Raw genomic sequence first — 57,671 nt, forward strand, 5'->3', positions numbered from 1 at the left:
CAAGATGGTACTAGCAACGGGAATGACTTTGTCCTTGCGGGGATTGAGATCCAGTTAACAGGTCAGGATCTTTACGGTGAAGCGGTGAATCTGCGTACCTCAACCGATGCAAATGGCGCGTTTAACTTTACAGGTCTTCGCGCATCAAATTCAGCAGGCTACACAGTTACTCAAGGTACAACTGACTATGTTGAAGGCCAAGATTATCTTGGTTCATCGGCTGATCAATTTGGATCACTAAGTGAAGTATTGGTAGCTCTTGGTCAAGAAGAGCAAACAGGCAAAGAAGTTGTTTTCACTGAGCAACTGAGCGCAGGCGACAAGTCAGTATCAGGTCGTGTATTTGTCGATATCAATCAAGATGGTACCAACAACGGGAATGATTTTGTCCTTGCAGGAATTGAGATCCAGTTAACAGGTCAGGATCTTTACGGTGAAGCGATGAATCTGCGTACCTCAACCGATGCAAATGGCGTGTTTAACTTTGAGGGGCTTCGCGCATCAAATGATGCAGGTTACACAGTTACTCAAGGTACTACTGACTATGTTGAAGGCCAAGATTACTTAGGTTTAACAGCAGATCAATTTGGTTCAAACAGTGAGATCAAATTGATACTGGGTGAGCAAGCTGCACCTGAACTTATCTTCACTGAGCAACTAAGCACAGGCGACAAGTCAGTATCAGGTCGTGTATTTGTCGATATCAACCAAGATGGTACCAACAACGGTAATGATTTTGTCCTTGCAGGGATTGAGATCCAGCTGACAGGTCAGGATCTTTACGGTGAAACGGTGAACCTGCGCACCACAACAGATGCAAATGGCGTGTTTAACTTTGCGGGGCTTCGTGCATCAAATGATGCAGGTTACACAGTTACTCAAGGTACTACTGAGTATGTTGAAGGCCAAGATTATCTTGGTTCATCGGCTGATCAATTTGGTTCAAATAGTGAGATCAAACTAGTACTGGGTGAGCAAGCCGCACCTGAACTTATCTTCACTGAGCAACTAAGCACTGGCGACAAATCAATATCAGGTCGTGTATTTGTCGATATCAATCAAGATGGTACTAGCAACGGGAATGACTTTGTCCTTGCGGGGATTGAGATCCAGTTAACAGGTCAGGATCTTTACGGTGAAGCGGTGAATCTGCGTACCTCAACCGATGCAAATGGCGCGTTTAACTTTACAGGTCTTCGCGCATCAAATTCAGCAGGCTACACAGTTACTCAAGGTACAACTGACTATGTTGAAGGCCAAGATTATCTTGGTTCATCGGCTGATCAATTTGGATCACTAAGTGAAGTATTGGTAGCTCTTGGTCAAGAAGAGCAAACAGGCAAAGAAGTTGTTTTCACTGAGCAACTGAGCGCAGGCGACAAGTCAGTATCAGGTCGTGTATTTGTCGATATCAATCAAGATGGTACCAACAACGGGAATGATTTTGTCCTTGCAGGAATTGAGATCCAGTTAACAGGTCAGGATCTTTACGGTGAAGCGATGAACCTGCGCACCACAACCGATGCAAATGGCGCCTTTAACTTTAAGGGGCTTCGCGCATCAAATTCAGCTGGCTACACAGTTACTCAAGGTGAAACGGACTATGTTGAAGGCCAAGATTATCTTGGTTCATCGGCAGATCTATTTGGTTCAAACAGTGAGATCAAACTGGCACTGGGTGAGCAAGCTGCACCTGAACTTATCTTCACTGAGCAACTAAGCGCTGGCGACAAGTCAATATCAGGTCGTGTATTTGTCGATATCAACCAAGATGGTACCAACAACGGTAATGATTTTGTCCTTGCAGGGATTGAGATCCAGCTGACAGGTCAGGATCTTTACGGTGAAACGGTGAACCTGCGCACCACAACAGATGCAAATGGCGTGTTTAACTTTACGGGGCTTCGTGCATCAAATGATGCAGGTTACACAGTTACTCAAGGTACTACTGAGTATGTTGAAGGCCAAGATTATCTTGGTTCATCGGCTGATCAATTTGGTTCAAATAGTGAGATCAAACTAGTACTGGGTAAGCAAGCCGCACCTGAACTTATCTTCACTGAGCAACTAAGCACTGGCGACAAATCAATATCAGGTCGTGTATTTGTCGATATCAACCAAGATGGTACCAACAACGGTAATGATTTTGTCCTTGCAGGGATTGAAATCCAGTTAACAGGTCAGGATCTTTACGGTGAAGCGGTGAACCTACGCACCACAACAGATGAAAATGGCGCCTTTAACTTTACAGGCCTTCGCGCATCAAATTCGACTGGCTACACAGTTACTCAAGGTACTACTGATTATGTTGAAGGCCAAGATTATCTTGGTTCATCGGCAGATCAATTTGGTTCAAACAGTGAGATTAAACTGGCACTGGGTGAGCAAGCTGCGCCTGAGCTTATTTTCACTGAGCAACTAAGCACAGGCGACAAGTCAGTCTCAGGTCGTGTATTTGTCGATATCAACCAAGATGGTACCAACAACGGTAATGACTTTATCCTTGCTGGGATTGAGATCCAGCTGACAGGTCAGGATCTTTACGGTGAAGCGGTGAATCTGCGTACCACAACAGATGCAAATGGCGCGTTTAACTTTGAGGGGCTTCGCGCATCAAATTCGACTGGCTACACAGTTACTCAAGGTACTACTGATTATGTTGAAGGCCAAGATTATCTTGGTTCAGCGGCTGATCAATTTGGTTCAAACAGTGAGATCAAACTGGTACTGGGTGAGCAAGCTGCGCCTGAACTTATCTTCACTGAGCAACTGAGCGCAGGCGACAAGTCAGTATCAGGTCGTGTATTTGTCGATATCAACCAAGATGGTACCAACAACGGTAATGATTTTGTCCTTGCAGGGATTGAGATCCAGCTGACAGGTCAGGATCTTTACGGTGAAGCGATGAACCTGCGCACCACAACCGATGCAAATGGCGCCTTTAACTTTAAGGGGCTTCGCGCTTCTAATTCAGCTGGCTACACAGTTACTCAAGGTGAAACGGACTATGTTGAAGGCCAAGATTATCTTGGTTCATCGGCAGATCTATTTGGTTCAAACAGTGAGATCAAACTGGCACTGGGTGAGCAAGCTGCACCTGAACTTATCTTCACTGAGCAACTAAGCACAGGCGACAAGTCAATATCAGGTCGTGTATTTGTTGATATCAATCAAGATGGTACCAACAACGATAATGACTTTGTCCTTGCAGGGATTGAGATCCAATTAACAGGTCAGGATCTTTACGGTGAAGCGGTGAATCTGCGTACCTCAACCGATGAAAATGGCGCCTTTAACTTTACAGGTCTTCGCGCATCAAATTCGGCTGGCTACACAGTTACTCAAGGTACAACTGACTATGTTGAAGGCCAAGATTATCTTGGTTCATCGGCTGATCAATTTGGATCACTAAGTGAAGTATTGGTAGCTCTTGGTCAAGAAGAGCAAACAGGCAAAGAAGTTGTTTTCACTGAGCAACTGAGCGCAGGCGACAAGTCAGTATCAGGTCGTGTATTTGTCGATATCAACCAAGATGGTACCAACAACGGTAATGATTTTGTCCTTGCAGGGATTGAGATCCAGCTGACAGGTCTGGATCTTTACGGTGAAACGGTGAACCTGCGCACCACAACAGATGCAAATGGCGTGTTTAACTTTGCGGGGCTTCGTGCATCAAATGATGCAGGTTACACAGTTACTCAAGGTACTACTGAGTATGTTGAAGGCCAAGATTATCTTGGTTCATCGGCTGATCAATTTGGTTCAAATAGTGAGATCAAACTAGTACTGGGTAAGCAAGCCGCACCTGAACTTATCTTCACTGAGCAACTAAGCGCTGGCGACAAATCAATATCAGGTCGTGTATTTGTCGATATCAATCAAGATGGTACCAACAACGGTAATGATTTTGTCCTTGCAGGGATTGAGATCCAGTTAACAGGTCAGGATCTTTACGGTGAAGCGGTGAACCTACGCACCACAACAGATGAAAATGGCGCGTTTAACTTTGCAGGGCTTCGCGCTTCTAACTCAGCAGGCTACACAGTTACCCAAGGTGAAACTGACTATGTTGAAGGCCAAGATTATCTTGGTTCATCGGCTGATCAATTTGGATCACTAAGTGAAGTATTGGTAGCTCTTGGTCAAGAAGAGCAAACAGGCAAAGAAGTTGTTTTCACTGAGCAACTAAGCGCAGGCGACAAATCAGTATCAGGTCGCGTATTTGTTGATATCAACCAAGATGGTATCAACAACGGTAATGATTTTGTCCTTGCTGGGATTGAGATCCAGCTGACAGGTCAGGATCTTTACGGTGAAGCGGTGAACCTGCGCACCACAACTGATGCAAATGGCGTGTTTAACTTTGCAGGCCTTCGCGCATCAAGTTCGACTGGCTACACAGTTACTCAAGGTGAAACTGACTATGTTGAAGGCCAAGATTATCTTGGTTCAGCGGCTGATCAATTTGGTTCAAACAGTGAGATCAAACTGGTACTGGGTAAGCAAGCCGCGCCTGAACTTATTTTCACTGAACAACTAAGCACAGGCGACAAGTCAATATCAGGTCGTGTATTTGTTGATATCAATCAAGATGGTACCAACAACGGTAATGATTTTGTCCTTGCGGGGATTGAGATCCAATTAACAGGTCAGGATCTTTACGGTGAAGCGGTGAACCTGCGTACCACAACCGATGAAAATGGCGCGTTTAACTTTGCTGGGCTTCGCGCTTCTAACTCAGCAGGCTTCACAGTTACCCAAGGTGAAACTGACTATGTTGAAGGCCAAGATTACTTAGGTTTAACAGCAGATCAGTTTGGATCACTAAGTGAAGTATTGGTAGCTCTTGGTCAAGAAGAGCAAACAGGCAAAGAAGTTGTTTTCACTGAGCAACTAAGCACAGGCGACAAGTCAATATCAGGTCGTGTATTTGTTGATATCAACCAAGATGGTACTAGCAACGGGAATGACTTTGTCCTTGCGGGGATTGAGATCCAGTTAACAGGTCAGGATCTTTACGGTGAAGCGGTGAATCTGCGCACCACAACAGATGCAAATGGCGCGTTTAACTTTACAGGTCTTCGCGCATCAAATTCGGCTGGCTACACAGTTACCCAAGGTGAAACGGGCTATGTTGAAGGCCAAGATTATCTTGGTTCTACGGTGGATCAATTTGGTTCAAACAGTGAGATCAAATTGATACTGGGTGAGCAAGCTGCACCTGAACTTATCTTCACTGAGCAACTTCATACAGACGCCAAAATTTCCGGTAAAGTTTTTATTGATGCAAATAGCAATGGATTAATGGATGTTGATGAACTTGGATTAGCAGATATCACGATTACGCTCGGCGGTGTTTCCGCATATGGAGAGGTGATTGAGATTGAAGCTAAAACCAGTAGTGACGGATCGTTTGTATTTGCCAATTTGGTAACAAGTAATGAGGAAGGCTACACCGTAACACAAATACAGCCAGAACTATTTATTGATGGTCATGAGTCCCGTGATGGAGAGATAGTGTCTATAAATACCAACGACGTTTTCTCGATATCATTAGCTGCAAACCAAGAAGTTGCTAATTTACACTTTGCTGAGTTGTACAAAGGTCGAATTGAGGGCGCAGTATTTGTTGATCGTAATCTTGATGGGCTACTAAACCGTAGTGATGATGCTATCTCAAATGTGGAAATTCAGCTCACAGGTATAAGTCACGCAGGTACTGATGTTAACTTCAAAACTGTAACTGATTCTGATGGCCGTTTTGAATTTACCCAATTGCCGAAAAGCGATGAACAAGGTTATCAACTAGTTCAAATTCAACCAGCTAATTATGTCGATGGTATCGATTATAAAAATGGAGTTCAGATTGCTGATTCAGATAAAACAGATGTGATCAGCGGATTGGTATTGGATCAAGGTGCAGGACTAGCACAACAGAATTTCACTGAAGGCTTTGGTATTGCCATTAGTGGCCGCGTTTTTATTGATCAGACTGACTCGGGTCTATTCCCTGACAGTACGGAACTTGATGCAACAGACATTGCGATTGTTGGCTCTGAAATACGCTTAACTGGTGTTGATTATCAAGGCCATAGTATAGATCTTAGCGCGTTAACCAATGAACAGGGCGTGTATCGCTTTACTGATCTGCCGCCGAGCAATGAACTTGGCTATGTTGTAACTCAAACTCAGCAACCGCAATCATACCTAGATGGTCAAGAGTCTGCGCAGGGGAACGTGGTTGCCAATTCAAAAGGGACAGACAGTATCTCAATCGGCCAGGTGCTTGAAGTTAAGCACTATGCAAACTACGACTTTGCGGAGCTGCCAAGGGCGTCTATTGCAGGTGAGGTATGGGTGGATGCAGATGAAAATGGCTTACTTGAAGATGGTGAAACTCTGCGTATTGGTGGCGTGGAAGTTAGTTTAACCGGGGCAACTTTAGACGGTATCGCAGTCGAACGAAGTACTGTTTCGAATGAGCAGGGCTTGTATACCTTTGATTACCTATATCCAGGCACCTATCAAATTATCCAAAAACAGCCGAGTGCTTGGTTGGATGGAAAAGAGCAATTAGGCAATGCCGGTGGTGAGATCGGTGAGGATCAATTCACAGGGATATTAATTGAACTTGGTCAGCACGCTGTGGGATACAACTTTGCTGAACGTGGCAGTGATTTAGCTGGTCGTGTATATGTAGATCTCAATGATGACGGTGTGCAAGACACATATGAGATGGGTTTACGCGATGTGAAGCTAACTATTTCAGGAGCTGATCTTGATGGCCAACCTGTGAGTCGTGACATTTTTACAGATGCCTATGGGCGTTATGAGTTTGAAGATCTGCCGCTAAGTAGTGTTGATGGATTCACAGTAACAGAATACCAGCCTGAAAATACACAAGATGGTCTAGATAGTGTTGGAAACATTGGCGGTGTATTGGGCGATGACCAGATCTCCGCTATCCATATAGAACGTCATGTAACCAAAGCACACTCATACAATTTTGGTGAGCAATTGATGGATCCTGCCAGTATCTCAGGCATGGTTTGGTTGGATAAAAACCATAATCGGGAGGAAGATGATAGCAACGGACAAGGTGGTTGGATCGTAGAACTACTACCAGATCCAATGACAGGAGAAGGAAATCCTTTAGATGCTGAACCTCTGGCGATTGTGGAATCTGATGGTAACGGTCAATACACCTTCAATGGCTTACCTGTAGGTACTTATGAAGTACGCTTTAGACATCCACAAGGTGGCGTAATTTACGGCCTTCCTGTTTCCGATGATCCAGATGCCAGTACTGAAAAAGGGACTATTTTAAATCTGCGCGTTAGTGCTGGCGAGCAAGTTGAGAATCAATCATTGCCAGTGGACCCTTCGGGCGTGATTTACGATTCAGAGCTGAGAAAGCCAATTAAGGGTGCAAAAATTAAGATCACAGGCCCGAGTGGTTTTGAGCCTGATCTGCACTTAGTGGGTGGTTCGGCGAATGTAGAGCAAACTACCAGCGATGATGGGTACTATCAATTCTTACTCTTTGCGCAAGCTCCTGCTGGCGTGTATGAGCTGCATGTTACTGAGCCTAATGGCTATCAAAGCGGCGGTTCGAAGCGTCTACCTGTGTGTGCGAACACACTCAAAGTCGGTGCTCGAGAATTGCCAATTACTATTTTTGTTGAAGAAACTGTGCCAACTTTGGATGCGCCCGAGCATATTGCAACTCAGTGTGCGAATCATTCAGATCAAGCGCTGCAAGACATGCATACTACTCAGTACTATCAGAGCTTCTACATTGAGCCTAAGTTACCGTCGGGCAATGTGGTAAACAACCATATTCCACTCGATGCATTTGGCGAAGATCTGGTGCATGTCAGTAAGCAGGCGCTCAAGCAAGATGTTGTGATTGGGGAGTTGGTGCCATATCGCATTAAAGTGACCAACCAATCAGAAATGGAGCTGTCACCACTGGCATTTATTGATCAGCTTCCCGCCGGCCTTAAATATGTTGCGGGCAGTGCAAAAGTGGATGGTCTAGCTATGGAGCCTGAACAGCGCGGCAGGCAATTGCGCTGGGCTGGTAAATCTCTACAACCAGAGCAGTCGGTGATGATCGAGTTGATCGTAGTGGTGGGGACCGGTGTCAGCGAAGGTAAATATATCAATCAGGCTTGGGTCGAGTTTATTGGAGGTCTTTACCAAACTGGCTCCGGCAACCGAATTTCAAATATTGGTGAAGCGACCGTAAGAGTTGTTCCAGATCCCATTTTTGATTGTAGCGATCTGATGGGTAAAGTATTTGATGATCATAATCGCAATGGTATTCAAGAGTCTGGTGAGCCTGGGTTACCAGCAATTCGTTTAGCTACGGCGCAAGGCCTTTGGATAACCACAGATCAACATGGTCGCTATCATTTAGCGTGTGCGGATATTCCACATGCTGTTCGAGGTGGCAACTTTATCGTGAAACTGGATGAGCGTAGCTTACCTTCGGGATATCGTGTTATCAGTGAAAATCCACGAGTAGTACGCTTAACACGCGGTAAATCACACCAACTTGACTTTGCTGCGAGTATCCATAAAGTAGCGCGCATTGAAATCACAGCTGAGTTATTTGACGGTGAGGCAATCATGCCTGAGTATCTGTCTCGTCTAACGCAGCTAATGGATGCACTAGGTAAAACACCGACAGTTATTCGTATTGCATATCAACAATCTGAATTAGAACAAACCACTGAGGCACAGCGTAAATCTCAATTGCTACTTGATTGGATCCAAATACAAGTCGCAGAGCGCGAGCTTCCTATCACAATTGAAACGGAAATGATCCCATTTTTTATTCCAGCTTTACCTGCCCACCAGCAGCTTGGAGGAAGCGATGATTAATCGATTCTTGCTGAGCAAAATTTCGCTTTTGTGTGCAGCGGCTTATGCCTCTGTACCATCAATGAGCTATGCCTTTATCGACGCTGTTAACGACAGCAAAGTGACGTCTGCGGCAGGTAATACTGAACGGGTGATAGTGCAAAAGCACTTTGTGTTTAGTGGGTTGGATGAACCCAAGGCCAAAACTGTCGAAATAGAGCGAACGGTTAAAGATGACAAGTCAGCTCAATTCGTAAAAGACTCTGCAATTCGCTTTGTTTCTGGTAAGCACTACTTAACAGGCACTACTAAACTTGAAATGGATCGCATCATTGGTTTTTTGCAAGGCAAGCAAGATATTAAATTGCATTTTATAGGCCATGCGGATTCACAAGGTCTCAGTGCCAATGCACGTAAGATTTATAAAACCAACCAGGGTTTATCTGAGCACCGAGCTAATATTGTGGCGGATTATTTCCGTCATCAGCTCAACCTTGAGTCTTCTTCAACAACAATGGAAGGTCGCTCCAATCGCGAGCCGGTGGCTAGTAATGCTACTTTAGCTGGGATGGCGAGAAACCGACGAGTTGAAGTAATTGCGGTTTATACCGAAACGCGAGTGGTCAAAGCGACGCAAGTGATTGCACCGCCACAGCGCCAAAAACTATGTGGTGATGTTACGGCAAACAAAGGGCCATTAAGTATCACCATAGATGGCCAAGCTTTTATGGATGAAGATGTCGCGAATAATGCAGATGATCAGCGTTGCGCAGATATCAGTTTAGAGCGTTTTGATCTACAGCTTAAATATGAACCGCTCAATATATTACCCAAATTAAATATACAACATGCACTGACAAAATCAGGCAATTCACTGATGTTGCACCTAAAAGGCTACAGTAATTATCAGAGCTTCTTTGACTACGCAGAGGTACAGATCCTTGCTCCGCAAAGTGATAAAGTTCTGGCAAAAGTTGCGCTGGATGACACATTGTCAGGCCGCTGGCGGTTACCTAGCAATATGTTGGGTATGAGTCTTAACTACCGTTTAAAAGTGTACAACAAGCAAGGTCGATTTGATGAAACCAGCCTTGCGCAAGCTGATTTTAAACCACGCTATGCCGTCGATAGCGACAAGCTCGAAGGGTATTTAATGTCGGGCTATGGCAAGTCAATGCTGGCCAAACAAAATATCAAGATCGCGGGTGGTGCTTTGACCTTATATGGTGAGCAGGTCCCAGACCATCATCGTGTTTACTTTCTAGGAAGGGTGGTTGCGGTTAACCGAGAGCGCAAGTTCGTCCATCAAGAAATCGTGCACAGCGGTATTCATCGAGCAGAAGTTGCAGTGCTAAATGCCGAAGGTGAAGGGCGTTTAATTCATCGTGATCTCGAGTTGCCAAAAAGCGATTGGTTTTATGTGGCATTGGCTGATCTAACAATTGGGCAAAACAGCCATAATGGGCCAGTTGAATTGCTCAGTGCTGATCACAATCAAGATGGCAATGTTTTTGCTGAAGGCCGTTTAAGTGGTTATATCACGGGTAAATGGCAAGATGAGTACAAGGTGACTGCACGGGTAGACACGCAGGAGCAAGGATTGAACAAGTTATTGTCTGGACTCCATGAAAAAGACCCTAAAAGTTTATTCCGTCGCCTTGAAGAAGAGCAGCATCCCGCCGAGTACGGTGATGACTCGACTGTAATGGATGATGCGCCAAGCAATGGTAAAGTGTATTTAAAAGTCGAGAAATCTCAGTCTCACGTGCTTTGGGGGAATTTTAATACCTCGTTCAACGATACCGAGCTGGCTCGTGTTGAGCGTGGTTTATATGGTTTACAGTTGCAATATATAACGGATGAGCTTACCACTGCGGGCGATAACCAATCTCAGGTTCATTTATATGGCGCAGAGGCTGAAACGCTAGGTGCTTATGAGTCTCATCGCTCAACAGGTGGCTCTCTTTACTACCTTCAGAACCAAGATATTGTTCAAGGCTCTGAGCAAATCGCTGTTGAGGTCCGTGATAAAATTACCGGTTTGGTGTTAGTTAGGCGAGGACTTATTGCTGGCCAAGATTATGATATTGATGCACTACAAGGGCGTGTGTTATTGAATCGACCACTCTCTTCGTTCCAGCAGGATGATTTACTCGTTCGCACCGCTAGCTTGGACAGTAACCCAGTCTATTTGGTAGCGCAATATGAATACACGCCGGGGATCAATGGCTTAGATAACTTGACCTATGGTGCTCGTTTGAGCCATTGGCTAGCTGATACAATACAAGTGGGTACCACGCTCAACCATCAAGAACAAGATTTGTTTGATGATCAGCTCATTGCTGTGGATGTTACTTACCAGCCTAGTGATACGGCTTATATCAAAATTGAAGCTGCGCAAACAGAGGGGGTTGGCAATACACTTAACTCGTTAACCGGTGGTATTGATTTTGAGCAGCAACAATCGAGTGAAATGGGTCAATCAGCAACGGGAAAAAGAATTGAAGCAGCATTCGAATTTTCTGATATTGGGTTGGATGAGCAAGGACATGGTCAATTTTATTGGCAACAACTTGAGGCTGGGTTTAACTCTACGGGTCAAATAAGCCAAGTCAATAGCCATGCAATTGGCACATTTTGGCAATGGCAAATCGAAGACGATCATGCCATTCAGCTCAAAGTGGATGATCAAAAAGCAGATAGTCAACAACGTAGGCAGGCTGCTGAGCTAGGTTATGTTTATCAATTGAACGACGATTGGCAAATTAGTAGCGCTGTACGCCAAGACAATAAAGAAAACCTTGCAGAGCAAAATAAGGAGCTTCAAACGCCCCAACTTGATGATGGCGAGCGCATTGATGCAATCGTGCAGCTTAATTACGACGGCAGTGAAATGTGGCAGCCTTATGTTTATCTTCAAGGCACGCTCGTAAGAGAGCAAAGCCGACTAGCGAACAACCGAGTGGGTATCGGTACAGAGGTGCTGCTGACAGACACGCTGGCTGTCAATTCTGAGCTATCGCATGGCAATCTCGGTGAAGCGGGCAAACTCGGGGTTGATTGGCAATACCAAACTGGCAGCAATGCGTATGTTGAATACCGCGTTGACCCTGATGGGGGGGATTTATTTTCAACAGGAAGGCAAAAGAACTGGGTAACCGGTTCCAGACATAGGTTTAACGCTTCAACCAGTGTATATGCAGAGCAAATTTGGCAGCAAGACAATCGACAAACAGGGCTAACTCATGCGTATGGCATCGAGCACGACTTTTTAGTTGGTTGGCAAGCAGGACTTGGTTTTGAGCAAGGTGAGCTTGAAAGCCGTGATGATATAATTGATCGCGATGTCACCACATTGTCTTTGGGCTACCAAACAGATTCCTGGCAGTGGCGTAGTGCGCTCGAATATCGTGAAGACAGTAACAGCACAGAAACCAAAACATCTTGGCTGGCTAGGCAGAACATCCACGCCAAACTCACAGCAGATTGGCGAGCGCAATTGCGAGTCGATTGGGCACAAAGTGATAGCTCTCGTGCTGAGAGTAAACCTGCCGGTGCACTCAATAGTGACTATACAGAAGCACAGTTTGGTGTTGCTTATCGTCCAATATCTGCGAGTCCCTGGTCTGGATTGGCAAGCTTTACTTATTTAGAAGACTTGGCTCCGGCATCACAGTTAAGCGGTATAGGTCTTGATAATACACCTCAACAGCGCAGCCGAGTTTGGGCGTTGGATGTGAATTACCAGCTGACACCGCGCTGGCGCATTGGTACTAAATTGGCGCAGCGGCAAGGTGAGCTGAGAATGGGCCGTGACACCGGGCAGTGGTTCGACTCAGCGGCGACACTTGGCGTGTTGCGTGCTGACTATCATTTGATGCATCAATGGGATGCAACCCTTGAGTGGCGCTCATTGAACGTTGATCTGGCTGAAGATCGCCGCTCAGGCGCCTTATTTGCGCTGCACCGACATGTAGGAGAGCACATGAAAATCGGCGTTGGTTATAACTTTACGGACTTCTCTGATGATTTAACGGATTTAGATTACGACTCAAAAGGGTGGTTTATCAACCTAGTTGGTAAGTTTTAAGTATTTACATTTTCTCCCAGAGTCCCAATAAGCCTAAAGTTAAATTATTGGGGCTCATCTCTTACTATTAAATTATGATGAGACAGTGCTCTTTGGTTAGGCCATTAGTGTGTTTTGCGTTAGAATAAAGCTATAACTCCTTTACACAGTGTTTGCATGCCAAAGCAGGATCCCTATCTCTCTCGAGAACAAGAAAAATACGATAATCCAGTTCCAAGTCGTGAATATATACTGGAAAAAATTAAAGCCAGTAGCAAAAAAACCAGCTTCAGTCAGCTCTGCCAAGCACTCAATGTGTTTGAAGAAGAGCGTCAGATTGCGTTTAAAAGGCGACTTCGGGCGATGGAGCGTGATGGTCAACTTCACTTCAATAAATTCAAATGCTACGTGATCCCTTGCGATGACGGTTTAGTCAAAGGCAAGGTGATTGGTCATCGTGATGGATTTGGCTTTTTAGAAGTTGAGGGAGAGAAAAAAGACTGGTTTATCACCAAACACCAGATGGATCGTGTGCTGCACGGAGACTGGGTGTTAGCTAAGGCTGCAAGCCGTGGTTCGGGTGGTAAAGTCGAAGCACGTATTGTACGGGTTTTGGAGTCTGAACGGGCACCTATTATAGGCCGATATTTTGTTGAGCACGGGATGGCGGTCGTTGTACCGGAAGATCCACGCCTTACTCAAGATATTATTATTTTGCCTGGCAGTGAAAAAGGTGCGCGACACAATCAAATGGTGCAGGTTGAAATAACCCAGCGACCTACGAAGCAAATGAATGCGGTTGGCAAGATCACGGATGTGATTGGCGACCATATGGCACCGGGTATGGAAATTGAAGTCGCGCTTCGCAATCACGATATTCCGCATATTTGGCCACAAGCAGTTGAAGAACAAGTGAGCAAACATGGTGAACACGTTGCAGAAAAGGACAAACAAGGCCGCATTGACCTGCGCAATCTACCGCTATTAACCATTGATGGTGAAGATGCTCGAGATTTTGACGATGCCGTTCACTGTGAGCGTAAACGTTCGGGTGGTTGGCGACTTTGGGTTGCCATTGCTGATGTATCTCATTATGTGGAAAAAAATAGTCCCTTAGATAAAGAGGCTATCGAGCGTGGTAACTCGGTATATTTCCCAGAGCAAGTTGTACCTATGTTACCCAAAGTGCTATCCAACGGGTTGTGTTCATTGAACCCAAAAGTAGATAGGCTATGTATGGTTGCAGAGATGACGGTTTCAGAAGCTGGGCGACTGTCTGGTTATCGTTTTTATGAAGCCGTGATGAATTCCCATGCGCGTCTTACATATACAAAGGTACATGCAATTTTACAAGGTGATGAAAAGCTGCGTGAAGAGTATGCAGATGTAACGCCTCACCTGACTGAGCTTCACAACATGTATATGGCGCTTAAGTCGGCGCGTCAAACACGTGGTGCTATTGAATTTGAAACTCTGGAAACCCGTTTTGTATTCAATGCTTATCGTAAAATTGAATCTATCGTACCTGTCGTACGCAACGATGCACATAAACTCATCGAAGAGTGTATGATTTTGGCAAATGTGTCTGCTGCAAGATTACTTGAGAAACACGAAGCAAGTAGCTTATTCCGTGTCCATGACGAGCCAGATCCTGAAAAACTGAGTCACTTTAGGCAGTTCTTAAATGACCTTGGTATAGAGAGCCCAATTGGACATGAGCCGACACCGCTTGAACTGACCGAGGCGTTAGCATCACTCGGTCAACGTCCAGAGACTGAATTAATCCAAACCATGTTACTGCGCTCTATGAAGCAAGCGGTATATCAACCAGACAATATTGGTCATTATGGTCTCGCGCTTAAAGCGTATGCTCACTTTACTTCACCGATCAGGCGTTATCCTGATCTGGTTGTACACAGAGCAATCAAAGGGATCTTAGCTGAACAAGGGCAAAAAGTGTCTGGTGCGTATGTATACGACGCGGATGAAGCTGATCAACTGGGCGAGCAGTGTTCGATGACCGAGCGCCGCGCTGATGACGCAACGCGAGAAGTGGCTGACTGGTTGAAATGCGAATTTATGCAAGACCATGTCGGTAGTGAATTCTCAGGTGTGATTTCATCAGTAACCAATTTTGGCTTGTTTGTTCGCCTTGATGAGTTGCAAATTGACGGCATGATCCACGTCAGCAATTTAGGTCATGAATATTTCCACTTTGATGGTGCAAAGCACTGTTTAGTCGGAGAGCACAGTAAAACGGTATACCGTTTAGGCGACAAATTGAGTGTCGTCGTGGCATCGGTGAGCTTAGATGAGCGACGTATTAATTTGGTGCTGGCGGATGAAGCTGAGCCAGACCGTTATGCAAGGCGTCGTAAAAAATCCAGTTCTGGTGCAGAACCAGCTGCAAAAAGCAGTGTTCGGGCCCAGCTGAAAGCGGGTAAAATTCCAAATGGAAAATCGGATAAGCAAGACGACGCGCCAGATAAAGGCAGCAAGCAGGCTAAAAAACGTAAAAAAACCACGCCGAAAGGGGTGTTGAAGAAGAGTAAAAAAGCGGGCGCATCAGGAAGTAAAAAAGCCGCTAAAAAAAGTACAGGAAAAAAAGCCACTAAGGCGAAAAGACCGGGTAAAAATGCCCGCAAGAGACAAAAAAATAGTGCCGGAGCATAGTTTTGAGTAATGAATTAATTTTTGGCTTTCACTCCATTGAAGCCATTTTAGCCAAAGAACCTGAACGCTTTTTAGAAATTTACGCATTAAAAGGCCGTGATGATAAGCGCTTGAGTGCAGTGGTCAATGAAGCACGTAAGTTTGGTATTTCAGTGCAGTTTATGCAGCGTAAAGCCTTAGACAACAAAGCAAAAGGCGAGCAGCATCAAGGTATTATTGCTAATGTCAAAGCCCCGCGCACATTGAATGAAAACGACTTACAAGGGATCATTGATGCGAATGCAGCGCCCTTTTTCTTGGTGCTAGACGGTGTCACAGATCCTCATAACTTGGGAGCATGTTTGCGCAGTGCTGATGCGGCAGGTGTGCACGCCGTTATCGTGCCAAAAGACAAGTCAGCCAAGCTGAATGGCACCGCGCGTAAAGTGGCTTGTGGCGCAGCGGAAACGGTGCCACTGATTCAAGTAACAAACCTAGCGCGTACATTGCGTGATATTAAAGACGCAGGTGTTTGGGTTGTTGGTACAGCTGGTGAGACAGACAATGAGATTTTCACGTCTGATTTAAAAGGCCCTATTGCGATAGTGATGGGTGCAGAAGGCGACGGTATGCGCCGCTTAACGAGAGAGCACTGCGACTTATTGGTGAAAATCCCAATGGTCGGTACTGTATCTAGCTTGAACGTTTCTGTTGCTACAGGCGTTTGCTTATTTGAAGTACTGCGTCAGCGCAGTTTATAAGTCACTCTTAGAGACTTTACTTAACCAGTAAAGTCTCTAATTCTGCCAAATCGCCCACCCGATAGGTTGGTTTAATATCATCGGGACAAGTTTGACCATCATGTTGTAACCAGCAGCTGTCTATACCAAATCGATTGGCGCCCAGTATGTCACTTTTTGGTGTATCTCCCACCATTAAAACATTTGCCTTGTCAGGATTACCTAACAACTCTAAGGTGTGTTCAAATACTTGCGGATCGGGTTTAGCTACGCCGACTTGCTCAGAAATAACGACATGATCAAAAAAATGCTTAAAACCGGTATTGTTTAAACGTTTTTCTTGCAGTGCGCTAAACCCATTGGTGATGATGTTCAAAGATGTTGTTGGGTTGAGTGCCGATAATAAAGAGTGCGCGCCAGGCAAGGGTTTACATATCTCTGCCATGGCATTTAAAAAACCGAGGTTTAACAGCTCAGGTGAGACAGACAGCTTTGTAGCCCAAGTATTGAAGCGAGTAACTTGAAGCGTTTGCGCATCAATTTTCCCTTCCTGATATCGAACCCACAATGGCGCATTGAGTGTCTGATATTCATTGTAGTCTTGCCGACTAAATGCCACATCATGTTGTTTGAACATGATTTGCAAGCCGAGAAAAGCGTCAAAGTGAAACAGGGTTTCATCGGCGTCAAAGATAATATGAGAATACTTCATCAACTATATAACTCTGAGTGAATAAAAGGGGCCATTGCCAAGGTGAGTGCCTGTGTATATGAACTCTCTCTAGTGGCTAGATTATTTGTTAGCAAGCCAATAGCCCCGCCTTTTTGTTTGATATTGGTCGTGTTAAAAACTCGGTCCATGACATGGCCAAGTTCTTCACCTTGCTCAAGTGCACTATATATTTTCTCTGGCAGCGGTAGGTTGCAGCTTCTACTAACACTAGAATGCTGTTTATTGGCGATCACCACAAATGCAAACGTAGCCGCACCATAGTCAAACTTGGCTGCGCCACCTTCCATCGCGCAGTAAAAGTCAGCATCAAAATGTGCTTTGAGGTAATCGACTCTATTTTGAGCACCAAGACGCGTATCTAATTCTCCCAGAGGTTGATCGGGCACGCCACTTGGCGCGTGGCAGCCCTCACAGTGAATTTCCTGCTCAGGAAAGTACTGCTGAAAAATTGTTTTTGCGGCGTTAATTTTTACTGGATTTTTTGAACCAACAAGTATTTTGAGCATAATAAATTCCACATCCCTCAATTTTGAGTCGATAGTTTACTGAGGGAAAGTGAAATAAGGCAAATTTAAATATTTAACTCCGTGGGGGCCAAGTTTTCATAGGCACGTTTTTTAATGAGTAGGTCTTTTATGAGTGGTGTTAACACCAGCTCCATTGCCAAGCCCATTTTTCCACCAGGTACAACTAATGTATTGACGCGAGACATAAAGCTGCCTTCTATCATTTGTAAATAATAGGGGAAATTGACATCGTCAATGCCACGAAAACGGATCACCACAAAGCTTTCATCTAGAGAAGGGATGTCTTTTGCGCTGAAAGGATTCGATGTATCGACAGTTGGAACGCGCTGGAAATTAATATGCGTGCGTGAAAACTGCGGCGTTATATGGTTTATATAGTCGTCCATACTGCGCACGATGGAGGTCATAACGGCTTCTCTTGAATGACCTCGTTCATGAGTATCGCGGATGAGTTTTTGGATCCATTCGAGGTTGATGATAGGCACCATACCAATCAACAGATCCACATGTTTTGCAACATTGTGTTCTTCGGTGACCACACCGCCGTGTAGGCCTTCATAAAACAGCATATCTGTGTTTTTTTCTAAATCTTGATACGGCGTAAATGTACCAGGAAGTTGGTTGTAGGGGACCGCATCGTCGAATGTGTGCAAATACTTACGTATCCTACCATTTCCTGTTTTTCCGTAACTCGCAAATAGCTCTTCCAATGCCTCGAAATCATTTGCTTGCTGTCCGAAGTAGCTCAAATGCTTGCCTTCTTGTAAGGCCTCGCGTTTAAGTTTATCCATCTCCGGACGAGTGTAGCGGTGGAAACTGTCTCCCTCAACAAGTGTGGCTTTGGCATCAAGACTACGAAATATATGTTTTATGGCGTTGGTAGTCGTTGTCGTCCCGGCGCCTGAACTTCCAGTAATGGCGATAATTGGGTGTTGTTGTGACATGGTAACCTCAATAAAAACGGAGTCTAATAGCGGCTGTTGATTGAGTATCACACCTGTTTAGCCGCTCGCTTTTGCGCTGATATCGCGCTTGATTAAAGCAATGTGAAGCACAACTGCATTGTAGCCATCACCGCTGGAACATCTGAATTGATGTTACTGAAAGACGAAAATTTCGCAAGCGCTTTGCGAGTATACGGTGTTTTGTGTGTGTAAAAAAACCAAGAGAACGTGATAAATTATTGGTTTTTGATTGGCTACTCGGTAAGATCAAAAATAAAAAAAAGGACGCGTAATGTTTAAAGTCATGCTTGGCGCACTATTTGCTTGCAGCCTAATACCACAAGCTCATGCAGCTATGCCGAAAAGCCAAATTTGGTTAGCAAAAAGCCACGACAATGGAATTACTGTCAAACCACTGACAAGCGATGATGCCTACCATAACCAGCCATTGGTAAGTGCGGAAGGTGTCTATTATACAAAAGAGATCACCAGCGCAGAGCGCTCTCAGACTGATCTATTTTTGTATCGGTTTGCTGACAACTCTCATACCAATTTAACCAATACGCCAGAATCCGAATACTCCCCAACAATTTATCCGCACAAAGATGGGGTGTCTGCGATCGTAGTTGAGCCGTCAGGTAAGCAAAGGCTGTGGTTTTACCCTGAAGAAGCGTCGTTAAAACCCGAGCGTATTTTTGAGCATATCGAGCCTGTGGGTTACCATGCATGGGGCAAAGGTGAGGATTTAATAATGTTTATTTTGGGAGAGCCTCACACATTACAATTCACCGATTTGTCGGGTCACCTACCCAAGGTTATTGCTAAAGACATTGGCCGCAGCCTCGCTTTCAATGCAAAAAGAAATATGTATAGCTTTACATTTGTAGAACACGGTGAGCAGTGGTTCGCTACGTATTCAAAACGGCTAGGTTCTGTAAAGAAACATTTTCAACTGCCAAGTAGCGTAAAAGATTACACTTGGCTTGATAGCGATACGTTAGCATACGCCATTGATAATAAAGTGTTTACGAGAAATATAGATGCGCCAAAATCCGTAAAGTTGTGGCGCAATTTTGAAGGTTATTGCAAAGCAAATATTACCCGACTAAGCTTCCATGAAGAAACCTTGGCTTTTGTCTGCGATCGATAATCTTGGTATTTTGTCGTTTACAGTAAAGCTGTAGCGCATATGATTTTTTATTATTTAATAGGGTCAACATGATAGTTTTAGTAACAGGTGGTGCGGGGTATATTGGCTCGCATACGGTTGTTGAGTTACTCAATAAAGGTGATGAAGTGGTTGTAGTTGATAACCTAGCTAATTCTTCAGCCCTTGCATTGGACAGAGTTAAAAGTATTACAGGAAAGGACGTTACGTTTTATAAAGGAAATATTTTAGATCGTGTTTTTCTAGACTCAGTATTTGCACAGCATGCTATTGATCAAGTGATTCATTTTGCGGGCCTTAAGGCTGTTGGTGAGTCTGTTCAAAAACCTATTGAGTACTACCAAACGAATGTACAAGGTACCTTGACTCTGCTAGATGCCATGCGTGACGCGAATGTATTTAAGTTGGTATTTAGCTCATCAGCTACTGTATATGGTGATCCGCAAAGTTTACCTATCCGTGAAGATTTTCCCGTTGGCGGCACGACGAACCCATATGGCAGCTCGAAGCTTATGGTTGAAATGATGTTACAGGATCTTGCAAAATCTGATGAGCGTTGGGCTGTCGCGATATTGCGCTACTTTAACCCTGTTGGTGCCCATGAGTCTGGTTTGATAGGTGAAGATCCCAATGGTATTCCAAATAACTTGTTGCCGTACATTACACAGGTTGCGGTTGGTAAGTTAGAGCGTTTAGGGGTGTTTGGTGATGATTATGACACTCATGATGGTACAGGAGTGCGTGATTATATTCATGTAGTTGACCTTGCTTTGGGTCACTTAAAATCCCTAGATAGACTCGAAAAATTTAATGGCGTGCATATATACAATTTAGGAACAGGTAATGGGTACTCTGTATTGGATATGGTAAAAGCTTTTGAGTCAGCGTCAAACAGAGCCATTCCATATGATATAAAGCCACGTCGTTCTGGGGATATATCTGCCTGTTATGCAGCACCAGAAAAAGCAATGAAAGAACTTAATTGGAAGGCGGAAAGGGGTATCGACAGTATGATGAAAGATTCATGGCATTGGCAAGATAACAACCCTGAAGGATACCAAGCATAGTTGATCTTACTGTTGTTTAATGGCTAACAATTCTGATGATGACTGACACTTCCTAATTGATTAGCAAAGTGAATAGGAAATATGAATATCAAAGGCTTCTGCTGAAAAAGTAAGCAGAAGCCTTTTGTTTGACTTAAAAAAATAGGGTTGTTACATTCCTTTAAATGAAAATATTCATTAAGGAAATCAGCAAGTGAAACTTCAAAAGAAAGAATTGAAGCAGTTATCGTCAAAAGACGTTAAAGTAATTGCTGGTGGAACTTCAGTGAGTAAGGCGCCGCCACAAATGGCGAGGATGATGCTTTTACAGCGAGGATGATGCTTTTACAGCAAGGATGATGCTTTTACAGCAAGGACGATAACACTTTAAAGAAGGGTACAGGCAAATATGAATGAAATTCTTGCCTATGTTGATTGGGTATTTAGAGCATTGTTTTCATTGGTTGTTCTCTTTTTAATGGTCATTTTCTGGGAAAGAAAGTTCAGCCTGTTTTTTGGTGGTAAAAGTAGTTTAAGAACTAAAGCCGATCATACACTTCACTCTTGTTTCCTTACCGCGCTATGCACGGTGGTGTTTTTTATCATAGGCAATATACTTTCTGATCACATAATAACTTTACCGATGGAAAAAATTGCACTTCGCCGATTATATTACTTTTTAGGTATGGTTAATTTAACCTTTTTCTTTGTTTCTTTATTTTTACTGCATGCTATAAGGCAATGTGGGTTTTCAAATATTGCAAGGACTGTGTCATATTTAATGTTTATTGAATTATCTTTGTATTTTATTCAACTAGTAGTGCGTGGGTACTTAGATATTAGCTACAGTATACTAAACTCATTCGTTGCTGCCTCTTTTTTCATATGTAATATTATTGCTTTTATCATATTAATAAGTTATCCAACTAAATTGTTTCTAGGTAAAAAGCATTTTGACTTAGGTAATAGGTGAGATAAAGAGGTTTAAGTTGTTGGTTTGTTTGTAATTTAACCTTTTTCTTTCTGAAAATACACTCTCCTAACCGATTTTCAATTAGCCGCGTTACTCTACTTGTTACCTTTTCAATGGTATTAAATTTAGATACTTAATGGTGTTGTTTTTTAATTTTTTTTCTTTTGTGTTAGGCTTTTTTGATTTTAGCACTGGTTTTAATTGTTTTTTGTGTTGGTTTAAATCAGAGTTTTATAAGATTGCTTTATATTAAAGATAAATGTAAATCTCTTAAGTAGTTAACACAAGAACAAGCCAGCTGTTTAGGTCATCTTTGGCCAACAGGCATCTTTTAATAATGGACGAAGTAATAGTTGATACTTATACAACATTGAGATGTGCTTTTACTAGAGGGTTTTTCTTCTAAGGACATATTCCGTGGCCTCGTGTTTTAACTGTCAAGCGAAGTAAGAATGGAGGACGGTGGCACTGACTTTAGTGGTGAACTTCCAAGGCCTGTCTTTAGTGGTCATGTTGAGGCTGAAAGTTAGCGCTACCTCTGTTTTGCTAGTGCCTTCAATATCGTCTTCCGCTAACATACGGTGTGTCAGGGGCGTATACCGCCATTACAGATCCTGTACTTTCCTTTCACCTTATTGATGGTTTTTTACTGAAAGTTTTACTTTCGTTGTGTATAATTACGCCCTTGGATTTCTCGCGAACTATGCATTTATAGCGTGTTTCGTTAGATTTTAATTTTCGTTTTTCAATTCTAAACGATGCTATTTCTAATCCCTAAGATGTTGATTTGTCCTACCCAGTTGAGGGTGACTGTAGTGTCTAATTCAGTCAAATTCGAGGGGGTTGAGGCGGATTGAGGTTGTATGCAAAACTCAGATAAATCAGGCACTAGCCCAGTAAACACCAGTGATTCAGCGTTTAGGCGCTTCTCCGTTGCACCGATGCTAGATTGGACAGATAGGCATTGTCGCACTTTTCACCGTAAGCTAAGTAAGCATGCGGTGTTATATACAGAAATGATCACAACGGGTGCAATTATTTTTGGCAAAGGTGATTATCTGGCATTTGGTGAGCATGAAATGCCAGTAGCATTGCAACTTGGTGGCTCTGACCCAAAAGCTTTGGCTGAATGCGCTAGGCGTGCTCAAGAGTATGGCTATAACGAAGTGAATCTGAACGTAGGTTGCCCATCTGATAGAGTGCAAAATGGACGTTTTGGTGCATGTCTAATGGCTGAGCCAAATTTGGTTGCCGAATGTGTTGCAGCGATGAAGGCTGAAGTGTCGATTCCTGTGACAGTGAAAACTCGTATTGGAATTGATGAGCAGGACTCCTATGAATTTTTAACCAATTTGATTGAGGCATCTCACCAAGTCGGGTGTGACGACTTTATTATCCATGCGCGAAAAGCGTGGCTTCAAGGCTTGAGTCCAAAAGAAAACAGGGAGATCCCACCACTGGATTATCCACGTGTATATCAACTCAAGCAAGACTATCCACACCTACATGTGAGTATTAATGGAGGTGTAAAAACACTGGATGAGTGTTTACATCACTTAGATCATATAGATGGAGTGATGATAGGAAGAGAGGCCTATAGCAACCCATTTTTGCTGTCTCAAATAGATGAAAAGCTATATGGGGACGCGCCATTTACTCAGACTAGACATGAGATTGTCCGCAGCATGTATGACTATTTTGAGCAGGAAATGACTCGTGGTGCAAACTTCTGGCATATCGCAAGACATATGCTAGGTATTTTCCAGAATCAGCCTGGTGCACGCGGCTTTAGGCGTCACCTATCTGAAAATGGACATAAAAAAGAGGCAGATATCAGTGTTATGGAAAAAGCGCTGACATTTGTTCCTGAGCACAAATAAGTGGCAGTGGCCAAAAAGACTACTTTTTGGCCTTTTCAACTACAATTTAATAATCCACATTTTTTCTCCCCTCTGCTTTTTATACTAATTATCTGATAATTAAATGATTTTATCATTGGCACAAAGATTGGAGTGTTAAAGTCACTATATGTTACTAAGGAACATGTTATGGCTTTAATCGACCGCATAGAAGATTTAATCAAAACAGAAATAAACACTTTATTGGGGAAATCAGCGCTCTCTGTAAGTTCAGGATCACGCATGAAGACGAGCGTGTCGAGAATTCAGTCCCTCATTGCACAGTTAAAAGTCGAAGAATCTGTTGTTCGCCGACAAATCGCAAGTTATGAAAAAGCTATAAATGACTGGTATGAAAAAGCACAATTTGCGTTAGAGAAGGGGCGGGAGGACTTAGCTAAAGCGGCTTTGCGTGAAAAGCTAACATGCGAAAATAAAGTACAGCAAGTGCAGCAGTATGCGCAGCAGCTATCAAATTCTCTCAGTGAGCTTGAAAATGAATACGCTGTATTACATTCACGCACTGAGTCTACTCAAGTAAAAATGAATCGATCAATTCGAGAAGAGTGTCTGTCAGCAAGATTGAAGTTAAAGCAGGCTTTGCACAGTCCTGTGGTACGAGACTTGGCGTCTCACATAACGAATTGGGAAAACCGATTAATCAAAACGGAAGACAATTCGTCACAAGGAGCACAATTCGAAGATGGGCAGACAAAGAAAGTAAAATTTGAATTCAACACTCTGCTGAGGCAAGAGCAAGTTTCTTCTATGTTGCAGGCACTGAAAGACAAGGCTACCGCTGCACCGACAAATAAAACATTGTCAAACTAAGGAGTGAATATTATGTACTCAGATAGAGTTAGAGATTCAAAGCATCCCGCGGCACAAAAGAAAATTGCTGGTGTTTGTGTTCAATTAGGAACGCACTTCGATTTACCTGTATGGCTCGTCAGATTGCTTGTTGTATTGCTGGCACTAAAGTTTACTTGGCCATGCATCATAGGATATGGCATTGGGTGGTTATGTATGTCAAATAAGAAGTAGAGGGTGCGATGAAAATTATGGCATTTGTTATAAGCTCCTTGCTGGTTTTATTGTTATTTTCATGGTTGTCGTTTCCTTTAACAACACTTGGTTTATCAGAGCTATTTCAAGGGCTAGGGTGGGTTGGAATTGAGCTATTTGGCTTTTTGATATTAATGATAGTTGGATTTGCAATTGTGGCGTTACTCAGTGTAGGAATACTGGGTGTCGGGTTAGTTGTGCTCATTGGGCTAGTATTGGCGTTTTTATTTAACTCCGCCATGATTGCAATTCCACTTTTCTTATTGGTGACATTAGCTTGGCTAGTGTTTGAAAAAAGTTCTGAGCACTGATTGATTGAGGAGAATACCCACATAATTTACTGTGAATTCAGTATTCAAGCGCTGTATAATCAAAGCGTCTAATACTGTTTTAATCAGAATTAAGGAATCCAGCTATGCGCAAAGCTTTTGCATTTGTATCACTTTTGTCGTTTTCTTGCTTAGGGGTCGCTCACAATCATCAACATGACGGGCATGAACACCACCACCATGCAACACAAGATTCAGCAAATCTTCAGGTATCACAAGCAAAAATTCGAGCTTTTTTACCGGCTGCAAAGTCAACTGCGGGTTATATGACGGTATTTAATAACTCAGAGAAGCCGATCACGATTGTTAGTGCAAAAATAGAAGGTCTAGGGCGCGTCGAAATTCATGAGCATATTCACAGCAATGGAATGATGAAAATGCAGCCCGTTAAAGCACTTGTAGTACCTGCAAAGCAGCGCATTGAATTTAAGCCAGGAGGGCATCATTTAATGGGGTTTGATCCAAAAGTTAAGTTAAAAGTAGGCGAAACCCGTAAACTCACACTATATTTTTCTGATGGTGAGAAAGTTGAAAATGAAATAAAGGTTGTTTCGTTAAAAGATGCATTTTCAAGTGAGTCACACCATCATCATCATTAGGAGTTAGGATGAAAGAATACAAGGGCAAGGTATTTGCCGCGCTGTCAGGTGTGCTGATTTTAGGTTATGTATTGGCAGTATATTGGAGTTTTGAACCTGAACAATTTGATGTTGTAGAACGCGCTAAGTTACGTGCTGATGCTCAAGGGACACCCTTAGTGACGGGATATGTTACTAGCAATACCTTGATTGAAGTGATGCAAACATTGTTGGATAAACCAGGTGGGTATCTATCTAATGATGTACTACCTCCGAGTGTATTAATGGATAATATGCCTGCATGGGAGTTTGGTGTTTTAGAGATGTCTAGAGATTTAGCATTGTCTATGCGAAAAGATTTTAGTCGCTCACAGTCACAATCGACGGAACATCCGAGTTTAAAAAAAGCGCAACCGAAATTTAATATTAGTTCTACAGCTTGGATATTACCCAGCGCGGAAAGTGAGTATCAAGCGGGCATTAATTATTTACATGAATATCAAGCGCAAATTTCGAATCAAAATCAGGTCGACAGCCAGTTTTATGCCCGGGCTGATAATTTAAGAGGGTGGCTCAAAGAGGCTGAAAAACGCCTTGGTAGTTTAAGTCAACGACTTAGTGCCAGTGTCGGACAAGAAAGAATTAATACCGATTTGGCAGGAGAGTCAACGGCTGTTCAAGCGACAGCTGGTGCTCAACAGTCTATGGTAAAAACATCATGGTGGAAAATAGATGATGTTTTCTACGAGTCTCGCGGTGCGACTTGGGCATTAATACACTTTTTAAAAGCAGTAGAGCATGACTTTTCGGATGTGTTAGGAAAGAAAAATGCCAAAGTTAGCTTGCAACAGATTATCAGGGAGCTAGAAGCTACACAGGAAACTGTTTGGAGCCCGGTAATTCTAAATGGCAGCGGCTTTGGGTTTGTAGCCAATCACTCTTTGGTGATGGCAAATTATATTTCTAGAGCAAATGCAGCTCTTATTGAACTCAGTGAACTTTTAGCGCAAGGATAAAAAAATGAAAAAGTATTGTTTAGCGGCAGCGTTGTCTTTGGCTTGCCTTACACCTGCAGCACATGCTGATACTTTATTAGGTTTATATTTAGGAGCAGAAGGGTGGCAAAATGACCCCGAAGGCAGCTTTGCTGAAAAAGGTAATCTTCAATCATTCGATTTTGAAGATGAGACATTTTCAAGCTTTTACGCTGCCTTAGAGCACCCTGTGCCACTGGTGCCTAATGTTAAGTTGAAATACACTGAGCTTGAGCTGGTGGGTAGCACGACGTTGACAGATACGTTTGAATTTGGCGACAGCAACTTCACAGTCGGCACAAAGGCAAACACAGTCGCAGATTTAAATCACATCGACTACATTTTTTACTATGAGTTGTTTGACAACGATTTAGTTTCTTTTGATTTTGGTATTAATGCTAAACAATTCGATGCTGATGTTACCGTAACGGGTGATGTAAATGGCACGACGGTGACTGAAACTGTCGACTTTTCAGGCTTTGTTCCTCTTGGTTATTTGAGAGCTGAGGTTGGTTTACCATTAACTGGCCTGAGTGTTTTTGCAGAGGGTAGCTTATTGGCAATAGACGATAGTAAAATCCAAGACTATCAAATTGGTGTCGCTTGGGAGTTTATCGATAACCTAGCGGTTGATGTTGCCGTGAGAGCTGGGTATCGTTCTCTTGTTTTAGAGTTAGACGATATCGACGACTTTGATTCTGACATTGATGCGTCAGGTCCATTTGCTGGTTTACAGGTTCATTTCTAAAAACTGAGCGAAGCAGCATGTTTAAGCCCTGTGATAGCCAAACGTTGTCACAGGGCTTTTTGTTATCAATTCTATTCGAAAGTGAGTGTGAACTCCTCTTCCAGTGTTTTATTAAGTAACTGTCGATAAGTTTTGTTGACGGGTGTATTGATGAGTTTTTTCAGTTCATCCCCTGTTTGTGTCAATTTATAGTAGCTGAGTACGAGATCGTTGCTTTTGGCCTCAAAGTTTATTTTTTTGTTTTGATAGATGAGCGTGAGGGATTGGCCTTTTTGAAGGCTTGTGGATTCTATTTCCTGTCGATACATCAAATTAATATCCATCAGAGTCAGGATGTGTGGGAAGCTTAAGCCTGCTTGGGCCAGATTGATTGTTTCTGTGCTTCCTTTTCTCAATAAGTCTAAAATTGAAGGCTTTTTGTAGTATCCGAGGATAATCAGATAACTGTCTTCTTTTTCTAAATAACCACAAAGAGATGCGCACTTTTGCAAAGCTTCTGCTTCTCGTTGGGTCATCAATTTGAGTGTCTGTAAGCTCTTTATTGAAAAAGTGCCTGGGGCTATGGACTCACCAACTAAAATCTTGGCCCATAGTTTTTGCATTGTATGATTAGCAATATCTTCCGCAAGCGAAATGAAGTGCTCTAACCAGTCGGGGTCGGGTCGACCGCGACTGGTGACATCTGGGCACAGAGAAAGCGACATCCCCATTACAGCCTCAATATTTTGTTGGCGCTGAATTTTTTGCAGTTGCTGTCTTTTTAAAGCGCGCTTTAGGGGGCTATGCTGGCTTTGTACAAAAAAGCTAGTTTGCTGGGCCGTATTTGACGTCGCATAGCGTCCACCTGATTGCATGGGCTTAGCTTGTTTAATCATTGCATAGCCGAGCTTTTCTTCTATCAGTAACGCTAAGCTAGAACGGGCTTGGGCGCTTTTAATTGTCATTTTTCATGCCCCATTTGTTGTAATTTGAGCTGTGAATTCATTTCATTGACTGCAGTTTGTACTATTTTTTCTAAATAATGTTTGGTAAGCAATGCATTCAAACCACCAATGACAGGAGAAAGCACTTCGCCTTGGATCGTGATGGTGATATTTTGGGTTTTTTGTTGTAGGAGGATACACATTTTGGCTTGGTGCTCTTCATGAAAACGCAAGTGATACTGAAGTTCGCTGCTTTGCTTTTCAACCAATGTTGCATCAACTCGGCCTGCTGAGTGTTTGAATGCGACAAATCCCCCCACTTTTTCCGCATTTTGTGTCGACAGCAGCTGAATTTTACTAGACTGTAAAACACTGAAAGCTTGCACCCAATTTTTTGTCGAAAGCATAAACGGCGCTGCATTCACGTGCTCACTAGGCATGGGGGCTGAGACTGTAATTCGGTAGGTGGTAGGCAGCATATTTACAATGATTAAGCTAATAAGTAAGCTAAAAATAATCACTTTTAAAGCCGTTTGAATGAATTGCACCCTGCCTCCCTCTGCGTTTTATTTGCACCTCAACAAAGCGCAAGTATTTGAACATCGTCTATAATATTACTTAGGTGTTAACGAATGTAGATCGCGATAGTAAAAACCTATCATATTTTATAAGATGAACCATAGAGAAAGCTGCTCTTGCAGAATTGATGTGATTAAGCATAAGGTGGATGATGGCGTCTGAGCAAGAAGATTTTTTGTTTGCAGATCAAGAGGTTTCCCATGATACCCAGGAAAATGTAACGGGTTACTGGGATGTATTGGTTGTTGATGACGACCCAGAAATACACTCTGTGACTAAGCTTGCCTTATCTGGTGTCGAGTTTTGGGGGAGAACGTTAAGGTTCCATCACGCATACTCTGGTAAAGAAGCTGTGGAATCACTGCGGCGCAGGTCAGAGGTGTGCGTCCTTTTACTCGATGTGGTCATGGAAAGTGATGATGCTGGGCTAAACGTTGTAAAGCAAGTTCGCGAAGAAATTGGCAACCATGCTGTGCGCATTATTTTGCGTACAGGGCAACCGGGGTATGCACCTGAAGAAAAAGTTATCCGCGAGTACGACATCAATGATTACAAAATGAAAACCGAACTTACACGTGGTAAGTTGGTGACTTCGTTGATGACCGCAATCAGATCCTACCAGCAAATTTGTGAATTAGAGCAGCAAAGTGTTGCACTGACTAATATCCTTGACGCATCTCAAGCCATTTTAGGGCACACCGATATGGTGTCTTTTGGTAAGGCTGTGGTGTTGCAGTTGGCCAAAATAATTGGCGCTCAAGAAAGTGGCTTGGTTGCGGGTATCAGCAGTGGATCTCGCGTGATTATTTTTGGTGGTACAGAGCAGTACGACGAATTCATTGGCGAGGGCCTAGAGCAACTCGACAATGGACGAGTAATTATGCAGGTTCAAAATTGCTTCGATAGAGAAGTCCATCAACACACTGGGCATGACATTACTTTTTTACTCAAGGGTAAGAGTCGCAAAGCAGCCATATTTTTAGAGGTTGACCACGCACCGAGTGCCTCGCAGCTTCAGTTTGCTGAGATTTTCTTAACTAACGTAGGTGTTGGCGTTGATAATATCAAACTCATTAATGAATTACGCGATGTTGCCTACAAAGACACTCTGACTCGTTTGCCAAATCGCGCCAATTTTGTGGACTTAATTGCTCAGCACTACAGGCCTAACGGCAGCGATGAGCTGGTTTTCGTACTATTAGATATTGCTCAGTTTTCTGATATTAACAATGGGCTTGGTCAAGAAGTTGGTAACTTACTGCTGCTGGCTGTTAAAGAGCGATTATGTATTGAGTTTCCTCAAAGTAAGTTACTCTCAAGAATTGGTGCTGATGTCTTTGGTTTGTTGTTGCCGACACATACTTTTGATGAACAAAACTTCATCGATATATTAACAGTGCCCTATCAGGTAGGTGAGCACGTTTTAACAATGCACTTTCATATTGGTGTATGTCGACAAGCCGATTTTCACCATTTAGGTCTTGAAACACTAAAATTGGCTTATATTGCATTGAATCAGGCCAAACAAGCGAACAAAATTTTAGATTGGTATACCCCAGACTTAGAAGAGAAAATGGCTTGGCGTTTGGGTTTAATTCGCCAGCTAAGGCAAGATTTTGAACTGCATAAATTAGAAGTTTGGTATCAGCCGCAATTTAGCTTGGAGACCAACAGAGTTATTGGTTGTGAAGCGCTTTTACGTTGGCCTTCGGGTAATGGCGACTATATCTCTCCGGGAATTTTTGTTCCACTAGCGGAAGACTCAGGTCTAATTGTGGAAATCGGCCAGTGGGTGTTAGAGCAAGCTTGTAAATTACAACAGCAATTAAGTACTCAAAATATTGATATCAGTGTTGCCGTGAACGTTTCCGTGCCGCAGTTCAAAGTCAGTAACTATGCTGAACAAGTTAAAAATACCATTCTCAGCCATCAAGTCGCGCCAGAAAAAATCGAGCTTGAAGTAACCGAAAGTGTGGTAATGGATGAAATCAAGACGGTTATAGAAACACTGGGTGAATTAAAGTCATTTGGTGTGGAAGTGGCCATTGATGATTTTGGCACAGGCTTTTCTTCTTTGAGTTATTTACAGCAGTTACCGTTAGCGAGATTAAAAATCGACCGAGCTTTTGTAAAAGGCATCCCTGATTCTGATAGTGGTGCAATTGCTGAGTTGGTGATTTCATTGGGGCGTCATTTAGGCTTAAAAACAATTGCAGAAGGCGTAGAAACTCAAGAGCAGGCGCAGGTGCTTAAAAAGCTTGGATGTGATGAGGTCCAGGGGTTTTTATTAGCAAAACCGATGCCTAAAAATGAACTGTTGGAGTTTTTGGGGGCTGCCAACAACACTGAGCGTGGATAAGCGCTCATTGGTTTTACCTAGTGTTGTGTAGCTTGCAATGGCAAATAAGCCGCTATTCGTTATTCTATTCTTAATTATGGCTAAATTTTAGATTAATAATTACAAAGGTTTAGTGTTCTTAGCTTATATTCACGTCAGATATAGTACGGTATAGAGTGTCGCTGAGGTATAATAGATGCCTTGCAAATTTTATGAGCCGTCACTCTATGAATACATCAAAGTCCTCAGGGCTTCAAGCTGAGCGTTCGCTTTTTTCATATCCCAAATATTGGGCAGAATGTTTTGGTCCTGCGCCATTCTTACCTACGTGCCGTGCTGAAATGGATGCATTAGGATGGGATAGCTGTGACATTATTATTGTTACAGGTGATGCCTATGTTGACCATCCAAGTTTTGGCATGGCCGTGATTGGCCGAGTGTTGGAAGCACAGGGGTTTCGCGTTGGAATTATTGCACAACCTGATTGGTCAGATAAAACTGCGTTTGAGTCATTGGGTAAACCAAATTTATTTTTTGGTGTGACGGCTGGCAATATGGATTCAATGATCAATCGTTATACTGCGGAAAAGCGTATTCGCCACGATGATGCATACACGCCCGGCAATATCGGTGGCAAACGGCCGGATCGCGCTGTTGTAGTATATAGCCAGCGTTGTCGAGAAGCGTATAAAGATGTGCCAGTTGTGATCGGTGGTATAGAAGCGAGTTTACGCCGCATCGCACATTATGATTACTGGCAGGAAAAGGTACGTCGCAGTGTTATTTTTGATGCTAAAGCGGACATTCTAATCTATGGAAATGCAGAGCGCCCGCTGGTTGAGGTGGCACATCGCATAGCCAATGGCGAGTCAATGGACACGATTCAGGATGTGCGCGGTACTGCGGTTATTCGTAAGACGCCGATAGCTGGCTGGCGAGGTAGTGATTCAACTGCCATTGACAAAGTTGGCAAAATTGATCCTATTCCGAACCCTTATGGTGCGGACGACGTAGGCTGTAGTAAATCTGAGTTTGCTAAAGCTGGCGTTGACCTTCAGAGTGATATGGCCAAGCCCATCACAGTGCAGCCACCAAGGCTTAAACCTTGGGAGAAAGTGTACGTAAAATTGCCTGCTTTTGAGCAGGTGAGTGTGAATAAGCCTCTCTATGCTCATGCTTCAAGGATCTTGCACCAAGAAACGAATCCGGGGTGCGCAAGAGCCTTGTTCCAGCGTCACGGAGATCGCTCTGTGTGGGTTAATCCACCCGCTTTTCCATTAGAAACGGAAGAGATGGATCACGTATTTGGTTTGCCATATCAGCGTATTCCTCATCCGGCATATGGAGATGACAAGATCCCTGCATACGATATGATCAAGACATCGGTTAACATTATGCGTGGTTGTTTTGGTGGGTGTAGTTTTTGCTCAATCACAGAGCATGAAGGGCGCATCATTCAAAGCCGTTCAGAAGAGTCAATTATCGAAGAAATTGAGCAAATACGCGACAAGGTTCCGGGCTTTACAGGTGTGATTTCAGATCTTGGCGGACCAACGGCGAATATGTATAAATTGCGCTGCAAAAGTAAAAAAGCTGAGAGTACATGTCGTCGTTTATCTTGTGTGTACCCTGATATTTGCAAGCATATGGATACCGACCATACACCAACAATAGACCTTTATCGCAAAGCCCGAGATGTCGAAGGAGTCAAAAAGATTCTAATCGCGTCAGGTGTTCGTTACGATCTGGCTATTGAAGATCCTCGTTACGTAAAGGAGCTGGTGTCTCACCATGTGGGTGGATACTTAAAAATAGCCCCTGAGCATACTGAGAGTGGTCCGCTTTCGAAAATGATGAAGCCGGGTATGGGCACTTACGACAAGTTCAAAGAGCTGTTTGATAAGTACTCTAAAGAAGCCGGTAAAAAGCAGTATCTCATCCCTTATTTCATCTCAGCACACCCAGGGACAACGGATGAAGACATGGTGAATATGGCGCTGTGGCTAAAAGCGCATGACTTTAAGTTGGATCAGGTGCAAAACTTTTATCCTTCTCCGATGGCCAATGCTACGACCATTTACCATACCGAGATGAATTCGCTGCGAAATATAAAAAATAATCATGAAGAAGTAGCTGTTCCAAAAGGGGCAAGGCAACGCCGCTTACACAAGGCTATTCTGCGCTATCATGATCCTGCTGGCTGGCCACAAATTCGCGAAGCACTGAAGAGTATGGGCAAAGCACATTTAATTGGTCGTGGCCCAGAGTGTTTGGTGCCTGATGAAAACAGCCGGAGTAAGTCGTCTAAACCGGGGCACAAGCGAGGCAATAAAGCGCTGACCAAGCACACAGGCTTTAGTCAGTTTAATCAAGCAAACACCAAGCCGAGAGTCGGCAAAAACAAACGCAAGCCAAACAAGAGTAAACCAACTCATCATTAAAAAAAGCCGCGTGATGCGGCTTTTTTTACGACTTAAAGCGTGAAGTTGAGCTTATTCTTCAGGACGATGTGGTTTACCTGATGTGATCCACTGGGGTGCAGGCATACCACGCAGGTAATGATCAAAGTACTCCATCATACGGACTGAGAAGTCCACTTGATTTGGGAACTGCTTTAAATGATGTGGTTCGCCTTCATACTGCAAGAAAATAGCGTCTTTGTTATGGCGGCGCAGTGCCAGATAGTACTGGATCCCTTCTTGCCAAGGTACAGCGCCATCTTTATCGCCAAACATCAGTAAAATAGGTGTATTTACTTTATCGGCAAAAAAGACTGGAGAGTTTTCAATATACAGCTCAGGTGCTTCGGTTAAAGGTTTACCAATGCGACTTTGTCCTGTTTCATACTGGAATTGACGTGCTAATCCGGATTTAAGACGGATACCGCTGTAAGCTGAAGTCATATTCGACACAGGTGCGCCTGACACAACGGCCTTAAACATGTCTGTTTGAGTGACGGCAAATGCACTTTGGTATCCAGCCCAAGAGTGACCTTGTAGGCCAATTTTTTGCTTGTCAGCTATCCCTAAGTCAATGAGCTTTTGTGCAGCGTTGATAAGGGTTTGCGTTGATGATGGACCTGGCTTACCAATCTCAAAGCGGATATCTGGTAAAAATACTGCGTAGCCATTCGAAGTAAACATTGGGAAGTTTGGTCTATGATTTAGTTCCATCTTCGGGAAGTCGTACATACGCTGGCTCATATAGCGGTAAAAATAGATGACGACAGGGAGCTTTTGACCTGGCTGATAGTCAGCTGGCTTTATCAGCACGCCTTGCATTTGTTCGCCGTTATAGCCTTTGTATTGAATTAACTCTGGTTTTTGTCCCCAGGCAAAGTTTTTAACTTGTGGGTTTAGGTTGGTAACTTGTTTTGGTGTATTAAAATCACTGTTTGACTGCCAGTAGTCAGGGAACTGGTGGTAGCTTTGCTGCGTGAAGATGACTTTATCTGCGTGTTTTGCTTTTTTCACTAAATCAAAACGCGCAGCTCCTTCTAAGACGGTCTCGATCGCACCAGTTTGTAGGTTAAGCTTTGCAATATGGGTTTGTTTATTTTGCAAATTGTGAGCAGACAAAAAGAGCGTTTCATCCGCTGCAAAACCCACTTGCTTCTTATCGAGTTTGATCACTCTGTAACGGGTATTACTCTCTTTACCCGATGTGAGCCTTTTGGCTTGGCCTGTGACGCTGTCAAAAGCCCAAATGTCATATTTGCTGTATGCATAAAGGGTACTTCCATCTTTTTGCCATCCAGCAAAGCCGTAGCCAGGGTTAGGCTCCGGGTAATCATGTTGGTCATCAGCAAAAATTGCTGTTCGCACAGCTTTGCTGACCGCATGCTCTTTTTGCTGGTGCAAATCTTTTAACCAAATTTGGTCATTTAGAAAGTAAGCGGCATGTCTGCCAGAAGGAGAAAGGCTTGGCTTGTTTGGTGAGTCTTTAACGATATACCCTTTTGCGCCTGTACTTACTTTGACGGCATAGTAATCAGCATAAAACCCGCCATACATGATTTTTTCTAAGTAAGGCTGGTCGTTTTTACCTAGCAAGTAATCCGCTTCAGTATTGAGTGTGATATCGCGAACGGTCTCATCAGCAAGCTGCACGACTTTTTGTGATTCAATGTGGTAAACCGCTTGATACTGACGCTCTCGATTGGTTTTTTTCCAAGTATTTTGTTCTCGAGTTTTGATCTCGGGGTCGTTGTTGTGCCAAATATTTATGCCTGACTGCTGGCGAATAGTATCAAAGTCACGTAGCGAAGCTGAGTCGTCATATTTTAGCTTTTCGATTTTGTCATCGAGTAGTGGACGGTTGTCGAAATAGAGCCGTTCGCCTTGCTCTGACCATTTTAGTTTAGCCGTTTTTGAACTATACCAACCACTTGGACTTTCTATCTTGCTCAGTTTGTCTGTTGTTGCATCCCACAGAGTGACATCATAGCTGCGGCGGCGCTTATCTTCATTGACGTAGTTACCTAAATTAAAGGCAACAATACTAGAGTATGGATGCCATGCTATGGCACTGATCGTAACTCCAGGTTCGCTAAACAATGGGCTCGTTGTCTTATTATTTAAATCTAGATATTGCACTTGGTTTTTGGCGCCAGTACTGTCATGTTGGCTAAACAATACCCCGTACTCGGCTGGACTTAGTCCGTAGTTGACGACGTTTTCAAAGCGCTGTGTTTGTTGAGACGCAAGATCAACAATAACCAAAGTGAGCGGTTTATCTTTTTTATCTGCATTGATTTTAGGCGCATCAGCCTTGACGTTTTTGTCTTTTTGCTCAGCTTTACTGTCTTCACGATAAGCAAGCCAGCGTCCATCATCACTCAATTGATAGTCTTTTACGTGATTAAATACGTGTTGCTTTGCTGATTGCGTGTTGACCAATACTAAATTATTTTTTAAAGATTTTTTTTCTTTTTTACTGGCTGTTTCCGATTCTAGCAAGGGTGGGACTTGCATAAATGCGGCCCATGTAGATGATTTATTTAGATGTGCCTTAGTACCTTGCTCTACCGTTGCAATAAGCTTATTGGTTTCCAGGTTATAGACTTGTCCTTGTGCGTCACCACGGTACGGCTTAGCACTTAGGGCTAAGAACTTGCCGTCCTCAGCAAGTTGAGTTGTCTTTGCATATTTAAAGTCAAAGACATCGGAAAATTCGAGTTGGGCTTTATTGGCCACAGCTTGGCCAGACAATAAAGCCGCTGCAATGAGCGAGTAAGTAAACTTCATAATTCTGTCTGTTTGATTAATTATTTGTATCTTTGTAACACTTTTAGCAGTCAAACAAAATCATGGTGCGTTGTGTGGAAGTGAAAAACCGATGGAAGCGGCTATGTACCGCTTCTTATTATAACCAGATGCGTTGTAATTCTTGCCAATGGTTGTTGAATGTCGCAGTTGGCTTCGCTTTAAAATCGCTGCGTACAAACTGATTCATTTTACCTTCTACATGGGCTAAAAATAAATTGGCCAGTGCGGCTTCATCGCTATTGAATGCTTTGCCTTCACGCAACTTTCTTTCTCTTAATACTTGCTTGAATTGTGTCTCAAGCTTTTCAAATAGGCTTTGCACGCGCTCTCTTAGACGCTCTTGCTCACCTTGAAGTGCATCCCCAGTCAGGATCCGTGTGATCCCAGGGTTTTTCTCTGAGAAGGTCAATAACAAGTGGAGAATATTATAGATACGACTTTGTGTATCCTTTTCGTTTTCTAAAATAATATTGATACGCGAGAGCAGTGTGTCTTCAATAAATTCAATCAGCCCCTCAAACATTCTAGCTTTGCTTGGGAAGTGGCGATAGAGAGCTGCTTCAGAGACGCCGACTTCAGCTGCGAGCTTAGCTGTTGTGATCCGTTGACCTGGGCTAGTTTCAAGCATTTGCGCAAGAGATTGAAGAATTTGCTCTTTGCGATTACTGCGTTTAGTCGCTGGCATGAACTTTCCTTTAATAATTATCGTTATTCTGGTCTGTATGGTGTATTTTTATTAGGTCCATACTTAGTAAAGACCTATGTTAATGTTTTATTCAGCTTCTTTCCAGCCTTTTAACACTAGGTAAACCAAGTTTACCAGCAATTGCTTTAACGACAGTAAGTGCTAACTCTTTTTTGTTGGATGCAGGCAAAGATTGTTGATCATTTTCCCAAAATAACGTTAAAGCATTGTTATCTGAGTTAAATCCAAGCCCTTCTTGTGAAACATCATTGGCACAGATCATATTAAGCTGCTTGTTTTTCAGCTTACCCAGAGCATACTTTTTAACGTCTTGGGTTTCAGCTGCAAATCCGACGGTATATGGCCTATTTTGTGTCAGCGCAGCTACTTCAGCAATGATGTCGGGGTTTTTAACTAAGGCAATGGTCATTTCGTCACCTTGTTTTTTAATTTTTTGCTCAGAGATATCCGCGGCGCGATAATCGGCAACAGCTGCACAGCCAATAAAGACATCGGATTTTTCAGCAAGTGTTATAGCTGCATCGCGCATCTCTACTGCGCTATTGACATAGATGACGTCTACGCCTTGAGGTGCCTGTATATTGACTGGACCTGAGATTAAATTTACGCGTGCCCCCAAGGCGCGGGCTGCTTGTGCAAGGGCATAACCCATTTTCCCAGAGCTGTGGTTCGTGATATAGCGCACGGGGTCAAGTGCTTCTCTTGTAGGACCTGCGGTAACTGTAAAGACTTTGCCATCGAGTACCTGAGGAACTGGGCTGAGTTGTGCTGTGCAGTGTTCTATGAGTTCCATGGGTTCTAACATTCTTCCCTTGCCAACATCGCCACAAGCTTGCTCACCGCTGCCCGGCCCCCATATTGAAACTCCAAATGATGTTAAAGTGGCAAGGTTTTGTTGAGTTGCTGGGTGGGCATACATCTGTTGATTCATGGCCGGTGCAATAGCGACCTTGGCGGGTGTTGCAAGTACCAATGTGGTTAATAGGTCATCGGCGATCCCATTGGCCATTTTTGCGATAGTGTTGCATGTCGCTGGTGCAATTAAAATGAGATCAGCCCATTTGGCAAATTCGATGTGCCCCATTGCGGCTTCAGCTTGAGGGTCAAGCAGCGAGTCTGATACGGACTCACCTGAAACAGCTTGCATGGTGAGTGGCGTAATAAAGTGCTTTGCCGATTCAGTCATAACAACTTTCACTTCGCATTGTTGTTCTTTTAGACGCCTTACAAGTTCTGCGCATTTATACGCTGCAATACCGCCACTTATACCCAATACTATTTTTTTGCCAGATAAGTTCATCTTCACATTCTCACAACTCAAACTGAGTTAAAGATATCACAGCCTTCGGGCTGTTTTGAATCTTCTCATGAAAAGTCAGTCATTAACTGAACAAAGGATAATCTTTGAGCGTTTTTTTTATCCTCTTACGTGCTAAATAATGAGTCATTGTTAGCTTCAATGAATGTTATATCAGGGAAAGGGTATGCAATTGACACAATTACCGAAACACACCAGGCCAAGAGAGAAATTGTTATCAGATGGCCCGAGCGCGCTCAGTGATGCAGAGTTGTTAGCGATTTTTCTACGTACAGGGGTCAAAGGAATGAATGCCATTGAGCTGGCAGATTCTTTGTTATCGCAGCGGCAATCATTACAGAGTTTATTCAATACATCACTTGAAGATTTTCTAGCGCTTAAGGGGATGGGTGAAGCGAAATATGCGCTCTTTCAAGCTGTGCTTGAATTGTGTAAGCGTTATTTGAAAGAAGGGTGTGAGCGGGCGTTTAAATTTGAAAGCCCTGCGCAGGTGCATAACTATTTGAGTTTTCAACTCAAAGGGCTAGAACATGAAGTCTTTATGGTTTTATATTTAGATAGTCAAAATCAGCTAATAAAGGACGAAGTGTTATTTCGTGGCACGATTAACGCCGCCTCTGTTTACCCAAGGGAAGTGGTAAAAGCGGCATTGAAACATAACGCTGCTGCTATTATCTTTGCTCACAACCACCCATCAGGAGTGTGTGAACCGAGCCAAGCAGACAAAGTTTTGACTGAAAAATTACGAAAAGCTTTGGCACTTATGGATATCAAAGTGTTAGATCATGTCATTGTGGCAGGAAATCGCTGTATATCTTTCGCAGATAGGGGCTTATTATGAGCTTTTATTGACCATTTTTTGGCTGCAAACCGTTATTTCGCTTAAATTTTATAAAATAGTTTAATTTAAATGCAGTTTTTACTTTCCACAACGGCCTATGATCATTATAATTGGCCGCTATCAAATTTTACCCATGAGCTGACTAGGATATCATCAGATCCTTGATCTCTGCCTGCAGATGCTGTATAAAGAGCGCCCTTTGATTTTACCCGGGGCACACCAGTGTAAGGCCTAAGGGGAAATTAAGCTCGAGCGAAGTTATTGGAGATACATAGACATGTCTAAAGTCTGTCAAGTTACAGGTAAGCGCCCGGTTGTTGGTAACAACCGTTCACACGCGCGCAACGCAACTAAGCGTCGTTTCCTACCTAACCTACAAACACACCGTTTCTGGGTTGAAAGTGAAAAGCGTTTCGTTACTCTACGTACTACTACTAAAGGTATGCGTATTATTGATAAAAAAGGCATCGACGCGGTATTAGTAGATATCCGTGCTCGCGGCGAAAAAGTATAAGGAGCTAAATCATGCGTGATAAGATCCGTTTAGTTTCAACTGCTGGTACTGGTTATTTTTACACTACCGACAAGAACAAGCGTAACATGCCTGAAAAAATGGAGATCAAAAAGTACGATCCTAAAGTACGTAAGCACGTGATCTTCAAAGAAGCAAAAATCAAGTAATTTTGCTTTAAGAATTGAAAAACCCAGTCTCGTACTGGGTTTTTTGTTGCCTGAAATTAAGTAACTACGCGGGATTTAAAGTGTCAACGCATGTATGTCACCCTGCATTGGCTTTAACTCGACATAGGTAATTGTCTCTGGACTAGTTCTGATTGAATACTGGTGTAAAAACCCACTTGGCTGGGAAAGTAGTCGCAGTGTTTGGCCGGTATCCAAGTCATATTGAAAAATACCTTCCTCAGGCTGATAAAAATAAATGCGCCCAGCTATAATGCGCCAGTTGAGCCAATTGATGTTTTTCACGTTTGGCAGCACTAACTGCTCTTGCCCTGCATTCAAAGTCCACACGCCACTGACATGCCGTTTTGTAAAGTACAATTGATCTTGATAGTAAAAGCCGCTGTACCCACCTGCGTGAGTTAATTGTAAATGCTGCTTTGTACGACGATCAAATAACCAAAGTTGCCAGTCACCTCGTTTATTGCTGCTGTAGATAATTTTATTTCCACCATCATGATAATTGGCAACATATGCCTTGTGCTTGGCTGCAAAAACCTGCTTTACAATCTGTGAGTCTAGTGACAACTCAATCAAGGCACCTTCTTTTTCGAACAGCAGTTTTTTTTCAGTGGGGTGTAGCTCAAAGCGACGAAAGCCAAATTCAAAAGGAAGCGCTAATTTGGTGGCTCGGCCATTTTGTAGTACCCACAGGTCATGCTGTTGTTCTGCATCCGAAATGAATATAAGGTCACCTTCTTGGGTTTTTTGCGGTAGTCGGTTGAGCGCGGCGTTGTCGAATAATGTGTGCCGTTGCTTGTTTTCCAAGTTGAGCTCGATGATTTTAGAACTTGCATGATATTGACTGAGCAATAACATTGTAAAATCATTTACTTTGGTAACAGCAATAGATTCAATAGGATGACTCAAATCCTTGAGCTTTTTTATTTGCAGCGTATCAGTATGAAGCTTATACAATGTTTTTTGAGCATTGAAAAAGAGTTGGTCGCCGTCTACGTCCCAGCTTATTGCTTTGATAACACCAGCAAAGGGCACTGTGTGAATGGGATTTAAAGTATGACTATCTACAATGTGTATTTGTGTTTGATTAGATTCCAGATAGCGGACAAATGCCAAGGTATGTGTATTCGGGTGTGCGGCAAGTAGATAATCCCCTTGCATATCAAGATTCTCAGTAGGCAGTGAGACCTGGCTTAATGTTTGGCTGTGAATCAAAAACTTAAATATGGTGTATGGATGAGCATTATTTTTACGCGATCGAATGAAGAGGGCTTGATCGTCGAATTGCCAAGCCAACTTGATGTTATTCATGCCTTGGCAATCCATGATATCTGAACTGCTATGCGTGCTGAGATCATATAGCGCCAGCATACAGCTTTCCTCTTGCTGCATCACATACGCAATTTTTTGGCCTGCAAAATTCACATTGAATGCGTGTAAGCCATCAACTTCAATTGGCAGCCGTTGCGTCTGATTGGTCGCTAAGTTTTTCAAATATACTTGCCGGGTATTACTGTCATAGCGAGTCGACAGGTATGCAATTTGTCCATTTTTGGCTGCGCTTAACTGTGTTTCAATGCCTTCATGTGCGGTGATCCGCTGTAATTGAAGTGGTGTTGATTCTGCAAACTTTTGTTTTGATAGCCAAAACATTGCGGCAATGACAGAGAGGCATAATAACAAATACAATACAGTGCTGGCTAAATGCACTCGCGGTTGGTACTTGACCGTTTGTTGTGTGATGACTGTAGCGCAAAAAAGATAGCCCACTTTTGGTTTTGTTTGAATGATTTGAGCTTCGGGTTGCAAGGTATCAAAATGTTGTCGCAACTTAGATATTGCTTTGTTGATGGCACTATCTGAAACAACTTTCCCTTGCCAAGCTAAAGACAGCAATTCATCTCGTGTCAGAACACAATTCGGGTTTAGTACAAAAATAGACAACAGCTCAAATGACTTAGCCTCTAAATATACCTGCTTACCAGCGAGTGAGAGTGTTCTAAGCTGAGTGTTGAAGGTGATCCCATTGATAAGGTAATTCATTATTTGTTTTTGATTTTTATGAATATATTTTAGTAAGCAAAAGCTCACGTTTATTTCTTGTTTAGGTTATGACTTCAATGTACCAGTTCCATTAAGGTCAGGGCAAAGAAAACAGGAGCTTTGATATGAGAATACGGTTTGGTCTTTTTATGTGTGTGTGGTTATTACAGGCATGCAGTAGTGGGGAAGAAAAGCATAGTGAACCTCACAATGCAAATAATGCCAGTCATGAGAGTGAGCAAAGTGTAACCCGATTAACGTTAGATGGTCATCACTACGTAATTGCGTTGCCTGAAGCTGGGCTCAACCCGCACAAAGCATACAAATTGTTACTGGCTTTTCACGGCTCAGGACAAAGTGAAGTCGGTATGCAATCGATGACACGGTTTGAAACGTTCAGTGATGAATACATCGTTGTGTATCCTAAATCAAAAGAAGTTGAATGGGATGAGGGGTGTGGATGCAATATTGCTGCGCGTTTAAAGGCAAATGATGTCAATTTTGTTGTTAAGTTGATAGAAAAAATGCACCAAGAGTACAATCTACTTGAAGGCGAGAATTATGCTGTAGGGTACTCACAAGGTGCGTTGTTTAGCCAAAATATGCTATGTAAACACAGTGCGCTTTTTAAGGCAGTTGCCAGTGTGGGTGCCCCCATGTCTGAACAGCTATCGATAAGTTGTAAAATCACGGAACCGACACACTATTTACAGATACATGGCACAGCTGATCAGGTGTTGCCTTATGACGGCATGTATGATGATAACTTCCCTTTAATTTCTTCACCGCGCGCGATTGAATTGATTGCAGCGCAGAATAAGCTCAACCTAGACTATACAGATATTGAATTGAGTAAATCAGTCAAGGCACGCGTATATCAATCTGAAGCTGGTATACACAACTTGCTGGTATCCATTCAGTCGGGCGGTCATCAGTGGGCGTTTTCGGAATATAATACGAGCCGCGAAGTGTTATCATTTTTTTCTCAACACAGTCAGTATCCTTTTGCTGAAGGATCCGCTTTATATACACTCGACGGCCAAAACTATCATGTCAGAACTTTAGGTAATGAAAATGCCGCGGGAGATATCGTTATCCTCCCTGGAGCCAATAAATTTTTCCACAGTGATTCAGCTTGGGCGGCTTTGATCCAACCTCTGTTAGCGCAGCATAGTCGAGTACATGTGATTGATCGCTTGGGCAGCGCTTGGAGTAGTATGACTGACACGCCTTCATTGGCACGTTTTGCCGCTGATTTACCCTCCCTCTTAACGCTGTTAGAGATTGAAAAAGTCACGTTTTTGGCTTTTGCTAATGCAAATCTAACTACGTTGATGTATTTAGCGGATCCGAATCCGGATGTTTTCGTCAATGGGCTGGTGTGGGCTGATCCGGATATCTTAACGGCGCATTCAATAGAGCTTTATCAAAGCGGCTCTGTAGCTGAATTAAGGGCCTATCCTGCACTTTTCATCGAACACGTTGACGCGGGAAATTGGACAGAAAAAACGATGCAAAGGTTGGCCATAGAAAGAGCTGAAATTGCAGCACTTATTCCTGCGAACTATCAGAGTAATATGGATTGGGCTTACTATGACTTGGTGTCACAGCAGCGCTTAGAGGTAGAAAAGCAAGTGACGCGTATTAAAGAAATGATGAGTTATCACGATGATTTAAATACGGCAAGTGTGCTTGAGAGCGCAATTACTGTGCCTGTAAGCATCATTGATGGTGATTTTGAAAGTCATGATATTGACCTCGCCCACGAAGATGAAAAATCGGCTTTGATAAAGTGGCAGCAAGAGGGGGGCACATGGAGCAAAGCGATCGCCTATAAAACAGGCGGTATTTACTACCCCTTAAACAATGCCAGTCATCAACTTTTCTTTGAACATCCAGATACAGTGATTGAAGCCGTATTAGCAATACATCAAGATCAGTAAGGGCGAGTGAATAAAAAAACCGAAGCGGTTGCTTCGGTTTTTTTATTGCAAAAAGTGATTATGCAAACGCTTCTTGTAGCGGTGGCACAACTTGCTTTTTACGGCTTAATACACCATCAAGCCAAACGCGGCTTTGCTCAGGTGCTTGGCCATAGGCTTTTTCAATAATGCCTTCATCATTTGATGCGATTAGCATTTGTGAGCCTTCTTTCATGATGTCAGTAAGAAGTAGTAATACAGAGTGACGACCGCCTTCTTCTTTTAGTTTTGCAATATCAGCTTCAAGATCTGCTTTGATATCGTCAAATACAGATAGATCAATCACTTCTAACTGGCCAATACCAACTAGGTTGCCGTTCATGTTGAAGTCTTTAAAGTCACGCATTACAAGATCACGTGCTGGCGTGCCTTCAACAGCTGACTTGACTTTGAACATTTCCATGCCAAATGCTTTGAAGTCCTCAATACCGGCAATCTCTGCAAGTACTTCAACACATTTAATATCAGCAGTTGTACACGTTGGTGATTTGAAGATAACGGTGTCAGATAAAATTGCACCTAACATCAGGCCAGCGATACCCTTAGGGATCTCAACGCCATAAAAGTCATACATCATTTTAATAATGGTATTGCTACAGCCCACTGGGCGGATCCAACACTCAAGTGGTGTTGAAGTGGTTAGGTCACCTAGTTTGTGGTGATCTACAACACCTACTACTGTCGCTTCGTCAATGTCATCTGGTGCTTGTGTTTTTTCTGTGTGATCAACGATATAAACTTCTTCACCCGCATAGCTTAATTTAAGCTCAGGGGCTTCGAAACCAAAGCGATCGAGAATAAACTGTGTTTCAGGTGATACATCACCTAAACGTGTAGGGATAGCTTCTTCTCCAATTTGGTTTTTGAGGTAAGAAAGTGCAATTGCACCACAAATTGAATCAGAATCAGGGATTTTATGACCCACTACATACATTGCCATTGACGGACTCCTAAAAAATTTTGTCGCTTATTTTAGCAAAAATTAACCACATTAATACAGTGTCGGAAGGATTTTGGACCTAGAAAATAGTCTAAGCAGAGATTATGAAATCCTTTAGGTCGATGAATTAAATGTACTGCTGCGTTCATCAGCAGGGTATAGTACAGTGATCTAACCAACGAAATAATCAGTATTGATGGAACTGACATGGGACTGAGCCGTAAAGCGTGGAACAATGTAGTTATTTTTTCCATGTTGATCATGATTTTTTTTCTCAACGGGTTACATCACAAATTGAACCCTCAACAAGCTGAATTAACCCGTGTTATGGTTTTGCCAGAGCAGAGCTTTGTACTCGCTATGGCGTATCCTGGCGTCAAAATTGAGCGTATAGGTACAACGTGGCGTATAGATAATAAACTCGTGGAAGGCACGTCATTATCGTATACCGCGCAGGACTTAGTTCAGATTGTACAGATGTGGCAAAATTTGGAATTACAGGCTGTTGAAAAGCAAAAGGTTAACCCTGAATCAGCGATATCCGTAGCAACTTTTTGGTTGGCGGGTGAAGAGCTGCCTTTGAGTTACCAACTTTATCGTGGATCCGACACATATCTGTTGTTTGCTCAACGTCAACAGCATTGGTTGGAACTGAGCGCAGACCAAGCTAAACAATTATTTAAACCGATAGATATATAGTTATGCCAGAATTACCTGAAGTAGAAGTAAGTCGCATGGGTATAGAACCTCATGTCAAAGGGCAAGTTGTTAATCATGTTCGTATCCATAATGGTCGACTGCGCTGGCCTGTGCCAGAAGAGGTCTCATTATTGGAAAACACTGTAATTACAGCTGTGAAGCGTAGGGCCAAATATTTACTGCTGGAAAGTGATGTAGGGACTGCAATTTTGCATTTGGGCATGTCAGGTAATTTGCGTGTCGTGTGTCAAAGTGAACCGTTAAAGAAGCACGACCATATTGAACTTGTGTTTGCCAACGGGTTGGCGCTACGTCTGAACGATCCGCGTCGCTTTGGTGCTTTTTTATGGCAAAACCCACAGCAGCAGCACAGCGTGTTCGCTAAACTAGGCCCCGAACCCCTGACCGATCTATTTGATGCCAAACATTTGTATCAAGCCAGTCGTGGAAAAAAGGTTGCAGTAAAGCAGTTTATCATGGACAACCATGTGGTCGTGGGGGTGGGTAATATTTACGCCAATGAGTCATTGTTTAAAGCCGGGATACACCCTAAACGTGAAGCTGGCAAAATATCTTTAGCGCGTTATCAAAAACTCACGCCAATAATTAAAGACACCTTAGCCGCAGCGATTGAGCAAGGTGGGACGACTTTAAAAGATTTTGCACAAAGTGATGGAAAGCCGGGTTACTTTGCTCAGGAGTTATTGGTTTATGGCCGAAAAGGTGAGCCGTGTGTACGTTGTGAAACGACCTTACAAGAGATCCGTTTAGGGCAGCGTAGCACTGTTTATTGTACTAAGTGCCAACGCTGACCAAAATGATTGTTATGCTTGGTATACGGCAGATTCAGCAGCCTGTGTGCGATAACATAATTGTGAGAGGATCGCCGTCATCTGTGCGATGCGAAGCTCAAAGCTACGTTTGAGTGCGCGCTCATTGCGGGTGTGATCGCCGTCACCATATGGGCCGAAGCCATCCAAAGTCGGTGTACCAGTCGCAGCAGCCGTATTGGCATCGGATACACCGCCTCGGTGCTCAATCGGTTGTTCCTCACCTAAGATCTCGTTGATTTGATCAAGTAAGGTTTGCTGTGCTGACGTTGGTGCCATGACGCCACGTTGCAAGCCTCCTTGTATGTCCACCTCTACGCCTGTGATTTCAATAGCCATACAGATGTTTTCTATGCCTTCTAGCAACCTTTGCTGTTCAGCTTGATTGGTAAAACGTGCTTCAACTTGTAATGTTGCCTTGCCAGAAATAGTATTGGCACCGATCCCACCTTGTACTTTGCCAACGTTTACTGTGCTGCCCGCTTTGAGATCTGTGAGCGAAGTCATTTCTAGTAACATGTTTGCCATGGCAAAGTTAGCGTCAATTCCGTCTCGATAATGGTTGCCTGCATGTGCTGGTTTGCCGGTGACTGTGATGTGATAAGTGGCAATCCCTTTTCGCGCGACGACCAACTCATGGGATTTACCGGCGGCTTCAAATACAAAACATGCATCGTATTGCTTGGCTATTTTCGTCGTCAGTGCCTGACTATCATCACTGCCAATTTCTTCGTCACTGACTAATAACCAATCTATGTTCAGCAGCTGACCAAATTGCTGCTTCAACTGTCTCAGTACATTGAGTGCAACCCAATTTCCGCCTTTCATGTCACATACGCCGGGACCATAAACATAGTTCTCATCCTCGTGAAACTCAGTGAATGACCCGTCTGGAAACACCGTATCTAAATGGCCCAGCAGCAATACCCGTTTTCCTGTGTTACGTGCGGAGCGAAACAGCAAGTGATCGCCGATCAGCTCTCGTTGATAGCGGGTAAGTGAAAACCCTAAAGGCTCTGCCAAAGCAATCATTTGCTCACCGTGTCTATCCACTCCGGCTTTGTTTTTACTGTGCGAGTTGCAGCGTATTAAGTCTGCTAATTCTGCATAGTCCAGATTCATCCTAATCTTCTCCCTGTGAAGGTTTGGCTCATCGTGGCGCTTTTCAGTTGCAGTTCGGTGAAGCTTTTATGAACAGTTTTTAGATCATTAAAAGGATCAAAAATTTGTCATACAGATGGTCTTAACTAGTAAAACATTGCTCTATTTCAGCACCTAATTTTTAACCAAGGAGATACTTTATGACAGCCGTATCGCGGGCGCCTCATGTCGGGATTTGGATGTACGAAAATGGCGGGGGAAAAGAAATTGAACAACAGTTGGTTCACGCGTTGGCAGAGCGCGGGATCTTAGCGAGTACGGGCCTCAATTTACGTGACGCCAGAGCGCGAGATGGCGGCATCGAGTGCAATGGTGTTGCAATGGAGCAGTTGGACGCCTTTCTAAGCTACAACGCAGGACAACAAACGCAATATCAGCTTTACCTCTATGAAACACTGAATGAAACCGTACCAACTCTTAACAACTATCGTGCGTTTGCTTTAGCGGAAGATAAGTTTCGTACATCTCATTTACTCAATAGCCATGGGATCTGTACACCGGATTATCGCCTATGTCATAAAAATGATATGGATGGCCTGCGTGCTGCACTGCATGATTTTGGTGGCAAGTTAGTTTATAAGCCGACAGATGGGTGGGGTGGTGTGGGCATTGTAAAGATCGAAGGTGAACAAGCGTTAGATATGATTTTGCCGTTTTTAACTCGAACAGATCTTCGTTACTTTTACGTTGAACGCTTTATTAACTATGACAATACCGATTACCGAGTTGACATTGTCGATGGGCAGTTTGTTGGGTGTTATGGCAGAAAGGCCCCGAAGGATGATTGGAAAACCAATGTAACCAGCGGCGGCAGTGTTTTCGTCCGAGAAGCCAATGATGAAGTGATAGAGCTAGCGCTGAAAGCGACCAACGCCTTAGGGCTTGAAATAGCGGGTGTGGATCTGATTTATGACCGCGAAAAAGAGCAATATGTAGTTTTGGAGGTCAATACCATTCCTGCGTTTGCAACCCCGGAACAAGAGCAGCTTGGGCTTACATTCAATCAAGCAAAGATCCAAGCAATGGTTGGTTTGATCGAAAAAACGGTTGCCAACAAAACTTCATTCCAATCAGCCAAGGTGGCCTAATCTCATGACAAACAAAACGCAATTACCAAAAATTGGACTGCTGTATCTAGACTATGTCCTGCGCTTTTTCGACAAGTCTAATTTTAAAGGTTGGCCAGACAAAATTGAAACTGTGGTTTATCACTGGGGCAACGATAAAGCGCGCTTTATCGCTGAAGTGAAGCGTAAAAAAATTGACGTGTTAATCGGTAATATTCCCGCGACGGCGTATGAGACATTTAGAGAGATCGCAAGAGCGCTGCCAGAAGTGCGATTTTTACCCTCTCTGGATAGTCAGTTTTCTAATAAATCAAAGGAAAATGTGACTCACTTTTGTCGCAAATATAAGTTACCGGCTCCTCACACAGAAATATTTTATATCCCTGATAGAGCGCAGCAATATCTTGCCAATGCTCAATATCCAAAGATCATCAAGCGCTCTTATGGGCCTTCGAACTATGGCGGGTATTTTGTGCACAAGGTCGACAATGCACAAGAGGCTCAGGCTCTACTGAGCGAAAAGAAATACTACCCGCTTTATATTCAAGACTTTGTACCCATGGAAGCAGATATCCGAGTGATGTTAATCGGGCACAAGCCAGTTTGTGCGTTTTGGCGCCGTCCGCCAGAAGGGGAATGGCTGACTAATACCAGCCAAGGTGGCAGCATGGATTACCAAGCGGTACCCAAATCAGTGTTAAAACTGGCAACGGCTGCCTCCAAAGCTGCAAATGCAGAGTATTGGGCGTGTGACATTGCACTTGGGAAGGATGGTAAGTTGCGGATCTTAGAGTGTGCAACCGCATTTGCTGCATTTCCGTATATCCGTGATTGGATCGGGCAATATTTAATGTGGTTGCTCTCCAGTGGTTACTTTAAAAAACCCAATATCCCGTTATACAACTGGGAAGAGTTAGGCAAAATAGATTCTCGTTTATTACGTACTATGCGTCATATTGGGTTTTCTCAGTATACCCCTAGTCAAGATAGTGGCGAGTTGTTCCGCGCATTTGATGAGCTAGCTTTTCCCATTTTAGATACTGAGTTTAAATTTGGCGAAGAGTGGCCAAGTGAAGTGTGGAATCTCCAAGATAACTTTGTACTCGGCGCGAAAGCAGTTGACGCAAAAGCCATGCAACCTATCCCTGCCAGTGACGAAGTTGCTGAGGATCTCAATAACTATGAAGCACCACAGTTTGACGAAGCGCAGGTGAGGGCGCTGTTAAACCAAGTGCGTGGTATCGGTGAAAAAATGGTTGAAGATATCATGACTACATTTGGTGCCCATGGTGTTGTGGAGGCATTAAATACCGATCCGACAAAGCTCTGCGTGGTTAAAAACCTCAAGGAAAAAAAGCTCGAAAAAATTGTTGAGCACTGGCAAAACCATGCTGGGTAAATTCTCTGGTTTTTATATCGATTGTTCCACATGGCGACAGCGTTAACTGTCGCCTCATTTCGTCCAATGAGTAAATCTGTGCTATGAAAATTCAATATGCTTCCTATCAAGATACGATAGATGCGCTACAAAGTGCAATGAATGAACATCCCCATTTAATTCGGCTGCAAAGTATCGGTAAAACATGGGAGGGACGTCCAATCATGTTGGTAACGGTTTCTTTAGATGTGACTTATGCCGATGATAAACCAGCCTTACTGTATACAGGTTCGATTCATGCGAGGGAGTGGATCGGCAATGAATTGGCACTTAAATTTATTCAATATGTGACAGAAAATTACCGCTTCAACCCAAAGCTACAAACAGCGCTGACACGCAACACATTGTATATGGTGCCCTGTTTGAACCCCGATGGGTTTGAGTATTCTCGCAATCACTTTTCATTTTGGCGCAAGAATCGTCGCAACAATGGAGATGGTACATTTGGTGTCGATCTTAATCGTAATTTTGATGCCAAATTTATGCGTAATCAAAACACAGGTTCAAACACCTATGGGGGCCCTCATGCTTTTTCAGAGCCTGAAACTTGTGCTATCCGTGACTTTGTAGAACAGCATGAGAATATTCGTATCGCGTTAGACTACCACTCGCAAGGCAATGTTTTTTTCCCAGCGCATAAGTTTAACCATGAAGTTGAGGTTGAAGGGGCTGACTTAAACATCTTGTGTGCCAACATGAACCATGAGATAAAAAAAGTCACTGGCAGGCAGTATGGCATTCATCGTGGCAAGCCACCAGCTCAACTAATACATGGCAGTGGCAGAGAGTATTACTATCGCAAAGGGATTATTGCGACTGTTGTAGAGGTGGGCACTAGAAACATACCTGACTATATGAAGAATATGTCAGAAAGCGTGGCAGAGAACATTCCTGCAATTTTGCATGCACTTGGTGAGGCAATTAACTATTCACCTCTGGCCCCGCTACGTGTGGCTGATTTTACTATCAAAGCGGTCGATCATGAAGGGGTAGAGCTGGAGTGGCAGTATGAAAATCGAGATGACATATATTTTGAGTTATATCGTAGCGAGAGTAATAAAAGCCCCTGTGGTGAAGAGAGCTTAATTGCCATCACCAAATCGCTGTCATTTCGTGATTCTCAGTTACGCAGTGGGCAAAGCTACTTTTACAATATTCGTGCAGTGGATAAGGTCACCAAGATCAAGTCGCCTTTTAGCCCTGAGTTAAGATTGAAAACGCATTTGGCGAGACACCAAAGTGCACGTACTTTGTTTCCAGCAAAAGAGTATGTAGGCTATTTATCAGAGAATTTTACCTCGAAAAACAAAGAGCATTTTGGTTATAACTCAATGTTTATTGGTGTGGATAAAAAGCGGGGAGTGAGTCTTGGTCTGGTGCAATTTGATTTGAGCAGCTTACCGAGCGGTGCCAACATTGAACGGGCTGAATTTTCTCTTTATCCGATGAATCGCGTTGCCGCAAAAATTGAAAAATACGGTGAGTGGTCAGTCTCCATTATTGACCCCGATAGCCTGACTGATATCTATGACTATCAAGCTGTGAGTGAAGCAAAGCCCTTGCATACGCTCGGGCAAACATTTGAGTCAGATAAAATGACACAAGGGATTTGGATGAAATGGCAACTCAATGGTGTGGAGCGCGCGCTGCTGAATTCATTGATAGCACAAAACCGCTTGTTACTGCGTTTGCAGGGTCCTAAAGCGTTACCGATAGGTAACGACTCTCAGGTGATGCAATTTGATATAGGTTATGGACCTTTTGGTAGCGGGTTACATTACCGTCCAAACCTAGAGCTCGTTTATCAGGTCCCAGAGCAACAATTGTCGTTAAGTCCAACAAGGTGCAATACCATCTACAAAAACGCGGTGGTTGCCGATAGGCTGGCTTCAGGCTTTGATGAGCAAGGAGAAATTGTATATGGTCAAATGGCTTTTGCGCTTAATGCCGATCTCCCTGTAGATAAAACGGTTTTTACCCAAGCCTGTTTGACGCTGCGAAGTAGCAACAGCATTGCCAGTGCTAAAGATGTACGTTTCACCATTGAGCTAGTGGAATTACAAGATGTGGATTTTCAAGCGGTTAAACAAAGGCAAAAAATAGAATATATAGGCTATGAAGTCAGTAACGAACAGCTGCGTGAACGCGCTGAACACCACTTTATCTTTGATAGTTATAGCTTACAGGCCTTAGAACGTTTGCATCAGGCACATACGCCCTTTTATTTCATTATTCGTGCAACCTCGGAGTCTCAAGCGACTAACGCATTGGTAAACTGGGCTGCATGCCAAGATCAACACCCTGCCCAATTAAAAATACATTATATAGAGCGGCGAAAAAATGCATTAAAAGCACCCCAAAATTTGGCTGCACAAATTGAAGGTGGCGTTGTTAAGCTGACTTGGGAAAACCCTGAGGATGAGGACTTTGTTGGGTGCTTCGTGGTGCGAAATCGCTTTCACCCGCCTCGCTCTCCCTTTGATGGTGTGAAATTATACGGTGGAAAAGATGACTACACTTTGGACAACTTTGGCAACGCCAAGCTAAGCAAGTATTACGCAGTTTTTAGTTACGATGATGTGCCTAATTACTCAGAGCCCGTGGCGCTATTTTATTCAGGAGATGAATAGAGTGCGCGTTGCAGGAAGCACCAGCTTCCTGCTATCTCTTTTCAATCCTTTATTTTAACCAAAAATAAACTTTAAATTAATAATTTAATTTCACCACCACACGCCTTTACTCTTGTTGTAACTTATTAATTTAATTATTTATTTGGATTTGTTTTAACCTTGTGTGGCAAGAAATATTCTCAATTCACCTGATACTTTGTTCGCCAGTAAGCGAAGGTGTGTTAACACCTTGAAAGGCTGTTTTATATTCTTTTGTTTCATATAAAGAAATGTAACACGCGCTTGCTAAGAGTATCGCTCTTCCCTATTTTTTATGTTTATTTGAACCAGTTTTGGGGTGAATTGTATGGGAACGGGAGGGTGGCCAAACTGTCCGTAAATGGGTGACCCATTTTAGATTCGATCGACGCGATGGAGAGCGAAGATAAGAGCGATACGCAAGGATGCTGTATAAATATAAATCATACTTGCATACAAAGTAATAATATTTGGCGCCAATCAGAGATGTCAGTTAACATTTAGAATTTACTCTATCGATGAATAATATGTATGACAGAACTGTATCACTGGTTTGATTTGTTGGGTGTTATGGTCTTTGCAATTTCAGGTACTTTGTTGGCGCACCGTAAGCATATGGATGGTTTTGGCGTTGTGGTGTTGGCCACAGTGACTGGGATTGGGGGCGGTACTATGCGAGATATAATTTTGGATACCCCCGTGTTTTGGTTGCATGATAGTAGTTATTTTGTGGCTATTATTAGCGCTGTACTGCTTTGCATATGGTGGCTTAATCGTCAAAAGACGGTGCCTAAACAGCGGTTATTGATGGCTGATGCATTTGGTCTCGCATTTTTTGCGGTTATGGGCATGCAAAAAGCCATGAGTCTAGATATGCCTGACACCACTGTGATTATTATGGGCGTGCTGACTGGTTGCTTTGGTGGGGTGATCCGAGATGTTTTGGCGGATGAAATGCCAATGTTGTTAAAAGGGGAGCTATATGCCATCACCTGTATTTTAGGGGGCGTTGTGTATACGCAGCTAACACACCTTGGTGTGTCTCTTGAAATTACCATGGTGGTGTCGATGTTATCTATTTTATTATTGCGCTTAGCAGCGATACGTTGGCATCTTGTATTGCATGTATTTAAATACAAGGATTAGCTAACCATTCAGCGCAGCGTGAAACTGCGTCAAACCAAATCGAATTCAACGGGTCATAGGCTCCGTGCATTGAGATAAACTAGGACAACGGATGTCATTAGCAAAAACTTATACACGTGCACAAGTTGGTGTTAATGCGCCGCTTGTGACAGTAGAAGTACATTTAAGCAATGGTTTACCGGCATTCAATATTGTTGGTTTGCCAGAAGCGTCGGTAAAAGAGTCTAAGGAACGTGTTCGCTGTGCTTTAGCACATTGCCACTTTTTATTTCCAGAGCAGCGTATTACGGTCAATTTGGCGCCAGCAGACTTACCTAAACAAGGTGGACGCTACGATTTAGCCATTGCGGTGGGGATTTTATTGGCTTCTGGACAAGTGCAAAATCGCCAAATAGGCGACTATGAGTTTTATGGGGAGTTAGCGCTTACGGGCGAAGTTCGCGAAGTAACTGCGGTGATCCCTGCATTGATGGCGGCAGCAGCTGCTGGGCGTTGTTGTTACATTCCAAAACCCAATCAAATGATGGCGAGTTTAGTATCCAGTGGCGTTCGTAAATCCGTCGTGAGCTTGCGGGATGTTTGGGCTGATTTAGGTGGGCAAAATGCACTGCCTTTTGACGAGGCGATGTCTTACTCTGAAGAGGCACAATTGAATGCTCATGTGGATATGAGTGAAGTGAAAGGCCAAGCCGTAGCTAAAAGGGTACTAGAAATAGCCGCTGCAGGGGCACATAATGTATTGTTTTTAGGCCCTCCAGGGACAGGCAAATCGATGCTGGCCCAGCGCATGCCAACGATTATGCCGCCAATGCAATTGAAACAAGCATTGGAAACGGCAGCAGTATATTCGTTAATAGGCAAAGAAATTGATCCTCATAAATGGCGACAACGTCCATTTCGCTCCCCGCATCACACATGTTCAGCCGTGGCATTAGTTGGTGGCTCTTCGACACCTAGGCCTGGGGAGATCTCTCTTGCACACAATGGAATTCTTTTTTTGGATGAGCTTCCTGAATATGAACGCAAGGTGCTAGATTCTCTTAGGGAACCGATGGAAACAGGCACAGTGAATATCTCCCGGGCGGCACAACAGGTTGATTTTCCAGCTCGATTTCAACTAATCGCGGCGCTCAATCCGAGCCCAACAGGATGTCACCATGACAAGCGTTCCACTCCCGAGCAAGTGTTACGTTATCTCAGTAAGGTGTCGGGTCCATTTGTGGACAGAATTGATCTTCAAATTGAATTACCGAGGTTGAGTACCGCGGAGTTGCAGTCGGGTATTGAATCTGAAAGCAGTGCCTCTATCCGCACGCGTGTTGAAAGCGCACGGCTAGTTGCAATACATCGTCAAGGTAAAGAGAATGCCTTGCTATCTAGTAAAGAGCTGGATAAATATTGTGGTTTAACGCAGTGCGTGGCCGAATATTTAGCGAATGCTACAGAAAAGCTGCATTTATCGCCGCGCTCTTATCATCGAGTAGTCAAAGTTGCAAGAACGATAGCTGATCTCAGCAAGCGCGATAATATCGCGCTGTCAGATATTAAAGAAGCACTTAGTTACCGCGCATTTGAACGCTTACTTGCCCAGCTAACTCGTTAAGCAGAAAGCATGTACCCTTTGCCACGGACTGTGACAATGCGTTTTTGGTCTTTTTCATCACCGAGCTTTTTACGCAATCGGCCTATTAATACATCAACTGTGCGATCGCTTGGGCTCCAATCTGGCTGGCCGATATCTTCTGAAATTTTAGCGCGCGATGTCGCTTTGCCCGCATTGGCAATTAAGCAGATCAAAACCTTGTGTTCTGCTTCAGTTAATCTGGCTTCATCACCATTTGGGTTTATTAAAGTGCGGTTATCTGGGTGCAATTTAAAATCAGCATATTCGATGAATTCTTCTGATTCATCTTCGTTGCGAGCGCCTGCTAAACGTTTGTATAGCGCGCGCATACGCAGCTCAAGCTCCAATAAATCAACTGGTTTACAGACGTAATCATCTGCACCTTGTGCAAGTCCAGCGATACGGTCAGCTTGAGAGTCGCGACTCGACAGCATTATCACACCGAGATCGGTTAATGTATTAAGTTCCTTAGCTAGCTGCAATCCATCAGTGGCAGGCAATACAATATCTATGATAGCCATCATAAAAGGAGTGCCTGTCTGGGCTTGCTCCTGCACGTGCTCTAGGGTCCGAGCACCGGTATTATCAACGGTGATTTGAAACTCCGTTTGTGCAAAGTGACTTTCAACTCTTTTAGCCAGTAACTCATCGTCCTCGACTAATAATACGTTTATGCTCATGGTCTCGAAACTTATTCAACAATTAATCTTAATCTTAGCACCGAGAATTCTCGGCTGAGAACCCTAAGTTATCTATTTTTATATAAAAACTCTAATGAAAAGCGACAGTAATTAGTACGCTATTTGGTCACTTTTTAAAAATCATGAAATAGTTCTAGCTTTTTATTACTTGCACATAAAAAAATAGCAGCACTAAAGTGCTGCTACAAGGTTTTATTTACCATACATGTGTTGCCACCATTGTGGCTCGTCTTTTAGGTGCTTATCGAAATAAGCAAGCATTGTATCCCACCATTGGAAACGACGATCTCTGGCAAATATTTGGTGATCAGCACCTTTATATTCGATCAGCTCGACGTCTTGATTCAGCATTTTTAAGGCGGTGTACATAATGTGGCTTTCTCCAACTGGTACGTTCACATCGGCATCGCCATGAACTAGTAGCAGAGGGGTTTTAACTTTATCGGCATTGAACACAGGACTTTGCTGACTGTACAGCTTGCTGTTATTCCACGGGTAGCTATGCTTAGATGCCTCAGACGAGTATAAATACCCCCACCAGCCATGACCCCAGTATGAAGTTAAGTTAGAGATCCCCGCGTGTGAAATTGAAGCGCTAAACATATCTGTTTTGGTGGCCAATGTCATTGTCATGAAGCCACCATAAGATGCGCCTAAATTACCTAAACGGTCCTTATCGACAAACTGGTACGCACTTAAGAATGCATTAGTGCCTTCAATGATATCGTCAGCTGCGCGGTTGCCCCAATCATTGACATGTTTTGCCGAGAATTCTTGACCAAACCCTGTTGCGCCTGATGGTTGCAACACATAGACAACGTAGCCATTAGTTGCCCAAAAGTTAAATGGGTAACGGCCTGTAAAACCGCGTGAAACTGGCGATGTACCACCGTAATAATAAATCAGTGCAGGGTGTTTTTTGTTTTTATCTAAACCGTGTGGGATATATACGCGGCCTTTGATTTCAGTCCCTGCGGAATTGGTAAAGTTAAACTCTTCCAGTGCGGCTATTTCTGCATTTTTGTACGCTAGAGGTTTTGAATCCCACAGCGTGCTGGCACGGTTGCTCTTTGCACTGAGTTGAACCAGCTTTTGTGGCGTTGACGCCGTTGTTCCAGTGGCAATAATAATAGGGCTGCGCTTGTCGGCAACACTGTATCTTTCTACAACGTCTAATTTAGTTTTAAGTGGCTTAAATTTATTTTTGCTCTCATCGAATAAATATAGCTTCTTGCGATCTTCATCAGTCGCTCTAAGCACTAAATCACCGTTATTTAATACCTTGAATGAATCAATCGAAGGGTCAAATTGCTTACTTAGGGCTTTAATTTCTTTGCCTTGTGTATTCA

General features: G+C 43.3%; 41 protein-coding genes (1 of these 41 running past the window's edge). 28 read left to right on the forward strand and 13 right to left on the reverse strand.

The genetic code is table 11. The features are described 5' to 3' along the window. Positions 1-84 precede the first annotated feature (84 nt). The 4 genes from QNM18_RS20585 to rlmB all read left to right on the forward strand — a co-directional run bounded on the left by QNM18_RS20585 (position 85) and on the right by rlmB (position 16,350). The gene (locus tag QNM18_RS20585; protein WP_284138310.1) at positions 85-8,889 is read left to right on the forward strand and encodes an SdrD B-like domain-containing protein; all 8,805 of its coding nucleotides are present in this window, start codon (positions 85-87) and stop codon (positions 8,887-8,889) included. Then, entirely contained in the window at positions 8,882-12,958 is a 4,077-nt protein-coding gene (locus QNM18_RS20590; protein ID WP_284138311.1) for an OmpA family protein, read from the forward strand. Before QNM18_RS20585 ends, QNM18_RS20590 begins: the two co-directional genes overlap by 8 nt. A 156-nt stretch (positions 12,959-13,114) precedes the next feature. Next, complete coding sequence (gene rnr / locus QNM18_RS20595) at positions 13,115-15,610, forward strand: ribonuclease R (RefSeq protein WP_284138312.1); 2,496 nt, start codon at positions 13,115-13,117, stop codon at positions 15,608-15,610. A 2-nt stretch (positions 15,611-15,612) separates the two neighbouring features. After that, positions 15,613-16,350 carry a 23S rRNA (guanosine(2251)-2'-O)-methyltransferase RlmB gene (gene rlmB / locus QNM18_RS20600; RefSeq protein WP_211011821.1) on the forward strand — a complete coding sequence of 246 codons (738 nt, stop codon included), beginning with the start codon at positions 15,613-15,615 and terminating at the stop codon, positions 16,348-16,350. A gap of 16 nt (positions 16,351-16,366) precedes the next feature. Here the strand turns inward: rlmB and yjjG are convergent, their stop codons facing one another. From yjjG to QNM18_RS20615, 3 genes are all read right to left on the reverse strand, one after another. After that, entirely contained in the window at positions 16,367-17,041 is a 675-nt protein-coding gene (gene yjjG / locus QNM18_RS20605) for a pyrimidine 5'-nucleotidase (RefSeq protein WP_284138313.1), read from the reverse strand. Next, on the reverse strand, positions 17,041-17,568 hold the full coding sequence (yjjX, locus tag QNM18_RS20610) for an inosine/xanthosine triphosphatase (RefSeq protein WP_211011823.1): 528 nt from the start codon (positions 17,566-17,568) through the stop codon (positions 17,041-17,043). The genes yjjG and yjjX overlap by 1 nt, the downstream gene beginning before the upstream one ends. A 65-nt stretch (positions 17,569-17,633) precedes the next feature. Further along, the gene (locus QNM18_RS20615) at positions 17,634-18,533 is read right to left on the reverse strand and encodes a phosphoribulokinase (protein WP_211012105.1); all 900 of its coding nucleotides are present in this window, start codon (positions 18,531-18,533) and stop codon (positions 17,634-17,636) included. A gap of 292 nt (positions 18,534-18,825) precedes the next feature. Between QNM18_RS20615 and QNM18_RS20620 the strand changes: the two genes are divergently transcribed. The 11 genes from QNM18_RS20620 to QNM18_RS20670 all read left to right on the forward strand — a co-directional run bounded on the left by QNM18_RS20620 (position 18,826) and on the right by QNM18_RS20670 (position 27,372). Beyond that, complete coding sequence (locus QNM18_RS20620; RefSeq protein ID WP_211011824.1) at positions 18,826-19,683, forward strand: hypothetical protein; 858 nt, start codon at positions 18,826-18,828, stop codon at positions 19,681-19,683. 68 nt (positions 19,684-19,751) lie between these two features. Next, positions 19,752-20,768 (forward strand): UDP-glucose 4-epimerase GalE, encoded by a 1,017-nt coding sequence (gene galE / locus QNM18_RS20625; RefSeq protein WP_284138314.1) that lies wholly within the window; start codon positions 19,752-19,754, stop codon positions 20,766-20,768. A 193-nt stretch (positions 20,769-20,961) separates the two neighbouring features. Beyond that, positions 20,962-21,087 carry a hypothetical protein gene (locus QNM18_RS20630; RefSeq protein WP_284138315.1) on the forward strand — a complete coding sequence of 42 codons (126 nt, stop codon included), beginning with the start codon at positions 20,962-20,964 and terminating at the stop codon, positions 21,085-21,087. A gap of 69 nt (positions 21,088-21,156) precedes the next feature. Further along, a complete protein-coding gene (locus tag QNM18_RS20635; protein ID WP_211011826.1) occupies positions 21,157-21,720 on the forward strand; it encodes a hypothetical protein in 564 nt (187 codons plus the stop codon). 863 nt (positions 21,721-22,583) lie between these two features. Next, complete coding sequence (gene dusA / locus QNM18_RS20640; protein WP_284138316.1) at positions 22,584-23,600, forward strand: tRNA dihydrouridine(20/20a) synthase DusA; 1,017 nt, start codon at positions 22,584-22,586, stop codon at positions 23,598-23,600. A gap of 168 nt (positions 23,601-23,768) precedes the next feature. Further along, positions 23,769-24,449 carry a PspA/IM30 family protein gene (locus tag QNM18_RS20645; RefSeq protein ID WP_284138317.1) on the forward strand — a complete coding sequence of 227 codons (681 nt, stop codon included), beginning with the start codon at positions 23,769-23,771 and terminating at the stop codon, positions 24,447-24,449. A gap of 12 nt (positions 24,450-24,461) precedes the next feature. Then, positions 24,462-24,662, forward strand: a complete 201-nt coding sequence (locus QNM18_RS20650; protein WP_284138318.1) for a PspC domain-containing protein — start codon at positions 24,462-24,464, stop codon at positions 24,660-24,662. Between the two features lie 17 nt (positions 24,663-24,679). Beyond that, positions 24,680-24,994, forward strand: a complete 315-nt coding sequence (locus QNM18_RS20655) for a hypothetical protein (RefSeq protein ID WP_247687445.1) — start codon at positions 24,680-24,682, stop codon at positions 24,992-24,994. Between the two features lie 104 nt (positions 24,995-25,098). Then, positions 25,099-25,611 (forward strand): copper chaperone PCu(A)C, encoded by a 513-nt coding sequence (locus tag QNM18_RS20660; RefSeq protein WP_211011831.1) that lies wholly within the window; start codon positions 25,099-25,101, stop codon positions 25,609-25,611. A gap of 8 nt (positions 25,612-25,619) precedes the next feature. After that, the gene (locus QNM18_RS20665; RefSeq protein ID WP_284138319.1) at positions 25,620-26,606 is read left to right on the forward strand and encodes a DUF2333 family protein; all 987 of its coding nucleotides are present in this window, start codon (positions 25,620-25,622) and stop codon (positions 26,604-26,606) included. Between the two features lie 4 nt (positions 26,607-26,610). Further along, entirely contained in the window at positions 26,611-27,372 is a 762-nt protein-coding gene (locus QNM18_RS20670) for a TIGR04219 family outer membrane beta-barrel protein (RefSeq protein WP_023400743.1), read from the forward strand. A gap of 71 nt (positions 27,373-27,443) precedes the next feature. Here the strand turns inward: QNM18_RS20670 and QNM18_RS20675 are convergent, their stop codons facing one another. After that, positions 27,444-28,316 carry a TIGR03899 family protein gene (locus tag QNM18_RS20675; RefSeq protein ID WP_284138320.1) on the reverse strand — a complete coding sequence of 291 codons (873 nt, stop codon included), beginning with the start codon at positions 28,314-28,316 and terminating at the stop codon, positions 27,444-27,446. Next, positions 28,313-28,843, reverse strand: a complete 531-nt coding sequence (locus tag QNM18_RS20680) for a hypothetical protein (RefSeq protein WP_284138321.1) — start codon at positions 28,841-28,843, stop codon at positions 28,313-28,315. Before QNM18_RS20680 ends, QNM18_RS20675 begins: the two co-directional genes overlap by 4 nt. 182 nt (positions 28,844-29,025) lie before the next feature. Here QNM18_RS20680 and QNM18_RS20685 point away from each other — a divergent pair, with 182 nt between their 5' ends. Next, complete coding sequence (locus tag QNM18_RS20685) at positions 29,026-31,233, forward strand: GGDEF/EAL domain-containing response regulator (RefSeq protein ID WP_284138405.1); 2,208 nt, start codon at positions 29,026-29,028, stop codon at positions 31,231-31,233. A gap of 191 nt (positions 31,234-31,424) precedes the next feature. After that, positions 31,425-33,653: a YgiQ family radical SAM protein gene (locus tag QNM18_RS20690; protein WP_284138322.1), complete on the forward strand. Its 2,229-nt coding sequence runs from the start codon at positions 31,425-31,427 to the stop codon at positions 33,651-33,653. A gap of 51 nt (positions 33,654-33,704) precedes the next feature. On the opposite strand, the gene QNM18_RS20695 is transcribed toward QNM18_RS20690, so the two are convergent. The 3 genes from QNM18_RS20695 to coaBC form a co-directional block, all read right to left on the reverse strand. Next, positions 33,705-36,458, reverse strand: coding sequence for a S9 family peptidase (locus tag QNM18_RS20695; protein ID WP_284138323.1), 2,754 nt, complete (start codon positions 36,456-36,458; stop codon positions 33,705-33,707). 118 nt (positions 36,459-36,576) lie between these two features. Further along, entirely contained in the window at positions 36,577-37,164 is a 588-nt protein-coding gene (gene slmA / locus QNM18_RS20700) for a nucleoid occlusion factor SlmA (protein ID WP_023400737.1), read from the reverse strand. A 91-nt stretch (positions 37,165-37,255) separates the two neighbouring features. Continuing rightward, positions 37,256-38,485 carry a bifunctional phosphopantothenoylcysteine decarboxylase/phosphopantothenate--cysteine ligase CoaBC gene (gene coaBC / locus QNM18_RS20705; protein ID WP_211011838.1) on the reverse strand — a complete coding sequence of 410 codons (1,230 nt, stop codon included), beginning with the start codon at positions 38,483-38,485 and terminating at the stop codon, positions 37,256-37,258. Positions 38,486-38,669: 184 nt separating this feature from the next. Between coaBC and radC the strand changes: the two genes are divergently transcribed. From radC to rpmG, 3 genes are all read left to right on the forward strand, one after another. Next, positions 38,670-39,344: a RadC family protein gene (radC, locus tag QNM18_RS20710; RefSeq protein ID WP_284138324.1), complete on the forward strand. Its 675-nt coding sequence runs from the start codon at positions 38,670-38,672 to the stop codon at positions 39,342-39,344. 277 nt (positions 39,345-39,621) lie between these two features. After that, positions 39,622-39,858, forward strand: a complete 237-nt coding sequence (gene rpmB / locus QNM18_RS20715) for a 50S ribosomal protein L28 (RefSeq protein ID WP_023397288.1) — start codon at positions 39,622-39,624, stop codon at positions 39,856-39,858. 11 nt (positions 39,859-39,869) lie between these two features. Beyond that, entirely contained in the window at positions 39,870-40,025 is a 156-nt protein-coding gene (rpmG, locus tag QNM18_RS20720) for a 50S ribosomal protein L33 (protein WP_005493124.1), read from the forward strand. Between the two features lie 75 nt (positions 40,026-40,100). Here rpmG and QNM18_RS20725 read toward each other — a convergent pair whose 3' ends face one another. Continuing rightward, positions 40,101-42,086 (reverse strand): winged helix-turn-helix domain-containing protein, encoded by a 1,986-nt coding sequence (locus tag QNM18_RS20725; protein WP_284138325.1) that lies wholly within the window; start codon positions 42,084-42,086, stop codon positions 40,101-40,103. Positions 42,087-42,211: 125 nt separating this feature from the next. Between QNM18_RS20725 and QNM18_RS20730 the strand changes: the two genes are divergently transcribed. Then, positions 42,212-44,029, forward strand: coding sequence for an alpha/beta hydrolase (locus tag QNM18_RS20730; protein ID WP_284138326.1), 1,818 nt, complete (start codon positions 42,212-42,214; stop codon positions 44,027-44,029). 58 nt (positions 44,030-44,087) lie between these two features. On the opposite strand, the gene QNM18_RS20735 is transcribed toward QNM18_RS20730, so the two are convergent. Next, positions 44,088-45,008: a manganese-dependent inorganic pyrophosphatase gene (locus tag QNM18_RS20735; RefSeq protein WP_023397287.1), complete on the reverse strand. Its 921-nt coding sequence runs from the start codon at positions 45,006-45,008 to the stop codon at positions 44,088-44,090. A gap of 207 nt (positions 45,009-45,215) precedes the next feature. Here QNM18_RS20735 and QNM18_RS20740 point away from each other — a divergent pair, with 207 nt between their 5' ends. Together QNM18_RS20740 and mutM are read left to right on the forward strand one after the other, a co-directional pair. After that, positions 45,216-45,707, forward strand: coding sequence for a hypothetical protein (locus tag QNM18_RS20740; RefSeq protein WP_211011842.1), 492 nt, complete (start codon positions 45,216-45,218; stop codon positions 45,705-45,707). 2 nt (positions 45,708-45,709) lie between these two features. Further along, positions 45,710-46,519, forward strand: a complete 810-nt coding sequence (gene mutM / locus QNM18_RS20745; RefSeq protein ID WP_211011843.1) for a bifunctional DNA-formamidopyrimidine glycosylase/DNA-(apurinic or apyrimidinic site) lyase — start codon at positions 45,710-45,712, stop codon at positions 46,517-46,519. Positions 46,520-46,531: 12 nt separating this feature from the next. Here mutM and QNM18_RS20750 read toward each other — a convergent pair whose 3' ends face one another. Then, positions 46,532-47,659 (reverse strand): M20 family metallopeptidase, encoded by a 1,128-nt coding sequence (locus tag QNM18_RS20750; protein WP_284138327.1) that lies wholly within the window; start codon positions 47,657-47,659, stop codon positions 46,532-46,534. A gap of 179 nt (positions 47,660-47,838) precedes the next feature. On the opposite strand from QNM18_RS20750, the gene QNM18_RS20755 reads away from it, so the two are divergent. The 5 genes from QNM18_RS20755 (at position 47,839) to QNM18_RS20775 (ending at position 55,600) form a co-directional block, all read left to right on the forward strand. Further along, entirely contained in the window at positions 47,839-48,786 is a 948-nt protein-coding gene (locus QNM18_RS20755) for an ATP-grasp domain-containing protein (RefSeq protein ID WP_284138328.1), read from the forward strand. Between the two features lie 4 nt (positions 48,787-48,790). Next, on the forward strand, positions 48,791-50,164 hold the full coding sequence (locus QNM18_RS20760; protein WP_284138329.1) for an ATP-grasp domain-containing protein: 1,374 nt from the start codon (positions 48,791-48,793) through the stop codon (positions 50,162-50,164). Between the two features lie 83 nt (positions 50,165-50,247). Next, the gene (locus tag QNM18_RS20765; RefSeq protein ID WP_284138330.1) at positions 50,248-52,833 is read left to right on the forward strand and encodes a M14 family zinc carboxypeptidase; all 2,586 of its coding nucleotides are present in this window, start codon (positions 50,248-50,250) and stop codon (positions 52,831-52,833) included. 549 nt (positions 52,834-53,382) lie between these two features. Continuing rightward, positions 53,383-53,997, forward strand: coding sequence for a trimeric intracellular cation channel family protein (locus QNM18_RS20770; protein ID WP_211011848.1), 615 nt, complete (start codon positions 53,383-53,385; stop codon positions 53,995-53,997). A 91-nt stretch (positions 53,998-54,088) separates the two neighbouring features. Further along, a complete protein-coding gene (locus QNM18_RS20775) occupies positions 54,089-55,600 on the forward strand; it encodes a YifB family Mg chelatase-like AAA ATPase (RefSeq protein ID WP_284138331.1) in 1,512 nt (503 codons plus the stop codon). On the opposite strand, the gene QNM18_RS20780 is transcribed toward QNM18_RS20775, so the two are convergent. Beyond that, complete coding sequence (locus QNM18_RS20780; RefSeq protein WP_023397278.1) at positions 55,597-56,301, reverse strand: response regulator transcription factor; 705 nt, start codon at positions 56,299-56,301, stop codon at positions 55,597-55,599. The genes QNM18_RS20775 and QNM18_RS20780 overlap by 4 nt on opposite strands. A gap of 213 nt (positions 56,302-56,514) precedes the next feature. Then, positions 56,515-57,671, reverse strand: partial view of an alpha/beta hydrolase family protein gene (locus QNM18_RS20785; RefSeq protein ID WP_284138332.1) — the end only. Its footprint extends 1,297 nt past the window's final position; the window shows 1,157 of its 2,454 coding nt (coding positions 1,298-2,454); the start codon falls outside the window, past its right edge; the stop codon is at positions 56,515-56,517.

This window comes from Pseudoalteromonas obscura, from assembly GCF_030135505.1.
In the GTDB taxonomy this organism is placed as follows: domain Bacteria; phylum Pseudomonadota; class Gammaproteobacteria; order Enterobacterales; family Alteromonadaceae; genus Pseudoalteromonas; species Pseudoalteromonas obscura.

Coding starts and splice junctions, on each gene's coding strand:
- QNM18_RS20590 (WP_284138311.1), top strand. CDS start 8,882: ATGATTAATCGATTCTTGCTGAGCAAAATTTCGCTTTTGTGTGCAGCG.
- rnr (WP_284138312.1), top strand. CDS start 13,115: ATGCCAAAGCAGGATCCCTATCTCTCTCGAGAACAAGAAAAATACGAT.
- yjjG (WP_284138313.1), bottom strand. CDS start 17,041: ATGAAGTATTCTCATATTATCTTTGACGCCGATGAAACCCTGTTTCAC.
- yjjX (WP_211011823.1), bottom strand. CDS start 17,568: ATGCTCAAAATACTTGTTGGTTCAAAAAATCCAGTAAAAATTAACGCC.
- QNM18_RS20615 (WP_211012105.1), bottom strand. CDS start 18,533: ATGTCACAACAACACCCAATTATCGCCATTACTGGAAGTTCAGGCGCC.
- QNM18_RS20620 (WP_211011824.1), top strand. CDS start 18,826: ATGTTTAAAGTCATGCTTGGCGCACTATTTGCTTGCAGCCTAATACCA.
- galE (WP_284138314.1), top strand. CDS start 19,752: ATGATAGTTTTAGTAACAGGTGGTGCGGGGTATATTGGCTCGCATACG.
- QNM18_RS20635 (WP_211011826.1), top strand. CDS start 21,157: ATGAATGAAATTCTTGCCTATGTTGATTGGGTATTTAGAGCATTGTTT.
- dusA (WP_284138316.1), top strand. CDS start 22,584: ATGCAAAACTCAGATAAATCAGGCACTAGCCCAGTAAACACCAGTGAT.
- QNM18_RS20645 (WP_284138317.1), top strand. CDS start 23,769: ATGGCTTTAATCGACCGCATAGAAGATTTAATCAAAACAGAAATAAAC.
- QNM18_RS20650 (WP_284138318.1), top strand. CDS start 24,462: ATGTACTCAGATAGAGTTAGAGATTCAAAGCATCCCGCGGCACAAAAG.
- QNM18_RS20655 (WP_247687445.1), top strand. CDS start 24,680: ATGGCATTTGTTATAAGCTCCTTGCTGGTTTTATTGTTATTTTCATGG.
- QNM18_RS20660 (WP_211011831.1), top strand. CDS start 25,099: ATGCGCAAAGCTTTTGCATTTGTATCACTTTTGTCGTTTTCTTGCTTA.
- QNM18_RS20665 (WP_284138319.1), top strand. CDS start 25,620: ATGAAAGAATACAAGGGCAAGGTATTTGCCGCGCTGTCAGGTGTGCTG.
- QNM18_RS20670 (WP_023400743.1), top strand. CDS start 26,611: ATGAAAAAGTATTGTTTAGCGGCAGCGTTGTCTTTGGCTTGCCTTACA.
- QNM18_RS20675 (WP_284138320.1), bottom strand. CDS start 28,316: ATGACAATTAAAAGCGCCCAAGCCCGTTCTAGCTTAGCGTTACTGATA.
- QNM18_RS20685 (WP_284138405.1), top strand. CDS start 29,026: ATGGCGTCTGAGCAAGAAGATTTTTTGTTTGCAGATCAAGAGGTTTCC.
- QNM18_RS20690 (WP_284138322.1), top strand. CDS start 31,425: ATGAGCCGTCACTCTATGAATACATCAAAGTCCTCAGGGCTTCAAGCT.
- QNM18_RS20695 (WP_284138323.1), bottom strand. CDS start 36,458: ATGAAGTTTACTTACTCGCTCATTGCAGCGGCTTTATTGTCTGGCCAA.
- slmA (WP_023400737.1), bottom strand. CDS start 37,164: ATGCCAGCGACTAAACGCAGTAATCGCAAAGAGCAAATTCTTCAATCT.
- coaBC (WP_211011838.1), bottom strand. CDS start 38,485: ATGAACTTATCTGGCAAAAAAATAGTATTGGGTATAAGTGGCGGTATT.
- radC (WP_284138324.1), top strand. CDS start 38,670: ATGCAATTGACACAATTACCGAAACACACCAGGCCAAGAGAGAAATTG.
- rpmB (WP_023397288.1), top strand. CDS start 39,622: ATGTCTAAAGTCTGTCAAGTTACAGGTAAGCGCCCGGTTGTTGGTAAC.
- rpmG (WP_005493124.1), top strand. CDS start 39,870: ATGCGTGATAAGATCCGTTTAGTTTCAACTGCTGGTACTGGTTATTTT.
- QNM18_RS20725 (WP_284138325.1), bottom strand. CDS start 42,086: ATGAATTACCTTATCAATGGGATCACCTTCAACACTCAGCTTAGAACA.
- QNM18_RS20730 (WP_284138326.1), top strand. CDS start 42,212: ATGAGAATACGGTTTGGTCTTTTTATGTGTGTGTGGTTATTACAGGCA.
- QNM18_RS20735 (WP_023397287.1), bottom strand. CDS start 45,008: ATGGCAATGTATGTAGTGGGTCATAAAATCCCTGATTCTGATTCAATT.
- QNM18_RS20740 (WP_211011842.1), top strand. CDS start 45,216: ATGGGACTGAGCCGTAAAGCGTGGAACAATGTAGTTATTTTTTCCATG.
- mutM (WP_211011843.1), top strand. CDS start 45,710: ATGCCAGAATTACCTGAAGTAGAAGTAAGTCGCATGGGTATAGAACCT.
- QNM18_RS20750 (WP_284138327.1), bottom strand. CDS start 47,659: ATGAATCTGGACTATGCAGAATTAGCAGACTTAATACGCTGCAACTCG.
- QNM18_RS20755 (WP_284138328.1), top strand. CDS start 47,839: ATGACAGCCGTATCGCGGGCGCCTCATGTCGGGATTTGGATGTACGAA.
- QNM18_RS20760 (WP_284138329.1), top strand. CDS start 48,791: ATGACAAACAAAACGCAATTACCAAAAATTGGACTGCTGTATCTAGAC.
- QNM18_RS20765 (WP_284138330.1), top strand. CDS start 50,248: ATGAAAATTCAATATGCTTCCTATCAAGATACGATAGATGCGCTACAA.
- QNM18_RS20770 (WP_211011848.1), top strand. CDS start 53,383: ATGACAGAACTGTATCACTGGTTTGATTTGTTGGGTGTTATGGTCTTT.
- QNM18_RS20775 (WP_284138331.1), top strand. CDS start 54,089: ATGTCATTAGCAAAAACTTATACACGTGCACAAGTTGGTGTTAATGCG.
- QNM18_RS20780 (WP_023397278.1), bottom strand. CDS start 56,301: ATGAGCATAAACGTATTATTAGTCGAGGACGATGAGTTACTGGCTAAA.